The 56,937-nt window shown below is 41.7% G+C and carries 59 protein-coding genes, 1 pseudogene and 1 other annotated feature (2 of these 61 running past the window's edge); of the genes and pseudogenes, 52 read left to right on the top strand and 8 right to left on the bottom strand.

Features of this window, described 5'->3' with window-relative positions; all coding sequences use genetic code 11:
• Positions 1-591, top strand: partial view of an ABC transporter permease subunit gene (locus tag F602_RS0109715; protein WP_018167790.1) — the 3' portion only. Its footprint begins 198 nt before the window's first position; the window shows 591 of its 789 coding nt (coding positions 199-789); its start codon lies beyond the left edge, outside the window; it ends in the stop codon at positions 589-591.
• A gap of 43 nt (positions 592-634) precedes the next feature.
• On the opposite strand, the gene F602_RS0109710 is transcribed toward F602_RS0109715, so the two are convergent.
• Positions 635-1,471: an AraC family transcriptional regulator gene (locus F602_RS0109710; protein WP_018167789.1), complete on the bottom strand. Its 837-nt coding sequence runs from the start codon at positions 1,469-1,471 to the stop codon at positions 635-637.
• Between the two features lie 250 nt (positions 1,472-1,721).
• On the opposite strand from F602_RS0109710, the gene F602_RS0109705 reads away from it, so the two are divergent.
• From F602_RS0109705 to F602_RS0109690, 4 genes are read left to right on the top strand one after another with little or no spacing between them, the layout of a single operon-like run.
• The gene (locus tag F602_RS0109705) at positions 1,722-2,999 is read left to right on the top strand and encodes an ABC transporter substrate-binding protein (RefSeq protein WP_018167788.1); all 1,278 of its coding nucleotides are present in this window, start codon (positions 1,722-1,724) and stop codon (positions 2,997-2,999) included.
• 60 nt (positions 3,000-3,059) lie between these two features.
• Positions 3,060-3,953 carry a carbohydrate ABC transporter permease gene (locus tag F602_RS0109700; protein WP_018167787.1) on the top strand — a complete coding sequence of 298 codons (894 nt, stop codon included), beginning with the start codon at positions 3,060-3,062 and terminating at the stop codon, positions 3,951-3,953.
• 10 nt (positions 3,954-3,963) lie between these two features.
• Positions 3,964-4,794: a carbohydrate ABC transporter permease gene (locus F602_RS0109695; protein ID WP_018167786.1), complete on the top strand. Its 831-nt coding sequence runs from the start codon at positions 3,964-3,966 to the stop codon at positions 4,792-4,794.
• Between the two features lie 9 nt (positions 4,795-4,803).
• A complete protein-coding gene (locus F602_RS0109690; RefSeq protein WP_018167785.1) occupies positions 4,804-7,014 on the top strand; it encodes an alpha-galactosidase in 2,211 nt (736 codons plus the stop codon).
• 46 nt (positions 7,015-7,060) lie between these two features.
• Here the strand turns inward: F602_RS0109690 and F602_RS0109685 are convergent, their stop codons facing one another.
• A complete protein-coding gene (locus F602_RS0109685; RefSeq protein ID WP_018167784.1) occupies positions 7,061-7,438 on the bottom strand; it encodes a DUF3021 family protein in 378 nt (125 codons plus the stop codon).
• 171 nt (positions 7,439-7,609) lie between these two features.
• On the opposite strand from F602_RS0109685, the gene F602_RS0109680 reads away from it, so the two are divergent.
• The 8 genes from F602_RS0109680 to asnA all read left to right on the top strand — a co-directional run bounded on the left by F602_RS0109680 (position 7,610) and on the right by asnA (position 13,768).
• Complete coding sequence (locus tag F602_RS0109680; protein ID WP_018167783.1) at positions 7,610-8,158, top strand: NUDIX hydrolase; 549 nt, start codon at positions 7,610-7,612, stop codon at positions 8,156-8,158.
• An 8-nt stretch (positions 8,159-8,166) separates the two neighbouring features.
• On the top strand, positions 8,167-8,523 hold the full coding sequence (gene macP / locus F602_RS0109675) for a cell wall synthase accessory phosphoprotein MacP (RefSeq protein WP_018167782.1): 357 nt from the start codon (positions 8,167-8,169) through the stop codon (positions 8,521-8,523).
• A gap of 8 nt (positions 8,524-8,531) precedes the next feature.
• Positions 8,532-9,221, top strand: coding sequence for a 5'-methylthioadenosine/adenosylhomocysteine nucleosidase (locus tag F602_RS0109670; protein WP_018167781.1), 690 nt, complete (start codon positions 8,532-8,534; stop codon positions 9,219-9,221).
• A 112-nt stretch (positions 9,222-9,333) separates the two neighbouring features.
• A complete protein-coding gene (locus tag F602_RS0109665; RefSeq protein ID WP_018167780.1) occupies positions 9,334-10,614 on the top strand; it encodes an O-acetylhomoserine aminocarboxypropyltransferase/cysteine synthase family protein in 1,281 nt (426 codons plus the stop codon).
• Between the two features lie 79 nt (positions 10,615-10,693).
• Complete coding sequence (locus F602_RS0109660; protein WP_018167779.1) at positions 10,694-10,909, top strand: YqgQ family protein; 216 nt, start codon at positions 10,694-10,696, stop codon at positions 10,907-10,909.
• A gap of 3 nt (positions 10,910-10,912) precedes the next feature.
• Positions 10,913-11,296 (top strand): rhodanese-like domain-containing protein, encoded by a 384-nt coding sequence (locus tag F602_RS0109655; protein WP_018167778.1) that lies wholly within the window; start codon positions 10,913-10,915, stop codon positions 11,294-11,296.
• 95 nt (positions 11,297-11,391) lie between these two features.
• Positions 11,392-12,633: a carbohydrate-binding domain-containing protein gene (locus F602_RS0109650; RefSeq protein ID WP_018167777.1), complete on the top strand. Its 1,242-nt coding sequence runs from the start codon at positions 11,392-11,394 to the stop codon at positions 12,631-12,633.
• Positions 12,634-12,775: 142 nt separating this feature from the next.
• Complete coding sequence (gene asnA / locus F602_RS0109645) at positions 12,776-13,768, top strand: aspartate--ammonia ligase (RefSeq protein WP_018167776.1); 993 nt, start codon at positions 12,776-12,778, stop codon at positions 13,766-13,768.
• A gap of 254 nt (positions 13,769-14,022) precedes the next feature.
• Here the strand turns inward: asnA and F602_RS0109640 are convergent, their stop codons facing one another.
• A complete protein-coding gene (locus F602_RS0109640) occupies positions 14,023-14,421 on the bottom strand; it encodes a thioredoxin family protein (RefSeq protein WP_018167775.1) in 399 nt (132 codons plus the stop codon).
• A gap of 258 nt (positions 14,422-14,679) precedes the next feature.
• On the opposite strand from F602_RS0109640, the gene typA reads away from it, so the two are divergent.
• From typA to ileS, 15 genes and pseudogenes are all read left to right on the top strand, one after another.
• Positions 14,680-16,521, top strand: a complete 1,842-nt coding sequence (gene typA / locus F602_RS0109635; RefSeq protein WP_018167774.1) for a translational GTPase TypA — start codon at positions 14,680-14,682, stop codon at positions 16,519-16,521.
• Between the two features lie 21 nt (positions 16,522-16,542).
• Positions 16,543-16,800, top strand: a complete 258-nt coding sequence (locus F602_RS0109630) for a DUF3165 family protein (protein ID WP_018167773.1) — start codon at positions 16,543-16,545, stop codon at positions 16,798-16,800.
• Between the two features lie 83 nt (positions 16,801-16,883).
• Positions 16,884-17,563 (top strand): annotated as a pseudogene (locus F602_RS10505) (hydrolase).
• 169 nt (positions 17,564-17,732) lie between these two features.
• On the top strand, positions 17,733-19,091 hold the full coding sequence (murD, locus tag F602_RS0109620) for a UDP-N-acetylmuramoyl-L-alanine--D-glutamate ligase (protein WP_026183406.1): 1,359 nt from the start codon (positions 17,733-17,735) through the stop codon (positions 19,089-19,091).
• On the top strand, positions 19,088-20,179 hold the full coding sequence (locus tag F602_RS0109615) for a UDP-N-acetylglucosamine--N-acetylmuramyl-(pentapeptide) pyrophosphoryl-undecaprenol N-acetylglucosamine transferase (protein WP_018167771.1): 1,092 nt from the start codon (positions 19,088-19,090) through the stop codon (positions 20,177-20,179). The genes murD and F602_RS0109615 overlap by 4 nt, the downstream gene beginning before the upstream one ends.
• Positions 20,157-21,302 (top strand): cell division protein FtsQ/DivIB, encoded by a 1,146-nt coding sequence (locus F602_RS10645; RefSeq protein ID WP_018167770.1) that lies wholly within the window; start codon positions 20,157-20,159, stop codon positions 21,300-21,302. The genes F602_RS0109615 and F602_RS10645 overlap by 23 nt, the downstream gene beginning before the upstream one ends.
• A 157-nt stretch (positions 21,303-21,459) precedes the next feature.
• Positions 21,460-22,833: a cell division protein FtsA gene (ftsA, locus tag F602_RS0109605; RefSeq protein WP_018167769.1), complete on the top strand. Its 1,374-nt coding sequence runs from the start codon at positions 21,460-21,462 to the stop codon at positions 22,831-22,833.
• A 23-nt stretch (positions 22,834-22,856) separates the two neighbouring features.
• The gene (ftsZ, locus tag F602_RS0109600; RefSeq protein ID WP_018167768.1) at positions 22,857-24,077 is read left to right on the top strand and encodes a cell division protein FtsZ; all 1,221 of its coding nucleotides are present in this window, start codon (positions 22,857-22,859) and stop codon (positions 24,075-24,077) included.
• 1 nt (position 24,078) lies between these two features.
• Complete coding sequence (locus F602_RS0109595; protein WP_018167767.1) at positions 24,079-24,750, top strand: YggS family pyridoxal phosphate-dependent enzyme; 672 nt, start codon at positions 24,079-24,081, stop codon at positions 24,748-24,750.
• A 9-nt stretch (positions 24,751-24,759) separates the two neighbouring features.
• On the top strand, positions 24,760-25,317 hold the full coding sequence (locus F602_RS0109590) for a cell division protein SepF (protein WP_018167766.1): 558 nt from the start codon (positions 24,760-24,762) through the stop codon (positions 25,315-25,317).
• Positions 25,318-25,322: 5 nt separating this feature from the next.
• A complete protein-coding gene (locus F602_RS0109585) occupies positions 25,323-25,583 on the top strand; it encodes a YggT family protein (protein WP_018167765.1) in 261 nt (86 codons plus the stop codon).
• Between the two features lie 6 nt (positions 25,584-25,589).
• Positions 25,590-26,384, top strand: a complete 795-nt coding sequence (locus F602_RS0109580) for a YlmH family RNA-binding protein (RefSeq protein WP_018167764.1) — start codon at positions 25,590-25,592, stop codon at positions 26,382-26,384.
• 8 nt (positions 26,385-26,392) lie between these two features.
• Positions 26,393-27,091 carry a DivIVA domain-containing protein gene (locus F602_RS0109575; protein WP_018167763.1) on the top strand — a complete coding sequence of 233 codons (699 nt, stop codon included), beginning with the start codon at positions 26,393-26,395 and terminating at the stop codon, positions 27,089-27,091.
• Positions 27,092-27,309: a binding site (T-box leader), on the top strand.
• A 21-nt stretch (positions 27,310-27,330) separates the two neighbouring features.
• Positions 27,331-27,774, top strand: a complete 444-nt coding sequence (locus F602_RS0109570) for a GNAT family N-acetyltransferase (RefSeq protein ID WP_018167762.1) — start codon at positions 27,331-27,333, stop codon at positions 27,772-27,774.
• Positions 27,775-27,786: 12 nt separating this feature from the next.
• Entirely contained in the window at positions 27,787-30,585 is a 2,799-nt protein-coding gene (ileS, locus tag F602_RS0109565) for an isoleucine--tRNA ligase (protein WP_018167761.1), read from the top strand.
• 128 nt (positions 30,586-30,713) lie between these two features.
• On the opposite strand, the gene F602_RS0109560 is transcribed toward ileS, so the two are convergent.
• From F602_RS0109560 to F602_RS0109550, 3 genes are all read right to left on the bottom strand, one after another.
• Complete coding sequence (locus F602_RS0109560) at positions 30,714-31,016, bottom strand: DUF1827 family protein (protein WP_018167760.1); 303 nt, start codon at positions 31,014-31,016, stop codon at positions 30,714-30,716.
• A 60-nt stretch (positions 31,017-31,076) separates the two neighbouring features.
• A complete protein-coding gene (locus F602_RS0109555; protein WP_018167759.1) occupies positions 31,077-31,526 on the bottom strand; it encodes an NUDIX hydrolase in 450 nt (149 codons plus the stop codon).
• Between the two features lie 102 nt (positions 31,527-31,628).
• Positions 31,629-33,869 carry an ATP-dependent Clp protease ATP-binding subunit gene (locus tag F602_RS0109550; protein WP_018167758.1) on the bottom strand — a complete coding sequence of 747 codons (2,241 nt, stop codon included), beginning with the start codon at positions 33,867-33,869 and terminating at the stop codon, positions 31,629-31,631.
• A 215-nt stretch (positions 33,870-34,084) separates the two neighbouring features.
• Between F602_RS0109550 and F602_RS0109545 the strand changes: the two genes are divergently transcribed.
• From F602_RS0109545 to F602_RS0109440, 21 genes are all read left to right on the top strand, one after another.
• The gene (locus tag F602_RS0109545) at positions 34,085-34,315 is read left to right on the top strand and encodes a DUF1797 family protein (RefSeq protein WP_018167757.1); all 231 of its coding nucleotides are present in this window, start codon (positions 34,085-34,087) and stop codon (positions 34,313-34,315) included.
• 114 nt (positions 34,316-34,429) lie between these two features.
• Positions 34,430-35,119 carry an amino acid ABC transporter permease gene (locus tag F602_RS0109540; RefSeq protein WP_018167756.1) on the top strand — a complete coding sequence of 230 codons (690 nt, stop codon included), beginning with the start codon at positions 34,430-34,432 and terminating at the stop codon, positions 35,117-35,119.
• On the top strand, positions 35,112-35,846 hold the full coding sequence (locus F602_RS0109535; protein ID WP_018167755.1) for an amino acid ABC transporter ATP-binding protein: 735 nt from the start codon (positions 35,112-35,114) through the stop codon (positions 35,844-35,846). The genes F602_RS0109540 and F602_RS0109535 overlap by 8 nt, the downstream gene beginning before the upstream one ends.
• A gap of 149 nt (positions 35,847-35,995) precedes the next feature.
• Positions 35,996-36,487: a FeoA family protein gene (locus F602_RS0109530; protein WP_018167754.1), complete on the top strand. Its 492-nt coding sequence runs from the start codon at positions 35,996-35,998 to the stop codon at positions 36,485-36,487.
• The gene (gene feoB, locus F602_RS0109525; RefSeq protein WP_018167753.1) at positions 36,477-38,630 is read left to right on the top strand and encodes a ferrous iron transport protein B; all 2,154 of its coding nucleotides are present in this window, start codon (positions 36,477-36,479) and stop codon (positions 38,628-38,630) included. The genes F602_RS0109530 and feoB overlap by 11 nt, the downstream gene beginning before the upstream one ends.
• Positions 38,630-38,779, top strand: coding sequence for a hypothetical protein (locus F602_RS10940; protein WP_018167752.1), 150 nt, complete (start codon positions 38,630-38,632; stop codon positions 38,777-38,779). The genes feoB and F602_RS10940 overlap by 1 nt, the downstream gene beginning before the upstream one ends.
• 86 nt (positions 38,780-38,865) lie before the next feature.
• The gene (locus F602_RS0109515; RefSeq protein WP_018167751.1) at positions 38,866-39,702 is read left to right on the top strand and encodes an NAD(P)H-hydrate dehydratase; all 837 of its coding nucleotides are present in this window, start codon (positions 38,866-38,868) and stop codon (positions 39,700-39,702) included.
• Between the two features lie 281 nt (positions 39,703-39,983).
• A complete protein-coding gene (locus F602_RS0109505; protein WP_018167749.1) occupies positions 39,984-40,829 on the top strand; it encodes a bifunctional methylenetetrahydrofolate dehydrogenase/methenyltetrahydrofolate cyclohydrolase in 846 nt (281 codons plus the stop codon).
• Positions 40,830-40,853: 24 nt separating this feature from the next.
• Entirely contained in the window at positions 40,854-41,627 is a 774-nt protein-coding gene (locus F602_RS0109500) for an HAD hydrolase family protein (RefSeq protein WP_018167748.1), read from the top strand.
• Between the two features lie 408 nt (positions 41,628-42,035).
• Positions 42,036-43,379: an exodeoxyribonuclease VII large subunit gene (gene xseA, locus F602_RS0109495; protein WP_018167747.1), complete on the top strand. Its 1,344-nt coding sequence runs from the start codon at positions 42,036-42,038 to the stop codon at positions 43,377-43,379.
• Positions 43,354-43,572 (top strand): exodeoxyribonuclease VII small subunit, encoded by a 219-nt coding sequence (locus F602_RS0109490; protein WP_018167746.1) that lies wholly within the window; start codon positions 43,354-43,356, stop codon positions 43,570-43,572. Before xseA ends, F602_RS0109490 begins: the two co-directional genes overlap by 26 nt.
• A complete protein-coding gene (locus F602_RS0109485; RefSeq protein ID WP_018167745.1) occupies positions 43,572-44,438 on the top strand; it encodes a polyprenyl synthetase family protein in 867 nt (288 codons plus the stop codon). Before F602_RS0109490 ends, F602_RS0109485 begins: the two co-directional genes overlap by 1 nt.
• Positions 44,431-45,252, top strand: coding sequence for a TlyA family RNA methyltransferase (locus F602_RS0109480; protein ID WP_018167744.1), 822 nt, complete (start codon positions 44,431-44,433; stop codon positions 45,250-45,252). Before F602_RS0109485 ends, F602_RS0109480 begins: the two co-directional genes overlap by 8 nt.
• The gene (locus tag F602_RS0109475) at positions 45,245-45,667 is read left to right on the top strand and encodes an arginine repressor (RefSeq protein WP_026183404.1); all 423 of its coding nucleotides are present in this window, start codon (positions 45,245-45,247) and stop codon (positions 45,665-45,667) included. Before F602_RS0109480 ends, F602_RS0109475 begins: the two co-directional genes overlap by 8 nt.
• A gap of 3 nt (positions 45,668-45,670) precedes the next feature.
• Positions 45,671-47,347, top strand: a complete 1,677-nt coding sequence (recN, locus tag F602_RS0109470) for a DNA repair protein RecN (RefSeq protein WP_018167742.1) — start codon at positions 45,671-45,673, stop codon at positions 47,345-47,347.
• A gap of 31 nt (positions 47,348-47,378) precedes the next feature.
• Positions 47,379-48,029: an HD domain-containing protein gene (locus F602_RS0109465; RefSeq protein WP_018167741.1), complete on the top strand. Its 651-nt coding sequence runs from the start codon at positions 47,379-47,381 to the stop codon at positions 48,027-48,029.
• An 83-nt stretch (positions 48,030-48,112) separates the two neighbouring features.
• Entirely contained in the window at positions 48,113-48,943 is an 831-nt protein-coding gene (locus F602_RS0109460) for a DegV family protein (protein ID WP_018167740.1), read from the top strand.
• Positions 48,936-49,778, top strand: a complete 843-nt coding sequence (locus F602_RS0109455) for an SGNH/GDSL hydrolase family protein (RefSeq protein WP_018167739.1) — start codon at positions 48,936-48,938, stop codon at positions 49,776-49,778. The genes F602_RS0109460 and F602_RS0109455 overlap by 8 nt, the downstream gene beginning before the upstream one ends.
• Positions 49,750-50,343, top strand: coding sequence for a YpmS family protein (locus F602_RS0109450; RefSeq protein WP_018167738.1), 594 nt, complete (start codon positions 49,750-49,752; stop codon positions 50,341-50,343). The genes F602_RS0109455 and F602_RS0109450 overlap by 29 nt, the downstream gene beginning before the upstream one ends.
• 93 nt (positions 50,344-50,436) lie before the next feature.
• Positions 50,437-50,712 carry an HU family DNA-binding protein gene (locus tag F602_RS0109445; RefSeq protein WP_018167737.1) on the top strand — a complete coding sequence of 92 codons (276 nt, stop codon included), beginning with the start codon at positions 50,437-50,439 and terminating at the stop codon, positions 50,710-50,712.
• Positions 50,713-50,848: 136 nt separating this feature from the next.
• Positions 50,849-51,574 (top strand): CBS domain-containing protein, encoded by a 726-nt coding sequence (locus tag F602_RS0109440; protein ID WP_018167736.1) that lies wholly within the window; start codon positions 50,849-50,851, stop codon positions 51,572-51,574.
• Between the two features lie 119 nt (positions 51,575-51,693).
• Here F602_RS0109440 and F602_RS0109435 read toward each other — a convergent pair whose 3' ends face one another.
• Complete coding sequence (locus F602_RS0109435) at positions 51,694-52,602, bottom strand: DMT family transporter (RefSeq protein WP_026183403.1); 909 nt, start codon at positions 52,600-52,602, stop codon at positions 51,694-51,696.
• Positions 52,603-52,803: 201 nt separating this feature from the next.
• Between F602_RS0109435 and F602_RS0109430 the strand changes: the two genes are divergently transcribed.
• Positions 52,804-54,180 carry a 6-phospho-beta-glucosidase gene (locus F602_RS0109430; RefSeq protein ID WP_018167734.1) on the top strand — a complete coding sequence of 459 codons (1,377 nt, stop codon included), beginning with the start codon at positions 52,804-52,806 and terminating at the stop codon, positions 54,178-54,180.
• A 70-nt stretch (positions 54,181-54,250) separates the two neighbouring features.
• Here the strand turns inward: F602_RS0109430 and F602_RS0109425 are convergent, their stop codons facing one another.
• Complete coding sequence (locus F602_RS0109425; protein ID WP_018167733.1) at positions 54,251-54,865, bottom strand: NUDIX hydrolase; 615 nt, start codon at positions 54,863-54,865, stop codon at positions 54,251-54,253.
• A gap of 144 nt (positions 54,866-55,009) precedes the next feature.
• Here F602_RS0109425 and F602_RS0109420 point away from each other — a divergent pair, with 144 nt between their 5' ends.
• Together F602_RS0109420 and F602_RS0109415 are read left to right on the top strand one after the other, a co-directional pair.
• On the top strand, positions 55,010-56,515 hold the full coding sequence (locus F602_RS0109420) for a helicase HerA-like domain-containing protein (RefSeq protein WP_018167732.1): 1,506 nt from the start codon (positions 55,010-55,012) through the stop codon (positions 56,513-56,515).
• A 192-nt stretch (positions 56,516-56,707) separates the two neighbouring features.
• Positions 56,708-56,937: the 5' end (the start) of a MurR/RpiR family transcriptional regulator gene (locus F602_RS0109415; protein WP_018167731.1), read on the top strand. It continues 580 nt past the right edge of the window; 230 of the gene's 810 nt are visible here — the first part of the coding sequence; its start codon is at positions 56,708-56,710; its stop codon lies beyond the right edge, outside the window.

The following is a 56,937-nucleotide window of genomic DNA, read 5'->3' as shown; positions in this document are numbered from 1 at the left end:
TTGGATGGCTACTATGCTACAGAAATCGCCCTCATGTTTGGCTTGGGGTCAGGAATGTTTGCGGCCATGTTGGGAGTTAACAGCCTGTCCAAGGAAGAAGAAGGGCATACCAGTGAATTTCTCTATACTTTGCCTTATCAACGCAAGACCATTCTTTTGTGGAAATACCTCAGTGTCCTTGTCCTCATCCTAGCCTTCAATGTCATTGCTACTGGGCTTAGTTTGTTAGGAATCTGGCAGTTGGCTATGACCTTTTCCTACCAGTCTATGTTCCATTATCACCTGCTTTCTCTCCTTATGCAGATTGAATTAGCCAGCCTTGGTTTTCTAATTTCGGCCCTTAGTTCAAAGAAACAGACGGGACTGGCTATGGGCCTGGTGCTGCTAACTTACAGCCTGGATATGATGGTGCGTATTGTACCTGACCTGGACAAGCTCAAGTACCTGAGCCCCTATTACTATGCCAGTGGAGCGGATGTCTTTAGTCAGGTGGACTTGGATATACTTTTGCTCATCAAAGCGGGAGCTGTGATTCTTGCCTCACTTCTCTTTTCTGTGATGATTTTGGAGAAAAAAGATTTGAAGGCTTGATGGAATAAAGAAAAAATATGGAGTCGGTTTGACTCCATATTTTTTATCGATGTTCTCGTCTCCATTTGGTGGGGGATTGTTGGTAGTGCCGTTTGAAGGCAGCTGAAAAATTAAATTGGTTGGAGTAGCCAACTGCCTCTGCGATTTCTTGTAGATTTTTATTGGTATTTTTCAACAGTTCGCAGGCTTCGCTGAGACGGTATTGAATAATAAATTGCTGGGGAGAAATATTGACTTGTTCTTTGAACAGTCTACTAAAGTAATGCCGATTGAGATTGCACTGCTGGGCTAAATCCTCAACTGAGATGGGCTTTTCAAAATTTCGCTCGATGAAATTGATTGCTTCTCGGATATAAAATTCTTTGACTTCATCGTGTTTGCTTGTGTGGCTAGTGAGTGATTCATCAATAATGGCAGATATAAATAGATAGAGGCGACCAATGATTTCAGCACTTTTGGCCTGATGATTTTCTAAGAGGGCGGATATTTCTCTATAGACTGGGCTTAGTGTTGCTGGCTTTTGTTGAGAGAAAATAGGTTGTTGACGTGAAAGTCCAGCCCGTTTCAAGAAATGCTCTGTCTTTAGACCATCAAACTCGACCCAGATATAGGTCCAGGGATCTTTTTCATCCGCCTCATAGCTGCATATCATATCTGGAGAAATCAGAAAACCTTGTCCAGCAGTCAGTCTATGAGCACGTTGGGCCTGCGTATCAAAAAATTGACCTGAACCAGAAATGATATAGTGAAAGAGATAATGTTGTTTGGCTGTTGGACCAAAAGAATGAAGGGGGCGACACTCTTCCATCCCAAATTGAATGGGGTAAAAATCAATATAAGAACGGTTGTTAAAGACATGAAATTCCATCTTGTTTGGCATAGAAAGTAGATGACTCCTTTGAATCTTTTGATAGTGGGAAGTTGTTTATGAATTTGATATTATTATACTATATTTATATGAATTTGTGACATTTTATATGTCGAAAACTCAAAAAATCTCAAATTCATATAGAAGTTGTCATATTTCCCTATGTTTTTGAAAGCGTTTTTTTGGTATCCTAAAAACAGAAAAACATCAGAATATCTCGAGCTTGAGGAGCTGGAGAAATCAAAAAAAAGGAGTTATTTCGATGAAAAAAATGCGTTTTTATGCGGGTGTTTTAGCAACAGCTACCTTGCTAGCTGCTTGTTCAGGTTCGAAGGGGAACGATTCGTCTTCGTCCAGCTCAAACACTTCAGGAAAAACTGAAATTTCTTATGCAATTTGGGATTCTGGTCAAGAGCCGGGTATTCGTAAGATTGCAGATAAGTTTGAAGAAAAAAATCCAGACATCAAGGTTAATATTCAGGTAGTGGATTGGGACAACTACTGGACCATGCTAGAAGCTGGAGCAACAGGTGGTTCTCTACCAGATACTTTTTGGATGCATTCCAATGAAATTTATCGCTATGGCTCCAATGAGATGCTATTGCCTTTGGATGATTATTTAGCGAAGAGTAAAGATGCAAAACTTGAAAACTTCCCAGATGGTTTAAACGAAATCTACAATATCAATGGCAAACAATACGCTGTACCAAAAGATTTTGACACTATTGGTCTGTGGTACAATAAGAAGATGTTTGATGAGGCAGGTATTGCCTACCCAGATGATACTTGGGATTGGGATAAGCTAAAAGAAGTTGCGAAAAAATTGACCAAGTCTGATGGCAGCCAATATGGTTTTGGTGCAGGCCTAAGTAACCAAGAAGGCTACTATAATTTCATCTACCAAAATGGTGGTACTGTGATCACAGACGACATGAAATCAGGATATGATAATCCAAAAACAGTCGAAGCTCTTGATTACTACTTTAGTTTTGTAAAAGAGAAATTGTCTCCATCTCTGACTGTGGACAAGGAACGAGCTGAAGCCTTCCAAAATGGACAAGTTGCTATGAGTTTGTTTGGTTCTTGGAATCTATCTGGTTTCACAGCCAATGACTATATTCGTGAAAATGCTGATGTTGCTGTCCTACCAAAAGGACCAGATGGCACACGTGCAACTATTTTTAACGGCCTAGGAAATGCTATTGCAGCTAATACTGAAAATCCAGAAGCTTCATGGAAATGGGTAGAATACCTCAGCTCCAAAGAAGCGCAAGAAATGCAAGCTAGTCTGGGTGTTGCTATTTCTGCCTACAAGGGTGCAGCAGATACCTGGGTTGATTCCAATAAGGATTTCGCTATTAAAAATTATGTAGATATGCTTGATTATGCTCAAATTCGCCCTTACTCTCAAGCAACTTTGAAATGGGAAGACAAGGCGTATGAGCTTTTGAAACCAGCCTATCTGGGAGAAGAAGCAACAAAAGATGCGGCAGAAAAAACTGCTGATATGATGAATGAAGTATTAGCTTCTGAAAAATAAAACCGTGGGGTCTGGAGGAGAATAAAGCTTCTCCAGACCTTATCATTTAAGGAGTCTGTCATGTTTAAAAAGAAAGGGAGTTTGAACGAAGCTCTTTGGGGATGGGCCATGGTGGCCCCAACTATTATCGGCTTAGTAGTACTCAATATTATTCCAATTTTTCAAACCCTCAAAATGAGCTTTCATAAGAGTGGAGATTTTGGACGTAATGATATCTTTGTCGGTTTTGAAAATTACCAACGCATGCTGGGTGATGCCCAAGTTTGGCAAGCCACTTGGAATACCTTTAAGTATACCCTATTGGTGGTCCCAGCGACAGTTGTTCTCGCTATTTTATTAGCAGTTTTACTCAATTCCAAAATCAAAGGTAAACATCTTTATCGTACCATTTTCTTTCTACCTATGGTAGCAGCTCCTGCTGCGGTAACAATGGTCTGGAAGTGGTTGTACAATACTGATTTTGGACTGATTAACTTTGTACTTGGGAAGATGGGTATAGGACGAATTAACTGGATTGAAGATCCCAAAATTGCCATGTATTCTATTGCCCTGATTGGTATCTGGAGTACAGTGGGTTACAGTATGATTTTGATTTTGGCTGGTCTACAGGAAATTCCAAAAGATTATTACGAAGCTGCTCGGATTGATGGTGCAAGTCCTGCAAAACAGTTTTTCCAGATTACGCTACCTTTAGTATCACCAACCCTTTTCTTTGTCGTTGTCACTAGCGTTATCCAGTCTATGCAGGTCTTTGATGTTATCTACATGATGGAAGATATCCGTAGTCCTGCTTACGACAAAACAGTTTCTCTGGTCTACCTTTTTTATAACAATTCCTTCAAGTATTCGGATAAGGGGTATGGTTCAACGATTGTCATTTTACTCTTGGTCATCATTCTCCTGATTACCGCTGTACAGATGAAGGCCCAGAAGAAATGGGTACATTACAATTAAGGAGACTATTATGAAACAACAAACCATCAAACAAACCTTCTGGGTTCATCTCTTCCTCATTATTGTGGCATTGGGGATGATTGTGCCTTTTGTATGGATGATTTTGACCTCTTTTAAGTCGGTCACAGAATCCACTCAGATGAATCCTTTTCATTTTTTCCCTAGTCGCTGGCTTTTCAGCAATTATACGGAAGCCATTCGTATCAACAATTTTCCCATTTTATATTTTAATACCATCATGATGATGTTATGGAGAATTTTTAGCTCCGTCATGTTCTCAGCTATGGCAGCTTATGCCTTTGCTCGCTTGGAATTTCCAGGAAGAAACCTTCTCTTTGGACTTGTTCTTTTTCAGATGATGGTGCCGCCTCAACTCTTTGTCATTCCTCAATATTTGATGATTGACCAGTTGGGTATGCGTAATACCATTTTTGCCCTAGTCTTTCCAGGTATTGTTAGTGCCTTTGGAACCTTCTTGTTGCGGCAATTCTTTGTGGGTCTTCCAAAGGAGTTGGAAGAGTCTGCTAAGCTAGATGGTTGCAACATTGGTCAGACCTTCTTTAAGATTATGTTGCCTTTGGCCAAATCTGGTCTGATTGCTCTTGCTATCTTTACTGCTCTTTTTGCCTTTAAGGATTTGCTCTGGCCTTTGATTATCAATTCTAACGCCGATAAGGCGACCCTATCCAGTGCTCTTTCCAAGATTCAAGGAGCCTATGCAGTGAATTATCCGCAATTGATGGCAGCTAGTGTATTGGCAATTTGGCCTATGGTTGCACTGTATATCATCTTCCAGAAACAATTTATCCAAGGCATTGCCACTTCTGGCGGAAAATTATAGGAGGAAGATATGCCAATCAGTTACAAAGAAACCACACAAGAATTTCACCTTTTTAATGATGATATAAGTTATATTTTCCATGTATTGCCAAATGGGCATTTGGGGAATCTTTACTACGGAAAACGCTTGAATGAGGAGGCTTCCTATCTTCGCTTGAGAGAGTACGGTCATCGTCCGTTGACTTCTTATGTCTATGAGGAAGAGCCTGCCTTTTCTCTCCAACATACACGGCAAGAATATGCCTGCTATGGAACGACAGATTTTGCTCTGCCTGCATTCGAAGTGGAGCAGGCAGATGGTAGTCGTCTTTCTCATTTTGTTTACCAGAGCCATCGCATTTTGGATGGAAAGCCAACGATTAGTGGTCTTCCTCAACTTCATGTGAAAGAGGCGAAAGAGGCTCAGACGCTAGAAGTCGTTTTACTGGATGCGAACTCCCAGACAGAACTGACCTTGTCCTACACGATTTTTCCGGATCAGCCAGTCATCAGTCGTCATGCTCGCTTTGAGCAGTTGGGAGACCAAACCATCAAACTTCAGAGAGCCTTATCCATGACACTGGATTTGCCGGATAAGGATTACGAATGGATTCATCTGGATGGAGCATGGGGCAGAGAACGTCATCTCCAAGTTAGTCCACTCCATCAAGGCTGCCAATCTATTTATAGCCTCAAGGGAGCGAGCAGTTCAGAGCATAATCCTTTCCTAGCTTTAAAACGTCCATCAGCAGATGAACATCAAGGGGAGGTATTGGGCTTCTCTCTAATTTACAGTGGAAACTTCCTAGGGCAGGTCGATGTCACCTCCTATAGTCAGGCTCGAATCAGCCTGGGCATTCATCCAGAACGTTTTAGTTGGGTACTAGAAAAAGGCGGAAGCTTCCAAACCCCAGAAGTAGTGATGGTCTATAGTGATAAGGGATTAAACGGGATGAGTCAAGCCTTCCATAAGGTTTACCGCGAGCATTTGATGAGGGGATTCTGGGCCAAACAGGAGCGACCTATCCTGCTCAATAACTGGGAGGCCATGTCCTTTGATTTTGATGAAGAAGGTATTTTGAATCTGGCTCGTCAGGCAGCTTCTGTCGGTGTTGAACTATTTGTCATGGATGATGGCTGGTTTGGAGCTCGGAATCATGAGCGGGCTGGTCTGGGAGATTGGTTTGTCAATCTAGACAAATTACCAGGTGGCTTGACTAGCATTATCAAACAAGTTCATGGTTTAGGCATGAAATTTGGTCTTTGGATTGAACCTGAAATGGTCAATAAAGATAGCAATCTATATAGGGAACATCCAGACTGGATTCTTCATCATCCGAAACATACTCAGTCTCATGGGCGTTATCAATATACGCTTGATTTTTCAAGGGAAGAGGTCTATCAAAACATCCATGATCAGTTGTACAAACTTCTAGCTGAGCATGAGATTGATTACATCAAATGGGATATGAACCGCTATATGACAGAGGTCTACAGTGTAGCTTACCCTGCAGAGCGCCAAGGCGAAATTTTCCACCGTTATATCCTCAATCTCTACCGTCTTTATGATAGCTTGACCACTAGTTTCCCTCATATATTATTTGAATCATGCTCCAGCGGGGGAGGACGATTTGATCCTGGATTGCTCTATTATGCTCCGCAGACCTGGACGAGCGACAATACAGATGCTATTGAACGCCTGAAAATTCAGTACGGAACTTCGCTAGTCTATCCTCTGATTAGTATGGGATGCCATGTATCAGAAACCCCGAATCAACAAGTCGGCCGCATCACACCTCTATCCACTCGTGGCAACGTTGCCTTCTTTGGCAGTTTTGGCTATGAGCTGGATTTATCCAAGTGTGATCAAGCTGAACTAGAGTTGATCAAAGAACAAATCGCCTTTTATAAGGCTCATCGGTCTACCTTCCAGTTTGGAACATTTACACGCTTACTTAGTCCATTTGAGGGAGAAGACGTAGCTTGGCAGGTCCTATCTCCAGATGGTCAGCAAGTCGCTGTCGGTTTCTACCGCCGATTGGTGACTGCCAATCTTGGACCTATCCGTCTTCGACTCAAGGGGCTAGAAGAAAAGGCTCTTTATGAGTTAGATGGTACTTATTATTACGGTGCTGACTTGATGCACGCTGGTATTTCTATTCATAATGAAGCCCATATCGTAGAGGATAAGGACTTTACATCAAAACTCTACATTCTTAATCGCATCCAGGATGCACAGTGATATAAAAAGCTTGGTTTCATAAAAAACCAAGCTTTTTGAATTTTCCCTAAGTATCCTTTCCTCTAAAGAAGATATAGCCAATGGTCCAAGCGATACAACCTGTCAGGATGAAGATCCCTACTGCTAAGGCAATATTGGCCAGGCTAAAAGAGAACCAACCACTGATAAAGAGGGTCGGGAAAATGACGAGGGCCATATAGAAGGAGTGAACCAAGGTACGCTTTCTCAGTGACCAAGAGTTGATATCATAGATATTCCACGTTCCTGCAACTCCAGCAGCGATAAAACCAGCACAGAGGGTTTGCCAAGCTTGACTGGGCTGGTCATTAAACTTCCAAATCGAGAGGGAGCAGATGCCAAATGCCAACAGGATTCCCAAAACACGTAGTACAGTCCATTTGATGTAAGGTCTAAATTCAGCCATATTGTTACCTGCTTTCTTTGTTTATTATATTATAATCTTTTTAGGTATGAAATTCAATGCTGGTCAGTAGCCATTTCGAGCCAGAAAAAAATCTCTTAATGGTAACATTCGCTTTTCTAGTCTGAATATAGTAAAATTTACAATAGATACTAGGAACAAGTAGGTGATGATATGAATTTTGAAGAAAAAACCATCAAGCGACAAGAAATTTTTAAGGGCCATATTTTCACAGTAGCTGTAGATGATGTGGAGCTGCCCAACGGTTTAGGACAAGCCAGGCGTGAGTTGATTTTCCATAAGGGAGCAGTCTGTATCTTGGCTATTACACCTGAGGATAAAATCATCCTGGTCAAGCAGTACCGTAAGGCTATCGAACGTCTTAGCATAGAGATTCCAGCTGGTAAGTTGGAAGTAGGTGAAGCGGGTAGCGAGGAAGAAGCAGCCCTACGAGAATTAGAGGAGGAAACCGGCTATACTAGCTCCAAACTCACACTTCTCCACGATTTTTATTCTGCCATTGGCTTTTGCAATGAGCGGCTACGCCTCTACCTAGCAGATGAGCTCGTCAAAGTGGAGAATCCTCGTCCAAAAGATGAGGATGAGGTCATTCAACTACTCGAAGTCAGCTTGGAGGAGGCTGTATCCTTAATTGAGAGTGGGGATATTTGTGATGCTAAGACTATCATGGCTATCCAGTATTTACAGATTATCAGAAAGTAGGAAAGCAGATGGGGAAACCCTTGTTAACAGATGAAGTTCTAGAAAGAGCCCGCCGTCATAAAGATAGAGAAGGAGAATTTGGTTATTATTCACCAAATTCCAACCGATATGAAGATGAAGACTTGTACGATGAATATGATGAATATGATGAAGATGAATACGCCCCCTACGAATACGACTGGGATGATGAATACCAGGGCTATGAGGAAGGTCAGACTGTTCGGATTCCAGTAGAACAATCCATTGTCAAAAGCCGTCGAATTGAGACCGTTAAGCGGGAAGAATTTCGCACGAAGGTCAATAAGATTCTCTTTGGTGTGGTTTTCTTAGTCATTCTCTTTTTGCTTGCAGTCTTTTACTTATAGGAGAAATTATGAAATTTGGAATTATCGCGGCCATGGAAGAAGAGCTAAAGACTCTGCTGTTGGCCTTACGGGATAAAAAAGAAGTAACTGTTTTAGGCAAAATCTACTATGTTGGTTGTCTCGGTCAACACGAAGTGGTGCTGGTTCAGTCAGGTATTGGCAAGGTTATGTCCGCTATGTCGGTGGCTATTTTGGCAGAGACCTTTGCAGTAGATGCCATCATCAACACTGGTTCAGCAGGTGCTGTAGCAGAAGGATTGGCCATTGGAGATGTTGTGGTGGCGGAGAGTTTAGTCTACCATGATGTAGATGTAACTGCCTTTGGCTATGCTTATGGACAGATGGCTGGTCAAAAACTCTACTACCAAGCTGATCAAGCTTTAATGGATAGTTTGCAGAAGGTACTGACCCAGCAGGGGATTCACAGTCATGTAGGAATGATTGCAACTGGAGATAGCTTTATCGCTGGTCAAGATAAGGTAGCAGTCATTAAGAATCATTTTCCTCAAGTATTGGCTGTTGAGATGGAGGGAGCGGCTGTGGCTCAGGCAGCTCAGGCAGCTGGTAAGCCTTTCTTGGTCATTCGAGCTATGAGTGATACTGCCCAAGGCGATGCCAATATCACCTTTGATGAATTTGTAGTTGAAGCAGGCAAGCGTTCTGCCCAGACACTCTTAACCCTGTTGGAATCCTATTAGAAAGGTATAGTTTAGAACTATATCTTTTTCTTTTTTATAAGTATTGGTCAAATAAAACTGAAAGGAGTAAAATAGGGATAGTATCAAGTGCTTGAAAGATAAGGAGATTCTTATGACACGCCAATACAATTTTGAAACCTTGCAATTGCATGCTGGTCAAACACCAGATGCTGAAACAAAATCCCGTGCAGTTCCTATCTACCAGACCACATCCTTTGTCTTTGAGGATGCTCAGGAAGCCGAGGAACTCTTTGCATTAAGAAAACCAGGGAATATCTATACCCGTATCGGAAATCCGACTGTGGCAGTTTTTGAAGAGCGGATGGCTGCCCTTGAAAAGGGTGTTGGTGCTCTAGCGACTGCTTCTGGTATGTCTGCCATCACTTACACGATCCTCGGTCTGGCTCATGCAGGTGACCATGTAGTAGCAGCAACCACCCTATATGGTGGTACCTTTAATTTACTCAAGGAGACCCTCCCTCGCTATGGTATCACCACAACCTTTGTAGATATAGAAGACTTAGAGCAGGTGGAAGAGGCTATTCAAGACAATACCAAGCTAGTTTTGATTGAAACCCTAGGCAATCCGCTCATCAATATTCCAGATATTGAGAAAGTAGCAGAATTGGCCCATGCACACCAGATTCCTCTAGTCGCAGATAATACCTTTGGTACCCCATATCTTATCAATGTCTTTGACTACGGAGTGGACATTTCTGTCCATTCAGCCACTAAGTTTATTGGTGGTCATGGAACCACCATTGGTGGAGTCATCGTGGACAGTGGAAAATTCGACTGGGCTGCTTCAGGTAAGTTTTCACAGTTTGTGAAAGAAGATCCATCTTATCACAATATTTCGTATACTAGAGACATCGGTGCTGCAGCCTTTATTGTGGCCTTGCGTGTCCAGCTCTTACGCGATACAGGAGCAGCCATTTCTCCTTTCAATGCTTTCTTGCTACTACAAGGTTTGGAGACCCTATCACTTCGTGTAGACCGTCATATCGAGAATACCAAGAAAATAGTCGCCTTCCTAGAAGGGCATCCGAAGGTAGAAAAGGTCAATTATCCAAGCTTACCATCTAGCCCTTACTATAAGTTAGCACAGAAATATTTTCCTAAAGGAGCTGGGTCTATTTTTACATTCCATATTAAAGGAGATGCTAAGGATGCAGGTGTATTCATCGACCAACTAGAAATTTTCTCTAATCTGGCCAATGTGGCAGATGCTAAATCCTTGGTGGTTCATCCCTACACTACGACGCATAGTCAATTATCAGATGAGGCTTTGGTAGCTTGTGGTGTGACGCCTAATCAGATTCGACTATCTATTGGCTTGGAGAATGTAGATGATTTAATTGAAGATTTGCGGTTGGCGTTGGAAAGTATTTAAAATCAGGTTAGCTTCTCGGAGCTGGCCTTTTTTGCTACCTAGTCTTGAAAAAATATGAAAATTCTGCTACACTTTTCCTATGAAGACACTCTATGATGTGCAACAATTGCTCAAGCAGTTTGGTATTTTTGTCTACATGGGCAATCGCCTTTATGAAATCGAGATCATGAAACTGGAATTGAGTCAGTTGCATCAGATGGGACTCTTGGACCAAGAGACTTATATCAAAGCAGCTATGGTCCTGAGACACGAACATCGTTTAGAGTCAGACTATCAGAAAAAAAGTAGGAGATGAGAAATGAATACTTTATATATCTTGCTAGCAATGTTAGCCATCTTAGCAGTATGGTTTGGTTTTAATTACTGGCGTTTGAAGCAGGCAGCTACTGTTTTGGACAATGCAGAATTTGCGGAAAAGATTTTTACTGGGCAGTTGATTGATCTACGTGATCCAAATGATTACCGTAGAAAGCACATCATGGGTGCACGCAATATTCCCTATGAGCAACTCAAACAAAGTCTAGGGGCTCTCCGTAAAGACAAGGCGGTCCTTCTCTATGAAAACGATCGTGGGCAACGCGTGACACGTGCAGCTCTGTTTTTGAAAAAGCAGGGCTACAATGAAATCTACATCCTTAGCTATGGACTCAACGCTTGGGATGGTAAAGTCAAAAGTAACTAATGGTTTGGAGGAAGCCCAAACCTTTTTTATTGAAACTGGTATTCTCTTTACAAACTGTGATATACTAGGACTTAGAAAACATAAGGTGGAATAGCATGAATAAACGTTTGTATCTTTTGGCGGGTGCGGTCAGTCTATTAACAATTCTTTCGATCGGAACAGTAGTCTATCTACAAGGGGATTTTTACCCTCTGACAAGACAAACCAGCATCCCAACTTCCAAGACTATTCAGATTGAGCTCTCAGAAAATGGAGCCAAGTCTTCTTCTGAGGATGTCCAGATAGCAGAAGATGCAGTCATCATCACAAAGGCTGGTCAATATGACATCAGTGGTCAAGCACCCAATCTGACGATTCAAGTAGTAGATACTGTATCAGATGAGGTGACCCTTAGATTGAATAACGCCAGCTTTGCCTCCTTGGAGTTCCGTTCAAGTGGTAGCAATATCGTTTATCTCGAACAAGAGTCAAGCAATAACCTGACAGGTGGAGAAGTAGGGATTTCAGCGACGAATGTTACGGTAAAAGGGGAAGGAAACCTCACTATATCAGAAGTCAGTCGTTATGGAATTTTGACCACGGATGATTTGAATGTTGAGTCTGGGAATCTGAATATTGTATCGGCTGGTTCGGGTCTCTATGCCTTCCATGAAACAAATGCTGACCATGGCAATCTAACAATCAATGGCGGAAACATAACTATCTCTTCATCCCAGCAAGAAGGTGCTGCTCTTTTTGCTGGCAATCAGTTGACTATCAACAATGGGACAGTGACTGTTGAGGCTGCCTATGAAGCCTATGTTGGAAAAAATCTCACCATCAATGGAGGAACAACCAATGTGGCCACAGTCGCAAATGGTCTGGCTGCTAGAGATCCATTTATTCAGGAAGGGCAAGTTTCAGAGGCTAGTATTGTCATAACAGGAGGAACCAATACTATTACTGCTGGTTCTAGCCCCCTTCTAGCCAACGGCAGCATCAGCCTTGCTGGTGGGGTCAATACTTTCTTAACTAGTCTTCCTGACCAGCCTGTCTTCAACTATACGGCTCAAGCAGAGATAACCGGTGGGACCTTGATTGCGCTTGGTATTTCTAATGTTACTAGTGCCCATCAAAATGTCCTTTTGGGTAGCTTGATTGGAAATGCGGGAGATACAGTAACCATTACAGATACAGCGGGCAATGAAATAGCCACCTATATATCCCCTGTTGCTTTCACTGCTATAACCTATTCATCAGAAGTATTAACAGAAGGAGAGGTATATAATCTATCTACTAGCAGCGGCAATATTGGGCAAGCAACCGCAACAAAAGATAACATAGTGGCACCTCAGTGATTTAAGCAGGAAATTCCTGCTTTTTCTTTTTCAAAATATCAGATATTAAAATATCAGAAAATTCAATATTGATACCTGTTTAACTTTACATCTACTGAAAAAAGCGTATAATGGTACTATCATTGCTTGAAGAAGAGGTATTATGAAAAAAAGTTTTATTCACCAACAAGAAGAAATCTCCTTTGTAAAAAACACCTTTACCCAGTATTTAAAAGACAAGTTGGAAGTCGTAGAGGTTCAAGGTCCTATTTTGAGTAGAGTAGGAGATGGGATGCAGGATAACCTGTCAGGAGTTGAACATCCAGTATCTGTTAAGGTCAAGCTCATTCCAGAGCATACCTATGAAGTTGTTCATTCTCTAGCCAAATGGAAACGTCATACTCTAGCCCGCTTTGGTTTCAATGAAGGGGAAGGGCTCTTCGTCCATATGAAAGCTCTACGTCCAGATGAGGATTCGCTTGATCCGATTCATTCTGTCTATGTGGATCAGTGGGATTGGGAAAAGGTGATTCCAAATGGGCGTCGAGATTTGGCCTATTTGAAAGAAACAGTAGAGCAGATTTACAAAGCCATTCGTCTGACGGAGTTAGCAGTGGAAGCTCGCTATGATATTGATTCCGTTTTGCCAAAGCAGATTACCTTTATTCATACAGAAGAATTGGTCGAACGTTACCCTGAACTGACTCCTAAAGAACGTGAGAATGCCATCGCTAAAGAATATGGGGCTGTCTTTTTGATTGGTATTGGTGGCGAGCTAGCTGATGGTAAGCCTCATGACGGTCGTGCCCCAGACTATGATGATTGGACTAGTCCATCTGAAAATGGTTATAAGGGTCTAAACGGCGATATCCTAGTGTGGAATGAGCGACTAGGTGCAGCCTTTGAACTATCATCCATGGGGATCCGTGTAGATGAAGATGCCCTTAAACGGCAGTGCGCGATTACTGGAGACCTAGATCGCTTGGAATATGAATGGCACAAGGCTCTCTTGCATGGTCTATTCCCCCTTTCTATCGGTGGTGGTATCGGTCAGTCACGCTTGGCTATGTTCCTGCTGCGTAAAAAACACATTGGAGAAGTCCACTCTAGCGTCTGGCCAGCAGATGTTCTTGAAAGCTTTGAAAATATCTTGTAGAAAACAGCTTCGGCTGTTTTCTTAATGTTTAACAACTAGATTGGAAGGCACATTAACGCATGGCAAACGATTGAACAAGCAAGAAAGCACCTCTTAATCCCAGTAAGTAGGTGCTTTTTCATTATGAATCATCTTTTCATGTATCAATGTTTTAAGTGCAAAAATGGCAAGTAGTTGTCTAGTTTTTGTGAGAAGCTAGTCTATTAGATTCGTCTAACCTGAAAATGGTGATGGGAGGCAAACGGAGTGCTCTTTTAATCTTGCTCAAGAAAGCTCTCAATCTCCTCCAAATTGGCCTGACTTCCTTTTTCCAAATAGCTCTGCCTTTGTCCATCTCGGTAGTAAGCTAAATGTGGCACAGTCTGGATTTCTTCCTTTGCTACAAAATTTTGGGCCTCTGTCAGAACCTCATTATCTGTATTAAGATAGTAGACAGTCACCTGTGTGTGGGTAATAGCCTCTTCCAATATAGGAGAAAATTTGGCGCAATAGTGGCAAGTTGGTCTTCCAACATAGAGGTAAAAGTTCTCCTTGTTTTGGATTTTCTCAACCACCTCCTCTAGACGGATGGCTTTGTAACTGGTTAATTCTTGCTTAGCTTTAGAATTCGCTTTTTCTGAGCAAGCGCCCAAGAAGAGAGAAAAGGTTAACAAACAAAGTAGAGAGATTATTTTTTTTCATTGTTACTTCCTAGTCATTGATTTCTTAGATAAATTGTACCATGCTCTTCCAATAAAGAAAATAGCTGTTGAGAAATCCTTGGTTTTTATCAAGGTATTCAACTGTTTCCCCCCATTTCAGTTGCAACTTTCTGTCAACTATTTGAAAACATTTACATTGTTTAAATGCTGCCCTTTTGCTCTAAACTGTGTTATAATTCTTTAGCAAAACTAATTATTAAAGAGGAAAAAATGACTGCATTAAGAAATGATATCCGCAACGTTGCAATTATTGCTCACGTTGACCACGGAAAAACAACTTTGGTGGATGAATTGCTCAAACAATCTCAAACCCTAGATGAGCGGACTGAGCTGTCTGAGCGTGCCATGGACTCAAATGATATCGAAAAAGAGCGTGGTATCACCATTCTAGCGAAAAATACAGCTGTTGCTTACAACGGTACTCGAATCAATATTATGGACACTCCAGGGCACGCGGACTTCGGTGGCGAAGTTGAGCGGATCATGAAAATGGTGGATGGCGTAGTCTTGGTTGTGGATTCGTATGAGGGAACCATGCCTCAGACCCGCTTTGTATTGAAAAAAGCTTTGGAACAAGACTTGACTCCAATCGTTGTTATCAACAAAATTGATAAGCCTTCTGCTCGTCCGGCTGAAGTTGTGGATGAAGTGTTGGAGCTCTTTATTGAGCTTGGAGCAGATGATGATCAACTGGATTTCCCAGTAGTCTATGCTTCAGCTATCAACGGAACATCTTCTTTATCCGATAATCCAGCTGATCAGGAAACAACCATGGCACCTATTTTTGATACCATCATTGAGCACATTCCAGCGCCAGTTGACAATTCAGATGAACCTTTGCAGTTTCAGGTATCGCTCTTGGACTACAACGACTTTGTGGGCCGCATTGGTATCGGTCGGGTTTTCCGCGGTACCATCAAGGTTGGTGACCAAGTAACCCTCTCTAAACTAGATGGAACTACTAAAAACTTTCGTGTCACCAAACTCTTTGGTTTCTTTGGGTTGGAGCGCAAAGAAATTAAGGAAGCAAAGGCTGGTGAGCTGATTGCTGTGTCTGGTATGGAAGACATTTTCGTTGGGGAGACCATTACACCAACGGACTGTGTGGAGCCGCTTCCTGTTCTCCGTATTGATGAACCGACTCTACAGATGACTTTCTTGGTCAATAACTCACCTTTTGCTGGTCGTGAAGGAAAATGGATCACATCCCGTAAGGTGGAAGAACGTCTCTTGGCAGAATTGCAGACGGATGTGTCTCTGCGTGTTGAAGCGACTGACTCACCAGATAAATGGACAGTTTCAGGTCGTGGAGAGCTTCACCTCTCTATCTTGATTGAAACCATGCGTCGTGAAGGTTACGAATTGCAAGTATCCCGTCCAGAAGTGATTATCAAGGAGATCGACGGTGTTCAATGTGAACCATTCGAGCGCGTGCAAATTGATACCCCAGAAGAATACCAAGGAGCTATCATCCAGTCCCTTTCAGAACGTAAAGGTGACATGCTGGATATGCAGATGGTTGGAAATGGCCAAACACGCCTCATCTTCCTAGTACCGGCACGTGGCTTAATTGGCTATTCTACAGAATTTTTATCAATGACTCGCGGTTACGGTATCATGAACCACACCTTTGACCAATATCTGCCAGTTATTCCAGGCGAAATCGGTGGTCGACACCGTGGTGCCCTTGTTTCCATCGATCAAGGTAAGGCAACTACATACTCCATCATGCGTATCGAGGAACGTGGTACCATCTTTGTTAATCCAGGTACAGAAGTATACGAAGGCATGATTATCGGAGAAAATGCTCGTGAAAACGATCTTGGTGTGAACATCACAACTGCTAAACAAATGACCAACGTTCGGTCTGCAACCAAGGACCAGACATCTGTTATCAAGACACCGCGTATCTTGACACTAGAAGAGTCCTTGGAGTTCTTAGATGATGACGAGTACATGGAAGTAACACCAATTTCTATTCGCCTTCGCAAACAAATTCTCAATAAAGCTGAGCGTGATAAGGCTAATAAAAAGAAAAAAACAGCCGAATAATGACAGAAAGAGGGATTAGTCATGTTTTACTTGATTATTGCAATTATGCTAGTCTTGTTTTATATCTTTGCTGCTCCACGCAACATCAAGGGAACCATGAACCTAGTCGCCTCTGTATTCCTTCTAGTCGGGCTGGTGATCGCCCTGATTCTAGGGACTTTGAGGGTGGTCCAATCGCCACCAGAAATCTGGTTATGCCTAAGCATGGTTGTCGTAGGTCTCTGGGCGATGTGGGATATTTATCGTATGCCTCGGTCTATCCCTACCAAAAAAAGATAAGATTAAGAGCTTGGGACATTTAGTAGCCTCAAGCTTTTTATGTTACAATAAAAAGACTAAATAAACTCGAAATGGACTTGCCTATGTTGGAGAAAAAGTATATTCCTTCTGTGATGTCAGATTTGCGTCATGAGATTGTTGAAGTACCAGCAAATATCAAACATTGTTCTGGAATTAAAGTATATGGCCGCCGAATCAAGTCCGTCATCTTTACCACAGATGTTTCCATCATCGCCAACAACAATGCGGATGCAGTTCTGGCTGTTTATCCTTTTACACCCAATCCTGCTATTCTCAAGAGTATTATGCAAGTTGCTTCTGTTCCTGTTTTTGCAGGAGTAGGGGGCGGACTGACAACAGGTGATCGCTCTGCTAATATGAGCTTGCTGAATCAGAAGGAGCCTTTGCTGCCGTGGTCAATGCCCCAACGGATGTCCAAACTATTCGCACTATCAATAAAATGATTGATATCCCCATCATTTACACCGTTGTCTCTGACAAGGCAGATATTGCCTCCAGAATCGAAGCAGGGGTAGATATCCTCAATGTCAGTGGCGGTAGTCAAACAGCTGCTATCGTAGCCGATATTCGAAAGAGTTATCCTGATTTCCCTATCATGGCTACTGGTGGCCCTAGTCTAGAAAGTGTAGAAGAAACAATTGCTGCAGGTGCTAACGCCATTACTTTTACTCCACCTAGTAATGCTGAGCTCTTTAAAATCAAAATGGACAAGTATCGTAGAACGGAAGAAAAAGGTTATTAGTGAGCCAATATGTCAACCAAAAGGTGGACTGGACTAGTCATTGAATCATACCTATTTTAGAAAGGGTTTTCTAGACTCTTTCTTTTTTCTTTTTGCTCCTGTTTACTTCGGCTTGAAAAACAAGCCAAATCAAGGTAAAATAGATGAGTTAGAAAGATTGGACAAGGATATGAAACACATAACAGATTTTAAAGATAAAAAGGTTTTGGTACTCGGATTAGCCAAGTCTGGTGAATCCGCAGCCCGACTACTAGATAAACTAGGAGCTATCGTCACAGTCAATGATGGTAAGCCCTTTGATGAGAACCCAACTGCCCAAAGTTTATTAGAGGATGGTATCCGTGTCATCTGTGGTAGCCACCCCTTGGAATTATTAGATGAGGATTTTGCCCTATTAGTGAAAAATCCAGGTATTCGTTACGATAACCCTATGGTAGAAAAGGCTCTCCAAAAAGGGATGCCAGTCTGGACAGAAGTTGAATTGGCTTATCTGGTTTCAGATGCCCCTATTATCGGGATTACAGGCTCCAATGGCAAAACCACGACAACAACCATGATTGCCGAGGTTCTCAATGCAGGTGGTCAATCTGCAAAACTTTGTGGGAACATCGGATATCCAGCTTCCAGTGTGGCTCAAGAAGCTACCAAAGAAGATGTTTTGGTGATGGAATTATCCTCCTTCCAGCTTATGGGGGTCCAAGATTTTAAACCCCATATTGCTGTTTTGACCAATCTTATACCTACTCATATTGATTATCATGGATCAATAGAAGCTTATATCGAAGCTAAATGGAATATCCAAAGTCAGATGGGCCCAGAGGATGTTGTAATTCTCAACTTTAACCAAGCAGAATCCCGTGAGTTAGCTGTTCGCACGCAAGCAACCGTGATACCTTTTTCAACTACTGAGATAGTAGATGGAGCTTATTTAGAAGGAGAGATTCTTTGTTTCAAAGGCGAGCCAGTCATGACAGTTAGTGATATCGGCGTTCCTGGTAGCCACAATGTTGAAAATGCTTTAGCAACCATCGCTGTAGCTAAATGGTTCGGTATCGACAAACAAGCCATCAAAGAAGCTCTTTCTCATTTTGGTGGCGTCAAACACCGTCTCCAATATGTAGGGAAAATCAATGATATTTCCTTCTATAATGACAGTAAATCAACTAACATATTAGCCACACAAAAAGCACTTTCTGGTTTTGACAATAGCAAGGTTATCCTGATTGCTGGTGGATTAGATCGAGGAAATGAATTTGATGATCTTATCCCCGATATTCAGGGATTGAAAAAAATGGTCATTTTGGGTCAATCAGCTGAACGCATCAAACGGGCTGCAGACAAGGCGGGAGTATCTTATGTTGATGCGACTGATATTGCTGATGCAACGCGTAAGGCTTTTGCCTTGTCCCAAGCAGGAGATATCGTACTTTTAAGCCCAGCTAATGCTAGTTGGGATATGTATGCTAATTTTGAAGTGCGGGGCGATCTTTTTCTGGCCACCGTGGATGAATTAAAGGAACAAGCATGAAAAAAATAGTCTTTACAGGAGGAGGGACAGTGGGTCATGTGACTCTCAATCTCCTTCTGATTCCCCGATTTATTGAGGACGGTTGGGAGGTGCACTATATTGGTGATGAACATGGCATTGAACATGAGCAAATCACTAATTCGGGATTGGATATCACTTTCCATTCGATTGCCACTGGAAAACTCCGCCGATATTTTTCTTGGCAGAATCTTTTAGATGTTTTTAAAGTTGGTTTTGGGGTTATTCAGTCTCTCTTGATTATTGCAAAAATCAGGCCACAAGCCCTCTTTTCTAAGGGAGGCTTTGTTTCTGTGCCAGCTGTGATTGCAGCTAAATTGTTGAATGTTCCTGTCTTTGTACACGAGTCAGATCTTTCTATGGGCTTGGCCAATAAGATTGCCTATCGATTTGCAAACACCATGTACTCTACCTTTGAACAGGACCCCAGTTTGATAAAGGTTAAGCATGTAGGGGCAGTAACCAAGGTTGGTGTTAAAAATAATATTATCCCCATTCAACTTCCAGATATTTTGTCTCATTTTGATCATAAGCTAAAGACACTCTTATTTGTTGGTGGCTCTGGAGGTGCTCAGGTATTTAATGATTTTATCACTCAGCACGAAGAAGAATTAACTAAGCGATTTAATATTATTAACTTAACAGGAAACTCCTCGCTCAATAAACTCACAAAAAACCTCTACCGAGTGGATTATGTGACAAATTTGTATCAACCCTTGATGGAAGTTGCGGATTTGGTGGTGACACGTGGTGGTTCCAACACCATATTTGAATTGTTGGCCATGAAAAAACTTCACCTCATAATCCCTCTAGGAAAACAAGCCAGCCGAGGAGATCAACTTGAAAATGCTCGTTACTTTGAAGAAAAAGGCTATGCTAAACAACTAGAAGAAAGCCAGCTCAATCTTGAACATCTACTGAAGACTATTCAAGAAGTGTTTGCCCAAGAAGAACAGTATATAGAAAAAATGACCCACACAAATGAAATCCAGTCAGTGGATAGTTTTTATGCTCTTCTGAGGGCAGATGTGGACGGAAAGGAGCATCATGACGGAAAAAGACATACATGAAGAAACAGACTCAGAAAAACGTCATTTTTCTCCTCAGAAAGGCAATGACCAAACAGGGGAGTCCGCTTTTGAAGGGGGCATAGAGAATAGTGGACTGCTACATGAAGGTACAAAAGAAGAGCTAGCAGAAGAACTTGAAAATCAAGATGGTCTGGTTGAAGAGAAACAGGAAGAAACGACTTCAGAACCCAGTGAGTTTTTTCTAAAATGGCAAGAACGCCATGAAGCTTTTTTGGCTCAAAAAAGTGAGATAGAAAGAACCACTGCAGATTCTAAAAAAGAAAAAGAAAAAGAAAAAGTAAAAGAAATCAAAAGCAAGAAAAAATATTCTTTCTTTAAGAAAGCTAAGCAGCCCACGATGGACCCTTTATCCATAGACGAGACTTCTTTTTCAGAGGAGAAGCAAGAAAGAGACTCTCAAAATGAAAAAATTCCTCAAGAACTCATTTGGAAAACAGTTCCCATTATCTCAATAGCACTTTCGTTTGCTATGATTTGCCTCTATTTCATTTCTCCCTTAGGAAAGCTGAAACAAATTATTGTTGAAGGAAACGAACATGTTGAGTCTTCGAAGATTGTACAAGATAGCCTCATCAGAAAAGAAGACTATATTTTATCTACGATTCTCAACAAGTCAGGTCATGAGAATAATATCAAGCATTCTAGCCCATGGGTTAAGGATGTGACCGTTTCATTTGCATTTCCTAACACCTTCACAATTTCTATTCAAGAGTACAACCAAATTGGTTTTGTCAAGCAAGGTGATAAGTACTATTCTGTTTTATCAAGTGGTGATGTATCTGAAACCGAAACTTCTCAGGAACAACTTCCCCCTATTTACACGACTATTCACCTGACGGATCTCGAATTGATTAAGAAATTGGTCTTACAGTTGACAGCAGTGAACCAGTCTATTTTGTCAGATATACAAGATATTCAGCTAACTCCTAGCAAGGTCACCAATGATCTTTTGACCCTGACCATGTTTAGTGGGCATAAAGTTTTAGTACCACTTTCAGATATCGATTATAAGCTTCCGTATTATGAAAAAATAGCCTCCAAATTACAGGTGGCCAGTATCATTGATATGGAAGTCGGCATTTTTAGTTATGCTAGTCCGTAACTAGGAAAAATATCTAAAAAAATTGAAAAAATTGTGGGAAAAAGCGGTTATTCTCCCCATTTTAAGAGATTGTATGTTATAATGAAGAATGAATAATTCTATTTTTCCTAAATAGGAGAATCATTTAAATAGTCGGAAGTAAGAGAGGACTGATAGAATGGCTAGAAATGGCTTTTTTACGGGATTAGATATTGGAACCAGCACCATCAAGGTTTTGGTTGCAGAGTATATTGATGGACAAATGAATGTCATTGGCGTCAGCAATGTCAAAAGTGCTGGTGTTAAAGACGGTATTATTGTAAATATTGATGTAGCAGCAAATGCTATCAAGGCAGCCCTTGCTCAGGCTGAAGAAAAGGCAGGGATTCGGATTGATAAGGTCAATGTTGGTTTGCCAGCTAACCTGCTTCAAATTGAGCCAACCCAAGGTATGATTCCGGTTACAACCAATTCACAAGAAATTACAGATGTGGATGTGGAGAATGTTGTAAAGTCTGCCCTTACCAAGAGCATGACACCAGAACGTGAAGTTATTTCGTTTATCCCAGAAGAGTTCGTAGTGGACGGTTTCCAAGGAATTAAAGATCCACGCGGTATGATGGGGATTCGTTTGGAAATGCGTGGTTTGTTGTACACTGGTCCTCGCACCATTTTGCACAATCTTCGTAAGACAGTTGAGCGAGCAGGTGTACAAGTAGAAAACATTGTCATTTCTCCACTTGCCTTGACACGCTCTATCCTTAACGAAGGGGAAAAAGAGTTTGGTGCAACAGTCATTGATCTTGGTGGTGGTCAGACAACGGTTGCTGTGATGCGCGGACAAGAGTTGCAGTACACAAATATCTACCAAGAAGGTGGTGACTACATCACCAAGGATATCTCAAAAGTTTTGACAACTTCACAAAGCATTGCTGAAAACTTGAAGTTTAACTATGGTGTTGCTTATCCGCAACAAGCAACTGACAAAGAGAAGTTCACAGTTGAAGTAATTGGTGAAAGCAACCCAGTTGAAGTGACAGAACGCTACCTATCAGAAGTTATCGCAGCTCGTCTTCGTCAAATCTTTACACGTGTAAAACAAGATTTGGAGCGTACTCGTGCTCTGGAACTACCAGGAGGCGTTGTCCTTGTTGGTGGTGGTGCTATCTTACCAGGTATTACAGAATTGGCGCAAGAAATTTTTGGTGTAAATACAAAATTATACGTTCCAAACCAAATTGGCATTCGTAACCCATCCTTTGCCCATGTCATCAGTATCGTTGAGTATGTAGGTGGTTTGGATGAAGTCGAAAAACTGGCTCAAGTAGCAGTGAATGGTGAAGCGGATCTTCGTCAAAAACCAGTTGATATTCCAGTCACTTCTAAACGTCCCGCTCTTGCACCGAACGTTCCAAAAGTAGTAGCGCAGGAACCGCAAGGAGAAGAGAACGTTTTAGAAGATACTCCTGTTTATGTTGCTACTGATGATGAAGAACCAAAAACCAAAATTGGCGAGCGCATTCGCGGTATCTTTGGAAGTATGTTTGAGTAAAATAAGAAAAGGTGATTGATACTATGACATTTTCATTTGAAACAGCAGCGACACAAGGTGCTGTCATTAAAGTAATAGGTGTCGGTGGTGGTGGTGGTAACGCCATCAACCGCATGATTGAGGAGGGTGTTGCAGGTGTTGAATTTATCGCTGCAAACACTGATGTCCAAGCTTTGAGCAGTTCAAAAGCTGAAACAGTTATCCAATTGGGTCCTAAGTTGACCCGTGGTCTGGGTGCAGGTGGTAATCCCGAAGTTGGTCGTAAGGCTGCTGAGGAGAGCGAAGAAGCCTTGACAAACGTTCTTACCGGTGCGGATATGGTCTTTATCACAGCCGGTATGGGCGGAGGTTCTGGTACAGGTGCTGCACCTGTTATCGCTCGCATTGCTAAGGGACTTGGAGCTTTGACAGTAGCTGTTGTTACTCGCCCATTTGGTTTTGAAGGAAACAAGCGTGGGAACTTTGCTATTGAAGGTATCGAAGGTCTTCGTGAACAAGTCGATACTCTCTTAATTATCTCAAACAACAACCTACTTGAAATTGTTGACAAGAAGACTCCTTTGATTGAAGCTTTGAGCGAAGCGGACAATGTCCTTCGTCAGGGTGTTCAAGGGATTACAGATTTGATTACAAACCCAGGTCTTATCAACTTGGACTTTGCTGATGTGAAGTCTGTAATGGAGAACAAAGGAAATGCTCTCATGGGTATCGGTATCGGTACAGGTGAAGAACGCGTTCTTGAAGCAGCACGTAAAGCAATTTACTCACCACTTCTTGAGACAACTATTGATGGAGCAGAGGATGTTATCGTTAACGTAACAGGTGGTTATGACATGACTTTGACAGAGGCTGAAGAAGCATCTGAAATTGTTCATCAAGCAGCTGGTCAAGGCGTCAACATTTGGTTAGGTACTTCTATTGACGATACTATGAAGGACGAAATCCGTGTAACAGTTGTTGCCACTGGTGTGCGACAAGATGGTGTGGAAAAATCTGTACATAAACGTGAAGTTTCAAATGCTTTGACTCGTCCAGTACGTTTTGATACTCCAACTCCTGTAGCAAGTAATACGGCACACACAGAAGCACCAAAAACATCAGCTTTTGGTGAATGGGATCTTCGCCGTGAAAATATTCTTCGGACACATGATTCAGAAGCACATTCAGCTGTATCTGTTGAAAAGTTTTCTATTGAAGAGGACGAAGATGAGTTAGATACCCCACCATTCTTTAGAAATCGTTAAAATGAATCTTCAAAAGAATAGAGATGAGATTTTTCAAGCAGTTGCTCAGGCAACTAAGGAAGCTCATCGCTCACAAGAATCAGTAAATATTATAGCTGTCACAAAATATGTTGACAGCTCTATTACTAAAGACCTCATAAAAACTGGAATTGAGCATATCGGTGAAAATCGAGTGGATAAATTTCTAGAAAAGTATGAGGCTTTGGCAGATCAGAAGCTGACTTGGCATCTCATTGGAAGCCTTCAGAGGCGTAAGGTCAAGGATATTATTAATTATCTTGATTATTTTCATGCCCTAGATTCTGTTAAATTAGCTGAGGAGATTCAAAAAAGAGCGACCAAGCCCATCAAATGTTTTCTTCAGGTAAATATTTCCAGAGAAGAGAGCAAGCATGGCTTGTTGGTGGAAGAAGTCCATTCAGCAGTTCAAACAATCAAAGAATACGAAAAAATTGAACTAGTTGGCATCATGACGATGGCCCCCTTCGGAGCGGATGTTGCCCAACTCAATGATATTTTTTCAAAAGCACACGCTTTGCAAAAAGAATTACAACAACTTGGAATTCCCAATATGCCTTTTACAGAATTGAGTATGGGTATGAGTGGTGATTACAAGGAAGCAATTGCAAATGGTTCAACCTTTGTTCGTATTGGAACAGCATTTTTTAAGTGAGGAAATAGAGTGGCACTGAAAGATAAATTTAAAGGGATACTTAGTTACTTTGAAATTGATGACTCTGTAGATGGAGAAGACCAAGAAAGCTATCGTATGGAAAATGATGCTCCAAAAATGAGAATAGCTCCTGTTCAAGCACATGCAGAAAGGGAGGAACCAGTGGAAATGAGACGAACACAGAATCGTTCCCAACTTCCTGTTGAAAGAAACAATCTGCAACGTTTGCATGAGCGTCAGCAAGAATTGCAATCAGAAGTAGATGCAAAAAAAACAACAATCGATATCAAGTTTCCTAAAAAGTATGAAGAAGCACGCGAGATTGTCAATCTACTTTTGGAAAATGCTAGCATCTTGATTGACTTCCAATATATGTCTGAAACTCAGGCCCGCCGTTGTCTAGATTACCTTGACGGTGCGCGATCGGTATTGGCAGGAAACTTGAAAAAAGTATCGAATACTATGTGGCTTTTAACACCTGTGAATGTAACTGTAAAGATAGAAGAGTTGCGTTCAACGAGTTCAACTTCGTCAGAGTCGCATTTTGACTATGATATGAGACGGTAACGATTATGCACTTTATTATTTTCATCCTTTTGAGAGCTATTGAGCTGTACTCCTATATTTTGTTGGCTTATGTAGTCCTCACTTGGATACCAAGTCTTTATGATACTGCATTTGGCAAACTGATTGTTTCACTAGTTCGGCCTGTCTTGAATCCTTTTCGGAAACTAAATTTACAATTTTTTGGTTTAGACTGGACCATCTTTGTTATTTGGATAGTCCTAAATATTATTTCCAGATTTTTATTCCGAATGCTCCTTTTCTTCTAGCTGTGTATGATAAAAAAAATAGAGGGACTTTTTCAACATTTTAGTCAGGATGAGCAAGCATTTGTTGAAAAAATGATTGGGCTATGCCAACAGGTAGATGAAAGATATTCTTACCACTTGACTTCTTTTCTCAATCCAAGAGAGGAGGAGATTCTCCAGTCACTTACTGGTCACTTCCATTTAAAGATGTACTCTAGTCGTCAGCTATTTCCAACAGAATTTACAAGGGTCATCGTTGCGCCAGATTATTACTGTCTTAATGAAGAAGATTTTAGTATCATGGCACTTGAAATTTGTTATCCTAGGAAGTTTCATCAGTTAAGCCACGCCCAGGTTTTGGGAACTCTTTTAAATCAACTGGGCATCAGAAGAGAATTTATAGGGGATATCTTAGTGGGTGATGAGCAACTTTTTGTGCTCGTCGAAAGAAGATTTGGAGAGTTAGCTAAAAGTACAGTTTCTAAAATATCCCGTGTACCTGTCACTTGGAAAGAACATATTTTATCAGAGCTTCCTTTAAAGACAAACCAGGATTATAAGAGTCATCAAGTCCTCTTATCCAGTCTGCGTTTGGATAAGCTGGTGTCTGTTGGATTTAAACTTTCACGTTCCAATGCGCTTAAACTTATCGAATCAGGTCATGTCAAAGTTAATTATAAGGAAGCTAAGCAAGCTAGCAAGGTCTTGGAAATAGGACAGTTAGTCAGCGTGCGGGGATTTGGCCGATTGAAATTAAAGGAATTTTTAGGTTTCTCTAAGCAAGGCAAGTTAAAATTAGATATTGAAATTATTAAAAAGTAGGAGACGCTATGGCACTTACAGCATTAGAATTAAAAGATAAAACGTTTAGCACCAAATTTAGAGGCTATAATGCCGAGGAAGTAGACGATTTTTTGGATATTGTTACTCGTGATTATGAGGACCTCGTGCATAAAAATCATGCTCAAGAAACAGAAATCAAATCTTTGAAAGATCGCCTTTCAGTTTTTGATGAGATGAAAGAATCTTTGAGCCAGTCTGTTATCTTGGCTCAGGATACAGCTGAAAAAGTAAAACATGCTTCAGAAGAACAGGCACAAAATATCATTAAACAAGCCGAATATGATGCGCAAAATCTTCTTAATGAAGCCAAAGATAAGGCCAATGCTATCCTGCGTTCAGCAACAGATAATGCTAAGAAAATTGTTGTGGAGACTGAGGAGTTGAAAAACAAGACCCGTCTTTTCCATCAACGCCTAAAATCAACTGTGGAGAGTCAGTTGTCACTTATCAATTCTTCTGAATGGGAAGATATTCTTCGACCAACGGCTACCTATTTACAAACATCTGATGAGGCTTTCCGTGAAGTTTTGGAAAAGGCTTTGGATGAGACTCCTACTGTGACAGAAGAAGATTTAGAAATGACTCGTCAGCTGACTCCAGAAGAGCTTGAAGAGTTACAGCGTCATACATCTGAAATGGATACTGATTTCCATCATGAGGATGTTGAACAACAAGAAACAGAATAAATACTAACCAAGAGCAAGAAACGCCTTTGATATGATATTTTTAGCGAGCAGGTGACGGTGGAAGACCTGCAATTCCTCAATCGAAGGCCATCCTTTTGCTGGTTTTTCTCCTGAAAGTTTTCTAGTAAGGAGAGACGATTAACTCTCGTTACGAGTTACTGAGGGACAGGGGAAACTCTGTCTAAACTAAGGTGGTACCACGAACTTTCGTCCTTTTTGACGGGAGTTTTTTATTTATTATGATAAAATTAAAAATAGTAGATGAGACTAATTTTGATCAAGTGATTGATTTGTCTCTGGCAGAGCAAGACAAACGTCGTGTTGCTTCCAATGTTTATTCTTTGGCGCAAGCTTGGCTTCTGCGAGAAAAAAATCAAGTATTCCCTCATGCCATTATGAGTGGGGAGGCAGTAGTTGGGTTTCTTCTTCTACTGAAGGATAAACCGAAAAAGGAATACTGTGTCTGGCGCTTGATGATTGGTAAGGAATATCAAAATTTAGGTTATGGTAAACAAGCCATGCATTTGGTGATTCAGATGGCTAAAGCAGATAAGGACTGTCACCGTCTTCGAGTGAGCTATGTTATGGGAAATCATCGCATGCGTGGGATATTGGATAAACTGAGATTTAAAAGTATTGGTCCATCTGGAAACGAAATTGTCATGACACTGGATGTCAAATAGTTAGGAGAAAAAATGAAACTGAAAGAAACCCTGAATTTAGGAAAAACTGATTTCCCGATGCGTGCTGGTCTCCCTAATAAGGAGCCACAATGGCAAAAGAGCTGGGAAGAAGCGAATCTTTATGCTAAACGGCAAGAATTAAATGCTGGGAAACCAGCCTTTCACCTACATGATGGCCCACCCTATGCAAATGGAAATATCCATGTAGGACACGCTCTCAACAAGATTTCAAAGGATATTATCGTTCGTTCTAAGTCTATGTCAGGCTTTCTAGCTCCATATGTTCCTGGTTGGGATACTCATGGTCTTCCTATTGAGCAAGTATTGGCTAAGCAAGGAGTAAAACGCAAGGAATTAGACCGTGCGACCTACTTGAAGATGTGTCGTGATTATGCACTTTCTCAGGTGGACAAACAACGTGAAGACTTTAAGCGTTTAGGGGTTTCCGGTGATTGGGAAAATCCTTATGTGACCCTCTATCCTGAATTTGAAGCTGCTCAAATTCGTGTCTTTGGTGCTATGGCAGATAAGGGTTATATCTACCGAGGTGCGAAGCCAGTGTATTGGTCATGGTCATCTGAATCAGCTCTAGCTGAGGCAGAAATAGAGTATCATGATATTGATTCGACCTCCCTCTACTATGCCAATAAGGTCAAGGACGGTAAGGGAATCTTAGATACAGACAGCTATATCGTTGTTTGGACAACCACACCTTTTACTATCACAGCTTCTCGCGGTCTGACAATGGGAGCAGAAGTTGACTATGTTGCTGTGCAGCCTGCTAGTTCTAACCGCAAATACATCTTAGCCGAAGCTCTTCTGGATAGTTTAGCACCTAAATTTGGTTGGGAATCATTCGATATCGTAGGAAAATATAAGGGTTCAGAATTAGAATACATCATTACCGAGCACCCTTGGGATACTCATGTGGAAGAGTTGGTAATTTTGGGCGATCATGTCAGCACAGATTCTGGTACGGGTATTGTCCATACGGCTCCAGGTTTTGGTGAGGATGACTACAATGTCGGCATTCAGTACAATTTGGAAGTAGCAGTCACTGTTGATAGTCGTGGTCTCATGAATGAATCAGCTGGTCCAGATTTTGAAGGCCAATTTTATGATAAGGTCTTACCAACTGTGCTAGAAAAACTGGGCGATTTACTATTGGCTAAGGAAGTTATCAACCATTCCTATCCTTTTGATTGGCGGACAAAAAAACCAATCATCTGGCGAGCTGTACCGCAATGGTTTGCCTCTGTGTCTAAATTCCGTCAGGAAATTTTGGATGAAATTGACAATACAACATTCTACCCATCTTGGGGACACACACGCCTTTACAACATGATTCGGGATCGTGGTGATTGGGTGATTTCACGTCAACGTATTTGGGGAGTTCCGCTACCTATCTTCTATGCAGAAGATGGAACAGCTATCATGACTAAGGAAGTGACCGATCATGTGGCAGACCTTTTTGAGAAAGAAGGCTCTATTATCTGGTGGGAGCGTGATGCAAAGGACTTGTTGCCAGCTGGCTTCAGCCATCCAGGTTCACCAAATGGTATCTTTGAAAAAGAAACAGATATCATGGATGTCTGGTTTGATTCAGGCAGCTCATGGAATGGTGTTATGAATGCTCGCGAGAGTTTAGCCTATCCAGCGGATCTCTATCTGGAGGGATCTGACCAGTACCGTGGATGGTTTAATTCTTCTTTGATTACCTCTGTGGCAGTTAACGGTCATGCGCCATACAAATCCATCTTATCACAAGGATTTGTTCTAGATGGTAAGGGAGAGAAAATGTCAAAATCCAAGGGCAATATCATCTCACCAAACGATGTTGCCAAGCAATATGGAGCGGAAATCCTCCGGCTTTGGGTAGCTTCTGTGGATACGGATAATGATGTGCGCGTGTCCATGGACATTCTGGGTCAGGTCTCTGAAACTTATCGGAAGATTCGCAACACCCTTCGTTTCTTGATTGCAAATACATCTGATTTCCATCCAGAAACTCATACTGTAGCCTATGAAGACCTTCGCCCAGTCGATAAGTACATGACTATCAAGTTTAATGGTTTGGTCAAAACAATCAGCAATGCCTATGATAACTATGATTTCTTGACTATCTATAAAGCAGTTGTGAACTTTATTACAGTTGATTTATCTGCCTTCTATTTGGATTTTGCCAAAGATGTTGTCTATATTGAGGCTGAAAATGCAGTAGCCCGTCGCCAGATGCAGACTGTATTCTATGATATTTTAGTGAAGATAACCAAGCTTTTGACACCGATTATCCCACATACTGCTGAAGAAATCTGGTCTTATCTGGAGTTTGAGAAAGAGGATTTTGTTCAGTTGGCAGAGATGCCAGAAGTACAAACTTTCCCTGACCAAGAAGCAGTTCTTGAACAATGGGAGTCTTTCATGACTCTTCGGACTCAAGCTCAAAAAGCTCTGGAGGAAGCCCGCAACGAGAAAATTATTGGTAAGTCTCTGGAAGCTCACATGACAATTTACGCTTCGGAACCAGTTCGAACACTCTTAGCTAGCTTAGATAGTAATCTTGCACAGTTACTGATTGTGTCTCAGCTGACTATCACAGAGGACACTGCTCCAGCACAAGCTATCGTTTTTGACGGTGTTGCCTTTACTGTTGATCGTGCTGCAGGGGATGTTTGTGATCGTTGCCGCCGCATTGATGAAACAGTAGCAGAACGTAGTTACAATGCCCGTATCTGTGATTATTGTGCCGGCCTTCTGGAAGAAAACTTCCCTCAAGCTGTTGCAGAAGGATTCGAAGGAAATGGCAAATAAAATAATGAGAATGGGATGGTAGTTCCCAAAATAAAAAAAATCTTCAATCCATACACCAAAAGAATATGGATTGAAGATTTTTTAATTTTGTTATGTTAAGCAAAAAAAGTAAGTCTTGGCTTACTTTTTTATGGTTCAATCGGAATAGACATTTCAATCAATCGCTCAGTGTGGATGGTCTGGATTTTTTCAGGATTGATTGTACTTGTATCAATTTTACGTTTTAAGAAAAAATCACGAATAGCTTCAATTTCTCTTGGGAGCACAGCTCGATATTTGTTGGTGATGAGCAATTCATAGTGAAGGGGTGCCTGAGTGAAAATAACATCCGTATTTCCAGCTGAATAGGTTTCCACTAAAAATGCATCAGTATTTTCTAATTGATTCTGGACAAGTTGCAGATGGCTGTTGGTCGTATTGATTAATTTCATGCTAGACCTCCTCTTATTTGGACTTATTATAGCACGCTTATGGTGATTTTTCTAGCTTTTTTATACACTTTTTCTATTTTTCCACTGTTCAATCCCCCATTTGTGGCTACCCCGTTTGAGTTTTTCAATGGCTTGGTCGATTGGGAACCAGGCAAGGTTGTTAAAATCTTCCAAGGGTTGTCCAATTTCTAAGTAGCTTGTTACTTCGTAGAGGTAGGCAGGATTGTAGTAGTAGGTATCACGATGACGGGAGTAGAAATACTCATCTGCCTGTCCATAGTATTGTCCGATAGTCGCTGTGAAACCCAATTCCTCAATCAATTCCCTCTCTAGGGCAGTCAGATGATTTTCACCTGCTTCAATTTCACCACCTGGCAAGAACCAGGCTCCATTGGGAGCTTGAACGAGAATAATTTTTGTTTGTTCAGGGTTGGAGATGACGGCATAGACTCCGTAACGAACCTGATAGTCCACTCCTGTAACCTTTTCTCCAAAAATTGGAACTGTCATAAGTATCCCCTTCTTTGTTGATTAGAGATATTATACTAAAAATAATATGACAATTCTACCCCTAAAAGCAAAAAAACTAGCTCAAAAGCTAGTTTCTATGGACTAAAGTGGGGCTTCAGCCTTTTCTTTATAAGCAGATTTCACGACAATACGACCATTTGAGGTCATCACTGCCCGAAGCTCCTTGTCATTTGGATGCTCTAGGTAGTAATCGGTAATGGCATCTTCGATTTGATCTTGGATGGTACGTCGTAGTGGCCGCGCTCCCATCTTGGGATCGTAGCCTAGATCAACCAATTTTTCCTTGACCTTATCTGTTACATGGATGTGGATACCGTTGCTAGAGAGGCGGGCATTGACATCATCTAGCATGAGGTTAACAATTTTGAGTAGGTGGGATTTGTCAAGGGCTTTAAATTCGATAATACCATCAAAGCGGTTCATAAATTCTGGGCTGAAAAAGTCACCAAGGTGTCCTAACACAGAAGAGGTACGACCCTCCATAGCTGCTCCAAAGCCAACAGAGGCTTCCATCTTGCCCGTACCAGCATTGGATGTCATGATAATAATGGCATCTTTAAAGCTGACAGTACGTCCTTGCCCATCTGTCAGGCGTCCATCATCCAGGACTTGTAAAAACATGTGCATGACATCTGGATGAGCTTTTTCGACCTCATCCAGAAGGATGAGAGAGTATGGATTGCGACGAACTTTCTCAGTTAACTGGCCAGCTTCCTCATAACCGACATAGCCGGGAGGTGCTCCGACTAGTTTGGCGACGCTGTGTTTCTCCATATATTCGGACATATCAAAGCGAATCATACTATCAGCGGAACCAAAGAGTTCAATAGCAAGTTGTTTGGAAAGCTCCGTCTTGCCGACTCCAGTTGGTCCGACAAAGAGGAAGCTGCCGATAGGGCGGTTTGGAGCACCCAGACCGACACGGTTACGGCGGATTGCTTTTGCAATCTTGTCAACAGCTTCGTCTTGACCAATCACATGGGCTTTGAGATCGTCAGCTAGGTTAATGAGCTGTGATTGCTCTTTTTCCTTAAGTTCGCCGACTGGGATATTGGTTTTCTGCTCAATGATAGCTTCGATTTCTTTTTCAGTAATAAGCGGAATATCATCTTCATTGAGGCTGGTTTTTTGCATTTCCTTGTATTTGGCAATTTGATCTCGGAAATAAGCTGCTTTTTCGTAGTCCTCATCACGAGTAGCTTGAGCCTTACGATTTTCAGCATCAATAAGGCGCTGATCAATCTCTTTAGGATCGATAAAGTTCAGAGTCAAATTCATTTTGGATCCAGCTTCATCCAAAAGGTCAATAGCCTTATCTGGTAAGAAACGATCTTGAATGTAACGGTTGGAAAGGATAGCAGCAGCTTCAATAGCCGCATCGGTATAGCGCACATGATGGTAATCCTGGTATTTGGCTTGAATGCCCTTTAGGATGGTAATTGTTTCATCAACAGATGGTTCATCAACTCGGACAGGCTGCATCCGCCGTTCGAGTGCCGCATCTTTTTCAATGATACGGTATTCGTTTAAGGTGGTTGCGCCAACCAGTTGCAACTCACCACGAGCCAAGGCCGGTTTTAAAATGTTACCAGCATCCATATTGCCATCGCCCGCTGCACCTGCACCTACAATTTCGTGGATTTCATCGATAAAGAGGATGACTTCTTTGCGGTTGCGGATCTCCTCCATTAGTTTTTGCATGCGCTCTTCAAACTGTCCACGAATGCCAGTGCCTTGGACCAGGCTGACAACATCTAGACGGATGACTTCTTTACCTTGGAGTTTTTGGGGAACAGAGCCATCAACAATTTTTTGGGCAAGGCCTTCAACAACAGCTGTCTTACCAACCCCTGGTTCTCCGATGAGGACAGGGTTATTCTTGGTGCGACGGTTAAGAATTTCGATGACACGTGTGATTTCTTCGTCACGACCGATGACTGGATCGATATTTCCTTGGCGTGCAATCTCAGTGATATTAATACCAAATTCTTCTAGTAAACCGCTTGCCTGTTGCGGTTGTTGAGGCGGCTGTTTGAAGCCCCCACCACCATTACGACCAGATTGGGTAGGTGGCGTTTGATCCGGTTGGCGTCCAGCAGGTGTTTTGCCAGGATAGCCACCGATATTGTTGAAAAATTCGCTAAAAGGATCCATATTATTAGGATTTCCAAAATCACCCAGCCCTTTCAAAATCGCATTGTTAGGGTCTGTCTTCATAATTTGGTAACAGTTGTGGCAGAGATCAACCTGCTGTTGTTTCCCATTAAGATTTGTATAGAGATGAATGGTTGCATCATTTATTTTACAGTTTTGACAAAGCATGGTAATTCCTCTTTCTATAATGTACCTATAATTGGTCAGAAAAGGTCAGATATAAGTTCATTATACCAATATTTAGAGAAAATGCAAGAATCTGACTCGGTTTGGAACTATTTTTTACAAAAAAAGATGGAAAGGCTAGGAAAGCTAGCTTTTATGGAAGACATTTTAGGTAAAGTATGGTAAAATAAGGCTATAAAACGAATAGGAGAAGGAACATGGAATCACATTTGGTGAGAATTATCAACCGATTGGAAGCTATGGCAACTGATGGTGGTACTCTTAAGCGTAATTTCGAACGTGATGGTGTGGTTGTAGCAGAAGTTGCTTACAGCCATGACGAAGAGAATGGTTCTGTATTTACTTTGCGTGATGTCGTTGCTCGTGAAACATACACTTTTGATAGCATTGACTTGATTGCGATGGAAATTTACGAATTGTTATACTAAAATGAAGGAGGTATTTCGGTACCTTTTTTATTTTGCATAAAACTTCGGTACATCTTGTATGATTATTCAAATTATGGTACAATAACACTTTAAATGAAAAAATGGAGTAAACACATGAATTTTTCTTTTTTGCCTAAGTATTGGCCTTACTTCAACTATGGAGCCATTATAACCCTGATTATTGCATCGTGTGTTGTGATTTTGGGAAGTATTTTGGGTGTCTTGCTTGCTTTTGCGCAACGTAGCAAATTTCGACCTTTGGTGTGGTTGGCTAAGATTTATGTTTGGATTTTCCGTGGTACGCCTATGGTTGTTCAAATTATGATTGCCTTTGCCATGATGCACATTGTGGCTCCCACTTTTCAAATCGGAATTTTGACAGTGGATATGACCCGTCTGATTCCAGGAATTTTGATTATTGGGATGAATTCAGGTGCTTATGTCAGTGAGACTGTACGAGCTGGTATCAATGCAGTACCAAAAGGTCAACTGGAAGCAGCATACTCTCTGGGGATTCGTCCGAAAGAAGCCATGCGCTATGTCATCATGCCACAAGCCATCAAGAATATTTTACCTGCCTTGGGGAATGAGTTTGTAACGATTGTCAAAGACAGCTCTCTCTTGTCGACTATTGGAGTGATGGAGTTGTGGAACGGTGCAACAACTGTTTCTTCTACTACTTATATCACATTGGAGCCTCTCTTATTTGCGGCTGCCTACTATCTCTTGATGACTAGTGTTCTGACACTTGCCATTCAGGCCTATGAAAAAACATTGAACAAGGGAGGAAAGACCGGTGTCTGAGTCAATTATTTCTATTAAAAATTTACATAAGTACTTCGGTGAAAATGAGGTTTTAAAGGGCATTGACCTAGAAATCCAACAGGGTGAGGTAGTTGTAATCATCGGTCCTTCTGGATCAGGAAAATCCACCTTCTTACGAACCATGAACCTTTTAGAAGAACCGACCATGGGTGTTGTAACATTTGAGGGAGTAGATATAACAGATAAGAAAAATGATATTTTCAAAATGCGAGAGAAGATGGGAATGGTTTTTCAACAGTTCAATCTGTTTCCAAACATGTCTGTTCTTGAAAATATTACCTTGTCTCCTATAAAAACAAAGGGATTGTCCAAGCCTGAGGCTGAGCAAAAAGCTCGTGATTTACTGGATAAGGTAGGATTGCCAGACAAGGCACTTGCCTATCCACAGAGCCTCTCAGGTGGTCAGCAACAACGCATTGCGATTGCGCGGGGCTTGGCTATGGATCCAGATGTCCTCCTCTTTGACGAGCCGACTTCGGCTCTTGATCCTGAGATGGTGGGTGAGGTATTGGCTGTTATGCAGGATTTGGCCAAGTCAGGGATGACGATGGTTATCGTAACTCATGAGATGGGATTCGCTCGCGAGGTGGCGGACCGCGTTATCTTTATGGATGAAGGTGTTATTGTTGAGCAAGGAACACCCGAACAAATTTTTGAACATACCAAAGAAGAGAGAACGAAGGATTTTTTAAGTAAGGTCTTATAATGGTGAAAGATGGGTTTTTCCATCTTTTTTTGTTGGATAGTCAAAAATGACATGTCAATTTGTGAAAAAATAGACAAACTTTTGGGTGCTATGTTATACTATAATTGTCAGAAAATATTTTTTTTATTAAAAAGAAAGGATAGTAAGCCATGATTCTGCTGGATGCAACAATCGATCGGATATACAGAATTAACAGTATTGACCTGAGTGAGGAAAGTCAGCGTCATCTGTCCAATCTAGGTATCAAGCCAGGCCAGAATATTCGGCTTGTTTCAAAGACTCCAACAAGTGCTATTGTACTTGTGAAATCTAGTCGACTCGCTTTTGATCAGTCCATTTTGCAGAAGATTGATGTGAGTGAGGAGAACAACCATCAACATAGCCTTCCTCTTTCGGATTTAAAAGTTGGAGATTTTGCTTATGTGGATGGGATTTATGCAGTAAATGAAACCAAGCGCCGCCTGATGGATATGGGCTTGACAAAGCATACGAAGATTCAACTGAGAAAGGTTGCCCCTCTAGGGGACCCCATTGAAATCTGTCTTCGTGGCTATGAATTAACGCTACGAAAATCAGAAGCACAGATGATTAGTGTGATTCCTGATTTGGAGGCTACGATAGGAGTTAAAAATGGTAATTGAAATTGCTTTAATCGGTAATCCCAACAGTGGAAAAACAACTTTTTTTAATCAATTAACGGGAAGAAAGCAACGTGTTGGGAATTGGCCAGGAGTGACGGTTGAACGCAAGAGCGGGATGGTGCGAAACTTAGAGAATGTACAGGTTCAGGATTTGCCGGGGATATACTCGATGTCTCCATATAGCCCTGAAGAAAAAGTGGCGCGGGACTATCTTTTGAGTCATTGTGTAGATGCCATTCTTAATGTAGTCGACGCGACAAACTTGGTGCGCAATCTTTATCTGACAACCCAATTGATTGAGACAGGGATTCCTGTAACCGTAGCCCTCAATATGATGGATGTATTGGATGGACAAGGCAAGACCATCAATATAGAAAAATTGTCCTATCTTCTGGGTGTTCCAGTTGTCGTCACTAGTGCGGTCAAGAATAAGGGATTAGATACTGCTATCAAAAAAGCTTCTCAGCATACGAAAGCAAGAGGGGAAGAGGTAATCTTTCCTGTTTATGATCAACGCTTTGAAGCTGCTATTGCACAAATCATTGAGACATTAGGAAATACAGTTGCTAGTACTTCTGCTCGTTTTTATGCCATCAAACTATTTGAAAAAGATGAATTGGTTGAAGCAGATCTGGATTTATCTCCTTTCCAACGCCAAGAAATTAAGGAAATTATTCAGATTACGGAAGAAGTATTTACGGAAGATTCTGAGTCAATTGTTGTCAATCAGCGTTACCAATTCATTGAAGAGATTGCTAAAATGGCTCAATCTGAGGAAAATGACTTTCAGTTGAATCTTTCTGATAAGATTGATAGGATTGTGACCAATCGAGTGCTAGCTTTGCCAATCTTCGCTTTGGTCATGTTTCTTGTTTATTTCTTTTCTATCCAAACGGTAGGAGTCATGTGGTCTGATTGGGTCAATGAAGTTCTTTTTGGAGAACTACTTCCAACATGGACTCAGAATGCTCTTGAGTATATGCAGGTGGCAGGCTGGCTACAGTCTCTTATTCTAGACGGAATTTTGGCGGGTATTGGAGCTGTTCTTGGCTTTTTACCACAGATTTTTGTTTTGTTTGTTTGCTTGGGTATTTTAGAAGATACGGGTTATATGAGCCGCATTGCTTTTGTGATGGACCGAATGTTTAGACGGTTTGGCTTGTCTGGAAAGTCTTTCATTCCCATGCTGATTGCGACAGGTTGTGGTGTTCCAGCGATAATGGCTAGCCGAACGATTGAGAATGAGCGTGATCGTAAAATAACGATTATGACAGCAACCTTCATGCCTTGTTCGGCTAAACTAGAAATCATTGCCCTAGTTGCGGGAGCATTTTTTCCTGACAATCCCTTCATTGCTCCATCAGCTTATTTTCTTGGTTTGATAACCATTATTTTATCTGGTATTGCTTTGAAGAAGACAAGAGTTTTAGGAGGTTACACGAGTCCTTTTATTATGGAGCTGCCTGCATATCATTTACCAAAAATGGCAACAGTCTTACGCTATGCTATTAATAAAGCTCTGAGTTTCATGAAGCGAGCAGGTACAGTCATCTTCAGTTTGACTGTCTTGATTTGGTTTGCAACTTCGTACAATCTACACTTACAGCCTGTAGATACGAATGCAAGTATATTAGCTAGTTTTGGGAAATCATTGGAGTGGATTTTTAAGCCTTTGGGCTTTGGAAACTGGAGAGCCACAGTAGCAGTTGTAACTGGTTTGTTAGCAAAGGAAACCGTTGTTGCGACCTTGGGTATTCTCTATCATGATGCTAGTAATGTAGAATTGGCCTCGGGTCTACAGGCCGATTATTCAGCCTTGGCTGCTTATTCTTTTCTTACCTTTAATCTACTTTGTGCTCCTTGTTTTGCGGCGATTGGAGCCATCAAACGAGAAATGAACGATACCAAGTGGACCTTGGCTGCTATTGCTTTTCAAACTGGATTGGCTTATGCTGCTAGTCTCATCGTCTTCCAATTGGGTCGTTTAATGTCAGAAGATTCCAGTGTTACTCTCTGGACATTGGTAGCTGGAGTGCTCTTGTTGCTCTGTCTGTATCTGGTTATGCGAAAACCTGCTCTACAAAGAGAAGAGATCATTGATTTGAACAATCTTGGTTTATTCCAACATCAGGAGGGATTGTGATGGCAACAATCGTATTAACTATTTTAATTAGCATTGGAGTTGTTTTTGGATTAAAAAGTTTTTTGAAGGGAAGAGGTTCTTGCAATGACTGTGCATGTTCCTGCCCCGTCAAGGACGAAATAGCAAAAAAAGCACTCGTAAAAAAATAGAATAGCAGCATCGTGGACGAAAATTGATACAATGTTGGGCATTAGACGGCGTGTTTTTAACCGATGAGAGATGGAGGGGACAAGCGATGTTGATCAATGATGTATTTGCAAGTCATGTTATTCAAGCTCGTCAGAGAATGAGCCACAAGGGCACTTTTGGGCGAGTTTTGTTGATTGGTGGCTGTTATCCTTATGGAGGGGCTATTATCATGGCGGCTCTAGCTTGTGTGTATAGTGGGGCTGGTTTGGTGACAGTGGCCACGGAGAAAGACAATATTTCTTCGCTACACAGTCAGTTACCAGAAGCTATGGCTTTTGACCTCTACGATGTTGCCTTCTTGAAAAGGCAGATGGAGATAGCAGATGTCATCTTGATTGGTTCTGGTTTGGGCGAAACAAGACAGGCAAGGGAAGTCTTTCAAGTGGTTTTGGAAGGAGTACAACGTCATCAGACTCTGATTATAGATGGATCAGCTTTGAACTTATTGGCGGATACACAAAGAGACCAATGGCAGGTAGGCAATCTCATTTTGACCCCTCATCAGAAGGAGTGGGAGAGATTGTCAGGCCTTGCTGTGGCATCACAAAATGAGAATAGTACTCAGACCGCCCTAGCTAAATTTCCTGAGAATACGGTCTTAGTAGCCAAATCGCATGCAACTAAGATTTATCAAGGACAACAAATCGCTTATCTGGAGGTTGGCGGTCCTCATCAGGCCATAGGAGGTATGGGAGATACCTTAGCTGGCTTGATTGCTGGTTTAGTCGCTCAATTCCCTGTTAATCTTTTTGCAACAACAGCAACGGCTACTTATCTTCATTCCGCTATTGCAGATGAACTCGGTCAGGAAGCTTATATAGTCCTGCCTACAGCCATTAGTAAAGAAATTCCAAAATGGATGAAGAGGTTGTCAGGAGAATAAGACTCTAGTTTTGAGACTGACTATGCACATTCAAATCAAAGCTTTCGCTAATATCAGTGGTTAGTGCCGGCTTTTTTGATATACTCAAACCACTAGGGACTGTATCAAGTTTAAGACGGTAGAGATGCCAAGTATCTAAGTTTTTCATATCATTTTCATGAAATAAATACAATTCTTCCATTTTTTTTCCGTACATTGGTCATTTTCATTTGTAGAATGTTTGGAATTTGCTCGGAATTTTAGTATAATAGAAGAAAAGAAAAGGGAGACGACAGATAAAGATGACACTGATTGATGGTAAGGCCTTAGCAACCAAGATGCAGGCAGAATTAGCGACAAAGACAGCAAGATTGAAAGAAGAAAAGGGCCTGATTCCAGGTTTGGTTGTGATTTTGGTGGGAGAAGATGCAGCTAGTCAGGTCTATGTCCGCAATAAGGAACGCTCAGCCTTGGCTGCTGGCTTCAACAGTCAAGTAGTTCGCTTGCCAGAAACAACGACGGAAGCGGAACTGTTGGATTTAATTGAGAAATACAATCAGGATGAAGCCTGGCATGGGATTTTGGTTCAGTTGCCGCTTCCTGAACATATTGATGAGGAAAAGGTTCTTTTTGCCATTTCTCCAGAAAAAGATGTAGATGGATTTCATCCGACAAATATGGGAAAACTCTGGTCTGGACATGCTGTTATGGTACCTTCGACACCAGCTGGTATTATGGAAATGTTCAAGGAATATCAGGTGGATTTGACTGGGAAAAGTGCAGTGGTGATTGGGCGTTCCAATATTGTTGGCAAACCGATGGCCCAGCTTCTTATGGATGCCAATGCGACAGTGACTATTGCTCATTCACGCACGAAAAATCTGGCCGAATTGGCTCGCCAAGCAGATATCTTGGTAGTAGCAATCGGTCGCGGACACTTTGTCACCAAGGAATTTATCAAGGAAGGTGCTGTGGTCATCGATGTCGGCATGAACCGAGATGAAAACGGCAAGTTGATTGGTGATGTAAAATTTGATGAAGTTGCCCCAGTGGCTAGCATGATTACGCCCGTTCCAGGAGGTGTTGGACCGATGACCATTACGATGCTGATGGAACAGACCTATGAGGCTGCCCTGCGAAATTCTTAGTTTCTTAGTAGAGGAGGAATTCCTATGAAGTTCGTTTTTGATTTGGATGGTACTCTGTGTTTTGACCGTAGGACTATCGATGATGAAATTATGCAGGTCTTGCTCAATGCCCCCCAATATGGTCATGAACTGGTGTTTGCGACTACTCGCTCTTATCGAGACTGCTTAGCTACTCTTGGACCGGAGTTGAGTCAGAAAATGGTAGTCGCTCTAAACGGTGGTTTGGTCTATGAAAATGGTCAGCCGATTTTTGAGCGCCATATAGATGAGAAGGCATACCGGATTTTGGTAGATTGGTGTCAAACCTATAATTTACCTTTCATTGTGGACAACCATTTTGATTATTCTGGCCAGATTCTCGAAAGAATCCCCTTTATTTCAAGAGTAGATCCCCTTCATCAGGCGACTTTTTTGCCACTTTCTGACTTGAAACATCCAATCAAGGTGGCTATTTACATGGGAAATCATGAGGACTTGATTGAGGAAACCTTGGCACAATTTGCCAATGAAGAGAGTGTAGATGTTCTCTATGATGATGGGGAGAAATGTATCTATCTCAATCCAGCTGAAATCCACAAGGCTCGTACGCTAATTGAGCACGTTGGCAATGATGTGGTTGTTTTTGGCAATGATCGCAATGATATTGAACTTTTTAAAGCTTCTCTTTATGCAGTCCAGGTCGGAGACTCATCTGTTTTAACAGAATTTGCTGACGAGCAAATCAAGCTAGTAGGAGATTACAAGTCAGCCATAGCAGCTAAGATACTCCAAGTCTTTGCTATCTTCAAAGGAAAATAAAAAATCGGTCCTGCGACCGATGCACGTAAAGGAATTTCAGATTATACTATATTTAATCCTAAATATTTTTCATAATCTCCTGAAAATACCAGTCAAAAAGGACTGGTATTTTTGTGTTTAGTGGTTCGTAAATTAGTTTTTGATAAATAGATAATAGAAAAAGTTAAGAGGGCTTCTTTTCCACAATCACTCACTTTTCAAAATCAGCCCTAAGACCGATGTACAAAATGACTTTCTAGGTTATACTGTATTCAATCCTAAATATTTTTCATAATCTCCACAAAAACACCAGCCAAGATTGGCTGGTGTTTTTGTATCGAAAAGTCGATTGCTTTCTATATTTCCGCTACCCTATTTTATGCAAAAAATGGTATAATTGTATAGATATACAGCGAAGAAAAGGTTTTTATGGTGGATTATTTATCGGTCTCTCAATTGACCAAGTATTTAAAATTAAAATTTGACCGGGATCCTTATCTGGAGCGGGTTTACCTGACGGGTGAGGTATCTAATTTTCGGCGGCGGCCAGCGCATCAATATTTTTCTTTAAAGGATGAAAAAGCTGTTATTCAGGCTACTATTTGGGGTGGAGTATACAAACAGTTGGGTTTTGAGCTAGAAGAGGGGATGAAAATCAATGTTATTGGTCGTATCCAACTGTATGAGCCCAGTGGATCTTATTCCATTATTATTGAAAAGGCTCAGCCTGATGGCATTGGTGCGTTAGCTATAAAGTTTGAGCAGTTGAAAAAAGCGCTAACTAAAGAAGGACTATTTAATCCAGAGTGGAAACAATCTCTGCCTCAGTTTGTACAGAAGATTGGGGTAGTTACTAGTCCAAGCGGAGCCGTCATCAAGGATATAATTACTACGGTTTCTAGGCGGTTTCCAGGTGTAGAAATTGTCCTCTACCCCACTAAGGTGCAGGGAGATGGGGCAGCCCAGGAGATAGCGAGTAATATCCAAGCTGCTAACTTCAGAGATGACTTAGATGTTCTCATTGTTGGTCGTGGCGGTGGGTCTATCGAAGACCTCTGGGCCTTCAATGAAGAGATAGTGGTACGGGCTATTTTCGAGTCACGTATCCCTGTCATTTCCAGTGTGGGGCATGAAACAGATACGACTTTAGCTGATTTTGTGGCCGATAGGCGAGCTGCAACTCCAACTGCTGCGGCGGAATTAGCAACGCCGGTGACCAAAGTGGATATTTTGGCATGGATTTCAGAAAGGGAAAATCGCTCTTATCAGGTAGTTCTCAGAGGCATTCAACAGAGACAGGAGCGCTTGGATAAATTAAGTCATGCGGTCATATTTAGGCAACCTGAACGTCTCTACGATGGTTATTTACAAAAATTGGATAGTTTGATGACTAAGCTACAGACAGTGATGCACCAGACTTATAGGGATAATCTGAATGCAGAGAGGATTCTAAGTCAGCGTCTAGTGTCCTTGGACTTACAGGGGCGTTTGAAGACCCTAAAGGAGAAAATTTACCAGCAGGAGCGTCTATTAAGGAGCAATATGGCCAATAGCTATGATCAGAAGATGGCAAAGGCGGATAAGCTTATGGAGGCCTTGACCATGCTGGATACCAGTCGTATTGTAGCGCGTGGATATGCTATGGTAGAGCAAAAAGGTCATGTAATTGATAGTGTGACTAAGATTGATAAAAAAGAAGAAATGACGATCCGTATGCGGGATGGTCAAGTAGATGTGGAGGTTAAGGATGTCAAAAGAGACGAAAACATTTGAAGAAAATTTAGCAGAATTAGAAGCGGTTGTGACCAAGTTGGAACAGGGAGAAGTGGCTTTAGAAGAAGCTCTTTCTGAGTTCCAAAAGGGGATGAAATTATCAAAGGCCTTGCAAAAAACCTTGCAAGAAGCTGAAAAAACTCTGGTTAAGGTCATGCAGGCAGATGGAACAGAAATAGAGATGGATGCCTAATGGACAAGTTACAAGGAATTGATGCGGCCATCCGTCGCTATTATAGCAAGCAGGTGGTTTCAGAGAAACTGATTGAGGCTATTTTGTATTCTGTCGATGCTGGAGGCAAGCGCATCCGACCTCTTATTCTGCTAGAAATCTTAGAAGGCTTTGGTCTAGCTTTGACAGAGGCTCATTTTGATGTGGCAGCTAGTCTGGAGATGATTCATACGGGCAGTCTGATTCATGATGACTTGCCAGCTATGGATGATGATGATTACCGCAGGGGACGTTTGACCAATCACAAAAAATTTGATGAAGCGACAGCCATATTGGCAGGTGACAGTCTCTTTCTAGATCCTTTCGCTCTCATTGCTGGAACAGCCTTATCTGATAAAATTAAAGTTGAACTTATCCGGCGTTTGTCGATTTCATCTGGAACTTTTGGTATGGTTGGTGGGCAAATGCTAGATATGCAAGGAGAAGGTCAGCGCTTGAACCTAGAACAACTATCTGCTGTTCATGCTCATAAGACGGGATGCTTGCTAGCCTTTCCTTTTGAAGCGGCAGGGATTATTGCTCAGCAGAGTACAGAAGTCCTCCAACAGCTGACTCTGGCTGGAAATTTGGTGGGTCATGCTTTTCAGGTGCGGGACGATATTTTAGATGTAACCGCTAGTTTTGATGAACTTGGCAAGACCCCAATGAAAGATCTCTTGGCTGAAAAATCAACCTACCCAGGTCTTCTTGGTCTAGAGAAATCCTACGAAATACTGGACAATTCTCTCAACCAAGCTCAAGCCATCTTTGCAACCTTGGAGCGACAAGTTGGTTTTAAGCCTAAAAAAATCCAGGAAATGATAGAAAGGTTGCGACTCGATGCCTAAGGAAAGAGTAGATGTTTTAGCCTACAAACAAGGGCTTTTTGAAACGAGGGAGCAGGCCAAAAGAGGTGTCATGGCTGGTTTAGTGGTTTCGGTCATCAATGGAGAGCGCTATGATAAGCCAGGCGAAAAGATTGATGAGGATACCGAGCTCAAACTCAAGGGTGAAAAGCTCAAGTACGTTAGTCGTGGTGGTCTGAAACTGGAAAAGGCCTTGCAAGTTTTCGACCTCTCAGTAGACGATTTAACGACCATAGACATTGGAGCCTCTACCGGTGGCTTTACAGATGTCATGCTACAAAATGGAGCCAAACTCGTCTATGCTGTTGATGTTGGCACCAATCAGCTGGTTTGGAAATTGCGTCAGGATGAGCGGGTTCGTTCCATGGAGCAGTATAATTTCCGTTATGCAGAAAAGGAAGATTTTACTGAAGGGTTGCCAAGCTTTGCTTCCATTGACGTTAGTTTTATTTCCCTCAACTTGATTTTACCAGCCTTGCAGAAAGTTCTACTTGATGGTGGTCGGGTCGTAGCTCTGGTTAAGCCACAATTTGAAGCAGGCCGGGAGGCTATCGGAAAAAATGGAATCGTCCGAGACCAAGCTATTCATGAAAAAGTTTTGGAAAGGGTTATTGGTTTTGCCATGGATTACGGATTTACAGTTAAAGGGTTGGACTTCTCACCCATTCAGGGAGGACATGGCAATATTGAATTTTTAGTATATTTAGAAAAAACTCAGTCACCGCAAAATCTCCTAGGGACTTCAGTAGGAGAAGTCGTGGCTAGAGCACATGGAGAATTTACAAAAGATGAATAAAAAAGAACGGTTAAATGTTATCAAGGACTTAGTGGTCCGCTATCCTATCGACACGCAAGAAGAAATGGTGGAGCGCTTGAAAGAGGTTGGTATTCACGCCACCCAGGCTACGGTATCACGTGATATTAAGGAACTAGGTATTGTCAAGGTTCCTGTGGGCAAGGGCTATATCTATGGCCTACCCAAAACTGGATCTTCCAAGGTTCAGTCCAAAAATGTTCTCAGTATTGATTCGATGGATAAGATGTTGCATCTGAATCTGGTACCAGGTAGTACAGCAGTGGTGAAACGCCAGATTTTGGAGCGCTTCAAAGAGCATATTTTTAGCATTATCACTGATGATGACAGCATTCTCATCATCGTTAAGGAAGAGATGGCTCTTCCGCAAATCGAGCAAACAATAAGGGTTTGGTAGGGCATGTTACTAGAGATTTCCATTAAAAATTTCGCGATTATCCAAGAAGTTTCTCTGACATTTGATAGGGGGATGACGGTCTTGACAGGGGAAACGGGAGCTGGGAAGTCCATCATTATTGATGCCATGAATCTGATGTTAGGAGCTCGGGCGACAACGGATATCATTCGCCACGGCAGTCCTAAGGCGGAGATAGAGGGGCTTTTTTCGCTGGAGAAAAATACAGATTTAGAAGCTCTTCTAGCCCAACAAGGTCTGGAGATGACCGATGAGTTGATTATTCGTAGGGAAGTCCTGGCCAACGGTCGCTCTGTCAGTCGAATCAATGGTCAACTGGTTAACCTATCTGTTTTGAAAGAAGTCGGGCAATTTTTAGTTGATATTCATGGACAACATGATCAGGAAGAATTGATGAAGTCAAGTCATCATATTGGCTTGTTGGATAGCTTTGGTCAAGCTGAATTTCAGGAGTTGAAAGGTCGCTATCAGCAGGCATTCGATGCGTACAGAGACCTTCGTAAACAGGTTCTTGATAAGCAAAAAAATGAGCTAGAGCATAAGGCTAGGATTGAGATGCTGGAATACCAGATTGCAGAGATTGAGGCGGCGGATTTACAAAGCGGTGAGGATGTTGCTCTCCTCCAAGAGAGGGAACGTCTTCTCAACTACAAGCAGATTGCCGATACCTTGACCAATACCTATGCTATGCTGGAAAATGAGGACATGTCCTGTCTATCTAATCTCCGAACTGCCATGAATGATATGCAGTCTGTGGAGGACTATGATAAAGATTATAAAGAAATTTCCCAACACTTGACAGAATCCTACTATGTCATAGAGGATGTTAGCAAGCGATTAGCCGATATCTTAGATGATTTGGACTTTGATAGCAACCGCCTCATGCAGGTAGAGAACCGTTTGGATTTGATTTATTCCCTGACTCGAAAATATGGTGGTCAGGTAGATGATGTCTTGAACTATTTTGCTAAAATAAATCAAGAATACCAGTTATTGACAGGTTCTAGCTTATCTAGTCAAGATTTAGAAGGTCAGCTCAAGCACTTAGAGGCTGATTTAGTTAAAAGTGCAGCGGCGCTTAGTCAAGCTCGCCATGATTTAGCTACTATTTTAGAGGAACAAATTCATCAGGAGTTGCAGGATTTATATATGGACAAGTCCTGTTTCCGTGTGAACTTTACCAAAGGAAAATTTAGTCGTCAGGGCAATGAACAAATCGAGTTTTACATTTCAACAAACCCAGGTGAAGATTTTAAACCCCTCGTCAAAGTGGCTTCTGGTGGAGAGCTATCTCGTCTGATGTTGGCCATCAAATCAGCCTTTGCCAGAAAGGAAGGAAAGACTAGTATTGTCTTTGATGAGGTGGATACAGGTGTTTCTGGTCGTGTGGCCCAGGCTATTGCCCAGAAAATTTATAAGATTGGTCAGTTTGGTCAAGTATTAGCCATTTCCCATCTCCCTCAGGTCATTGCTATTGCGGACAATCAGTTCTTCATCGAGAAGGTTTCAGATGAAAACTCGACAGTTTCACAGGTACGTCTCTTGAGTCAGAAGGAACGTGTCGAAGAAATCGCCAAGATGCTAGCTGGAGATATTGTGACGGAAGCAGCCCGGACTCAGGCTAAGGAATTACTATGTAAACAGCAGAAAAGTCCGGAGTAATGGTTCTATATCAGACTAGAAAGAAGAAGAGATGAATCAAGAAGAAATCTTGCAGGCAGTAGCCGACTATGTAGAGCAAAAAATGACGGGCGAAGGGAGTGGACATGATTGGTGGCATATCGTCCGAGTCCAAAAGATGGCCCAGAAGATTGCTCTGATTGAAGGTGGAAACTCTTTTATCTGTCAGTTGGCTGCCCTAGTCCATGATTTGGTGGATGATAAGTTGGTGGTGGATGAGGCTGCCGGCTTAGCAGAAGTCAGTCATTTATTGGCAGGAAAAGGTGTTCCTCAACCTCAAATAAAGGAGGTTCTGACTATTATTCAGCGTATTTCCTACAAGGCTGGTACCCAGAATCATCTAGTTTTGAGCTTGGAAGGGCAGATTGTGCAGGATGCGGATCGCCTCGATGCCATAGGGGCTATCGGGATTGCTAGGACCATGGCCTACTCGGGTTATAAAAATCGAATTATTCATGATCCAACTGTGACTATCCGAGAAGAGATGACCTTGGAGGAATATCGGAGTCATCAGGGAACAGCCATTGCCCATTTTTATGAAAAATTGTTAAAATTAACGAATTTGATGCATACAGATACTGCAAAAAAATTTGCTCAAGGGCGTCATCAATTTTTGAAAACCTACCTAGAGCAATTTGAAGCAGAATGGGAAGGTAGGCGTTAACCATTTTTACCACACCAGAAAATGCTCCATTTTGGGCATTTTTTGGTATAATAGAACTATTCAATTTTAAAGTAGGAACCTATATGACAGTGAAAATTGTAACAGACTCCAGCAATACTATGGAGCTTGAAGTGGCCCGAGAATTGGGTATCACTATTGTCCCCTTGACAACTATGGTTGATGGGGTAGTCTATTCTGATTTGGATCTAAAAGAAGGGCAATTCTTAGAATTGATGCGAAACAGCAAAGCTCTTCCTAAAACCAGCCAACCTCCAGTTGGTTTGTTTGCAGAAGTTTTTTCTGATTTGGCAAGTGATGGCAGTCAAATTATTGCTATCCATCTTTCTCATGCCCTATCAGGAACGGTAGAAGCTGCTCGGCAAGGTGCTACGCTGTCAGGTGCAGATGTGACGATTATTGATTCTGGTTATACAGACCAGGCTACAAAGTTTCAGGTGCTTGAGGCCGCTCGTTTAGCTAAGGATGGAGCTAGCAAGGAAGAAATCTTAGCAGCTATTGAAGAAATCAAACAGAAAACAGAACTGTATATCGGTGTATCAACCTTGGAAAATCTAGTCAAGGGAGGGCGAATTAGCCGTGTGACAGGTTTGCTGAGTTCCTTGCTCAATATTCGTATTGTCATGACTATGAAGGACCATCAGCTAGAACCAGTAGCCAAGGGTCGTGGGAATAAAACCTTTAAAAAATGGTTAGATGAATTTGTAACCAACCTAGATAGAAGAAAGCCTCTAGAAATTGGGATTTCCTATGCTGGCTCTTCTACCTATGCTTATGAAATGAAGGAGAGGTTGCAGCCCTACGTATCCACTCCCATTTCTGTCTTAGAAACCAGCTCTATTATCCAAACCCATACGGGAGAGGATGCATGGGCAATCTTGGTGCGTTATGAATAGTCGGAAAGTATTGCAAGGACTGGTCTTCTTTTTTACTAGCCTTCTTGGTTTTCTCCTTTTTTTTCATCTTTTGGTGCCGTCTGCTCAACCAGTCCTTTCCAAGGCAGACTATACAAAATCGAAAATCAAGCGCTTCTCCTATGTGGCCTTAGGTGATTCTTTAACTCAAGGAGTGGGTGATACAACCAACCAAGGTGGTTTTGTCCCCCTAGTAGCCCAGAGCTTGACCAACGATGAAGGTTACCAAGTGGATGCCCAGAATTTTGGAGTGGCCGGCAATACCAGCAATCAGATTCTGAAACGGATGGAGGAGAATCCAGAAATTGCGGATGCCTTGGCTAAGGCGGACCTGATGACCTTGACTGTGGGTGGAAATGATTTACGTAAAGTGATTTTGGACAATATTACCAGCTTAAAAATAACAACCTTTAAGAAGCCTTCTATTGCCTATAGCAAGCGGCTTCTAAGAATAATTGAGCTAGCTAGAAAAGACAATCCAAATCTCCCCATCTACGTGCTAGGAATCTATAATCCTTTTTACCTGAATTTCCCGGAGATGACGGATATGCAAGTAATCGTAGATAATTGGAACCAGACAACGCAGGAAACCGTTGACAAGCTAGATAAGGTTTATTTTGTGCCCATCAATGACCTTCTCTATCAAGGAATTGACGGTCAAGAAGGAGTCGTCCAGACATCCGGTGACGACACCAAAATTATCAATGATGCCCTTTATCAAGGTGATAATTTCCATCCCAACAACACAGGTTATGAAATCATGAAACGAGCAGTATTGGAGAAAATGAGTGAAACAAAAGACGACTGGAAAAACTAATATTTGGAAATGGCTTTTTCTTCTTTTATTGTCTGCAGTTTTGGGACTAGGGCTAGTGTTGTTCAATCGTATGACGACTTTTCGAGAAGATACTAGCCAAATTGCTATCCCAAAAGAGACAGAGACAAAGATTGGCACGTTTACCACCACGAGAAATCAACTCAACGATACAGTGGCGACTTATCTGGAAGACTATCAAAGCAAGGATTTTTCCTATAAGCTATATGCTAGTAATCAGTTGGTCCTATTTGAGGGAGAGTATTTGATCTTGGGGCAAAAAATTCCACTTTATATCTATTTTCAACCAAGTAAATTGGCTGATGGTAGCGTTCTGCTGACGGTGTCTGAAGTTTCAGCAGGAACCTTAGGATTACCTCGCGCTGAGATTTTAACCTATCTCAAAAAAAATTACAAGCTACCGAATTTTATTACAGTGGATGTAAATAAGAGCGCTATCCATATTCATACAACCAAAATTACCAATGATTTGGGAATTTATGTAAAGGCTAATACGATTGATCTCTACAATGATCAGATTATCTTTGATATTTACCGGAAAAAATAGGCTTTGCATGTAAAAAGCTTGACCAATTCAAGTTTTTTCGGTAATATAGTGGGGTGAGTATTAACTCAGAAAATTTTTGGAGGATTTAGCAAGATGGCTAACAAACAAGATTTGATTGCAAAAGTTGCAGATGCAACTTCATTGACTAAGAAGGATTCAGCAGCAGCTGTAGATGCAGTATTCGCAGCAGTAGCTGACTACCTTGCAGCTGGTGAAAAAGTTCAGTTGATCGGTTTTGGTAACTTCGAAGTTCGCGAACGCGCAGCTCGCAAAGGTCGTAACCCACAATCAGGTGAAGAAATCACTATTGCAGCTTCAAAAGTTCCAGCATTCAAAGCTGGTAAAGCCCTTAAAGACGCTGTTAAATAATTGCGACTTAAAAAGCCCGTCATATCAAGCTTTCTAGCTTGTATGATGGGCTTTTGTTCTTGTATTTTAAAATATGAAATTTATCTTTGGCTAATCTGTGCTATAATATAAAAAATAAGATAGGGAGTTTGGCATCATGTCCCAAGAAGAATTTCTCAAGGTTTTTAATGATTTGGAGCAGACCCTGCAGAATAAGTATGATACGATGGACACGATTTATGATTTGCTAGAGCGAGAGAAAAATGCAATAGAAAATAATCCAATAAAGGCTAATTGGGAGATTTTGGATATTGCTAGACGCTTGCGCAATATCCTAGCCCATGAGACTAGGACTAATTTGCCTGTGGTGGCGACCCCTTCCCAGCAAATCATTGATGTCCTAAAAAAAGTGACCCATGATTACCAACATCCCAAGACCCTGGGTGATTTTTTGGCAGAAGGGAAGCGGGAAAAGATTTTATCATTCCAGCTTCAGGATCGATTGACAGCTGTTTTGAAAGCTATCCATGAAAAGCATTTCAATCAGTTTCCGGTCTTTGATGGAGATGGTTATGTGGGTCTGATTTCCAATAATGGCATTGCCAATTGGTTGGCTCATCTTAGTGAAAAAGGAAGTTTTTCTGGCTTGGATTTGCAGGATGTAAGGATAGCAGAGATTTTGCCTTTTGAGGAAAATGGCGATACTGTCATCAGTCTTTCTAAGGAAAGCAGTTTATCTGAGACTCTACATCATTTTACAGGTACTAAGGTACGTGTGGCGCTTGTCTGCCATCGAAAAAATCTATCCATCCATTCACCAGCAGATATTGCTGGTATCATCACCAAGTCTGACATAGGCCAGATGGTCAAAGATTTACAGTGAGCACTACTTATAGAAAAAATGCCTGATACAAGTCAAGCATTTTTTTGTTGTTCTAATAGTTGCTATCAAGAGGTATTTCAATGATTGGTAGTATGTTTGATGGAATAAGTGGTTGCTGATCAGTGACTGTTAGTATTGGCAATATAAACACCTGTAATAATTAGAAAGACACCGATGGCTTGATAGTATGAAAAATATTCCTCCAAGAAAATGGAACCAGCAAGAATGGATACAACGGTGGCTACACCAATATAAGATGAGGTCCGATTCACACCAATATTGGCGATGGCCACATTGGTGAGGAAGAAAGCAACGACGGAACAGCCGATGGCTTGATAGAGTATAGCCAGGAGGAAATGGTGGTTCGTGAGTGGTAAAGTTAATAATGCTGTTATTTCTCCTTGGAATATAGCCTCTAGCAAGGCCAAAGAAACAAAGATAAGAGCCCCTGCTGATAGCATCATAAAGGTAATTTCAGCACTACTATAGTTAGAAGCTTTTTCAACAAAAACACTGTAGAGTGCGTAGGACAAGATGGCTAGGAATAAGAAACTATAACCTGAAAGAGACAGGCTTGAACTAGCCCCCACAGATATGATGGTGACCAGGACTCCAAAAAGGGTAAAGAGGATGCCAGCAGTCTGGAGTTTGGTTGGAGGTTTTTTGAGAATGATAGCTGAGGCTATTAGAGAAGCGACTGGAATGCAAGCTAGGAAGACACCGGATTCTGAAGCAGTGGTGTGGTTGATGCCGATTGTTTCGCCGATAAAATAGAGAACAGGGCTAAAGAGAGCGACGAGTATGAGAGGTTTGAGAGATTTTCCTGTAAGGTCAATCTTGATGAGGCCAATTAAAATACAAAAATTCATCACTAGAGTCGCTAAAAGAAACCGCCATCCTAGTAGTGCGAATTCTGAGGCAGTAGAGGTGGCTTGCTTAGTAAATATATAACTGAGCCCGTATAGTATTTCACATGTGATTGCACTCATGCTACCAATAAAAAATTTTTTCTTTTTTGCATCCATCATGTACCTCCACACTATATATGATTGCTCTGTTACCTATATTATACTGCTGGTTAGATAGACACGTCAACGGTATTGGGCCTTATCTTGGTACTATTCTCTTAAGTTCTGGGCTTTTAATACGAACTTTGAGGAATGCTCTTGTAAGTGTTTACAGAATGATTTAGAATGAGGCTAAGAAGTATACAAAGTGAGGTATCTTTTATGACAAAAGGTCTAAAAATTGCAACCATCGGTGGTGGTTCTAGCTATACACCTGAGTTGATGGAAGGTTTTATCAAGCGCTATGAGGAACTACCGATTAAGGAAATCTGGCTAGTTGATGTCGAAGCGGGCCGTGAGAAGCAAGAAATTGTTGGTGCGATGGCCCAGCGGATGTGGGATGCTTCTCCTTATGATGTCAAGGTTTATACTACTCTCAATCGAGAAGAAGCCCTCAAGGATGCAGACTTTGTAACCACTCAGTTTCGGGTAGGTCAGCTCAATGCTCGTATCAAGGACGAACGCATTCCTTTCTCTTATGGACTTTTGGGACAGGAAACAAATGGAGCTGGAGGGATGTTTAAGGCTTTTCGGACTATTCCAGTCATTTTAGATGTAGTAGAAGATATGAAGCGACTTTGTCCCAATGCTTGGTTGATTAACTTTGCCAATCCAAGTGGTATGGTGACGGAAGCTGTTCTGCGCTATGGCAAATGGGACCGTGTCATTGGTCTTTGCAATGTGCCTGTTATGGCTAAGATGACAGAGGCGATTATGCTGGATAGTCCAGCAGAGGATTTGATTTATAAATTTGCTGGTGTGAATCATTTCCACTGGCATAAGGTGGCAGACAAGGAGGGCAATGACGTTACACCTCAGATTATTGACAAGCTCTACCAAGAGGACAATGGTCTGCCTAAAAATATCCATGGAGTGCCTTTCTACAGAGAGCAGCTTGACCAGATGAACATGATTCCTTGTGGTTACCATCAGTATTACTACCGTGCTGAGGAAATGCTGGCTCATGGCTTGGAAGACTACGCCACAGTTGGTACCCGAGCGGAGCAAGTTAAGGCTTTGGAGCATGAACTTTTTGAACTGTATAAAGATCCTGCCCTAAACTACAAGCCTAAGCAATTGGAAGAGCGGGGCGGAGCCTATTATTCAGATGCAGCGTGTGAAACCATCGCGTCCATTTATGCCAACAAAAATACTGAAATAGTGGTTTCTACCCGTAATGATGGTGCTGTTCCGGATTTACCAGCTGACTGTGCTGTTGAAGTAACAGCTTACCTAGGTTCGCAAGGGGCGAGAAATGTGGCATTCGGACCGCTACCAACGGCTGAGCGAGGCTGGTTACAGGTGATGAAGGCAATGGAACTGCTGACTATTGAGGCGGCTGTGACAGGTAATTATGCCCTGGCTCTTCAAGCCTTTACTATCAACCCATTGATTCCATCTGGAGCAACAGCGAAGCGGGTGATGGACGAGCTCTTTATTGCCCATAAGGCCTATCTACCACAGTTTGCAGAGACAATTGCAAAATTGGAAGCAGAAGGCATCAGCATTAAGGATGAAAAAGTTCAAGAGTTGATGTAGATTGATATAGAAAAGAAGACCCACTGGTCTTCTTGTTTTATTTTATGTCCAACTTTTTCGATTAAGCTCCTTATTGGTCAAGCATGTTTTCATTTTCTTTTACAATTTCTGTGAAGCGGTGGGTGAAAAGGGCAGTCATCCCCCAGATGGTTTCGCCTTCGTGCTCGTAGAAGGGAATGGTCCAATCTCGGTTGCTAAAAGGGTAATCTGGTCCTTTGCGAATGCGCTCAAAAGGAAAGTTTTGCTGGTTATCAACTTTTAAGGTGAGTGAATGATAGGTTGGGGCTTCTTCCAATACTGTTTTCAAAGGCACAGTGAATAGTTTCGCCACCTCATCAGTATTTGGCTGAATCGTTTGCCAATCTTCAACAAGTAGTTGACCAACAAAGCAGTGAATGGTCCGATGTTGGTGGACAAGATAATCTATCTCACCAAAAACTGCGATTTGCTCTGGTTGGAGGAGTAGCTCCTCACAGGTTTCGCGGATAGCAGCTTCTAAAAGGGTCTCGCCACTCTCCACAGAACCACCAGGAAAGGATACTTCACCTGGCTGTGAAATGGTCTCGCTGCGGACCTGATAGAGAATTTGCCATTCATCTTTGATTTTAATCAATGGCAAAAGGATACTGTAAACTTTTTTTTGACCTATCGGTTGGGGAATATAACTGGAGAACAACTCTTTCATAGAAAAACTAACTTCCTCGAAAATAATCTATTTTCTCTTATCTTACAAAAGTTTTAGTTTGTGGTCAACAACCTAGTTTGGGAGCGCTATTTTCTGCGGATTTTATGGTAAAATAGAATCAGAAACTATTCAAGGAGACTCAAAATGTCTGATGTATTACAATTTGGCTATGGTCAGTTTGTTGCTGAAATGCAACTCAAGCGCCTCAATCGTCATGGCATTATCGCAGGAGCAACAGGTACTGGTAAAACAGTGACTCTGAAGGTCTTGGCTGAGCAGATGAGTGATCTGGGGATTCCGGTCTTTCTTTCGGATATCAAGGGAGATTTGATGAGTCTAGCTCAGGAAAATACAGCAGCTGTTTCACCAGAACGACTGGAGGCAACTCGTTACGGACTTTATGAGCCAGCCAGCTATCCAGTCGAGCTTTGGGATGTTGCTGGTGACAAGGGAATTCCTGTTCGTATAACTATTTCAGAGATGGGGCCTGTACTCTTGAGCCGTCTCTTGGGGCTCAATGAAACCCAGGCAAGTATTCTCCATATCGTATTTAGCGTGGCCGATGAACGTGGTCTTTTGCTGATTGATATGATGGATCTACGTGCTATGCTCAATTTCGTAGCAGAACATGCAGATGAGTTGAGTCAGTACTATGGCAATATTCCAGCCCGCTCAGTCGGGGCTATACTACGGAGTCTAGTGGTTCTAGAGCAACAGGGAGGTAGGGTATTCTTTGGCGAACCAAGTTTGGAAATTTCGGATCTGATGCGTACAGATGATGATGGGAGAGGTATCATCAACATTCTCAATGCCACTCAGCTCTTTAGTCAACCGACTCTGTATTCGACTGTTCTTCTTGCCCTCTTATCGGAACTCTATGAAGTCTTGCCAGAAGTGGGAGATTTAGATAAGCCTAAAATGGTCTTCTTCTTTGACGAGGCCCATGTTCTCTTTAAAGATGCACCGAAGGTGTTGCTAGAAAAAATCGAGCTGATTGTTCGACTAATTCGCTCCAAAGGTGTAGGGGTTTTCTTCGTCACCCAGAACCCAACCGATATACCCGATAGTATAGCCAGTCAGCTGGGTAATCGTATTCAGCATGGCCTCCGTGCCTTTACTCCTAAGGAATTGAAAACAGTAACTGTGGTGGCTGATACATTCCGCCAACAAACGGATCAAGATTTAGCTCAGGTCATCCAAGAACTCAAGGTTGGAGAAGCAGTTGTCTCTGTTTTGGGGGCAGATGGCACACCAACTTATGCGGATCGAGTGATGATTTATCCGCCTAAGAGCCTTTTGGGAACTGCCGATCCTAGCTTGGTTAATGCTCTTATCAATCACTCTAAACTCATGGACAAGTATGCAGAAGCGATTGATCGCGAGTCAGCCCACGAACAAATCGAGATTTGGGCTCAGGAAAAAGAGGCAGCTTTGCAAGAGCGCCTTGAAAAAGAAAACGCTCAAAAAGCGCAAAAGATGGCTGATAAAGTCGAAAAGACTGAGAAAAAAGAAGCTAAGAAAGCAAGTGCTCCGCGTAGAACGGATTCACCGATGGATCGTTTTACTAAGAATGTTATGTCAGCTGTTGGCCGAGAAGCTGGTCGCATCCTCATGCGAGGGATTACAGGTATGCTGACAGGGAAAAAATAAGTTTAATAGAGATTGGCCTAGTCCAGTCTCTTTTTGAGTTTCAACTTATCAGAGTGACTTTATGAAATAGTTTTCAGAAAAGCTAAATTTTCAACAAAGATAGAAACAAGTTTCTAAAATCGAAAAAACATTGAAAAATGTTTCTGAATAAGGTAAACTAGAAATGTAAGCGATTCCCAAGAAAGAGGCTTTATGAAAAACAAACAAATCATTCTTCCGATTATTGAGTCCTCTATCGATAGCATGACACAATTGGAGAAAGAGATTGCACATTATTTTTTATATGAAGATCCAGCAGATATTACTACCAAGGTAGTGGCTCAGGTTCTACATGTGTCAAAAGCTAGCTTGACACGATTTGCACAAAAATGTGGCTTTAAGGGCTATCGTGAGTTTGCCTTTGAATACCAACGCTATAGGGA

This window comes from Streptococcus minor DSM 17118, from assembly GCF_000377005.1.
Taxonomy (GTDB): Bacteria; Bacillota; Bacilli; order Lactobacillales; family Streptococcaceae; genus Streptococcus; species Streptococcus minor.
This window is presented reverse-complemented; position numbering and strand designations above follow the sequence as displayed.

Excerpts from the sequence above, each read along its gene's own strand:
- F602_RS0109505 (WP_018167749.1), top strand. The coding sequence starts at position 39,984 with ATGACACTGATTGATGGTAAGGCCTTAGCAACCAAGATGCAGGCAGAA.
- macP (WP_018167782.1), top strand. The coding sequence starts at position 8,167 with ATGGGGAAACCCTTGTTAACAGATGAAGTTCTAGAAAGAGCCCGCCGT.
- F602_RS0109580 (WP_018167764.1), top strand. The coding sequence starts at position 25,590 with ATGATAAAAAAAATAGAGGGACTTTTTCAACATTTTAGTCAGGATGAG.
- F602_RS0109490 (WP_018167746.1), top strand. The coding sequence starts at position 43,354 with ATGTCAAAAGAGACGAAAACATTTGAAGAAAATTTAGCAGAATTAGAA.
- ftsA (WP_018167769.1), top strand. The coding sequence starts at position 21,460 with ATGGCTAGAAATGGCTTTTTTACGGGATTAGATATTGGAACCAGCACC.
- F602_RS0109680 (WP_018167783.1), top strand. The coding sequence starts at position 7,610 with ATGAATTTTGAAGAAAAAACCATCAAGCGACAAGAAATTTTTAAGGGC.
- F602_RS0109550 (WP_018167758.1), bottom strand. The coding sequence starts at position 33,869 with ATGCTTTGTCAAAACTGTAAAATAAATGATGCAACCATTCATCTCTAT.
- F602_RS0109425 (WP_018167733.1), bottom strand. The coding sequence starts at position 54,865 with ATGAAAGAGTTGTTCTCCAGTTATATTCCCCAACCGATAGGTCAAAAA.
- F602_RS0109545 (WP_018167757.1), top strand. The coding sequence starts at position 34,085 with ATGGAATCACATTTGGTGAGAATTATCAACCGATTGGAAGCTATGGCA.
- F602_RS0109670 (WP_018167781.1), top strand. The coding sequence starts at position 8,532 with ATGAAATTTGGAATTATCGCGGCCATGGAAGAAGAGCTAAAGACTCTG.
- F602_RS0109665 (WP_018167780.1), top strand. The coding sequence starts at position 9,334 with ATGACACGCCAATACAATTTTGAAACCTTGCAATTGCATGCTGGTCAA.
- F602_RS10645 (WP_018167770.1), top strand. The coding sequence starts at position 20,157 with ATGACGGAAAAAGACATACATGAAGAAACAGACTCAGAAAAACGTCAT.
- F602_RS0109700 (WP_018167787.1), top strand. The coding sequence starts at position 3,060 with ATGTTTAAAAAGAAAGGGAGTTTGAACGAAGCTCTTTGGGGATGGGCC.
- xseA (WP_018167747.1), top strand. The coding sequence starts at position 42,036 with ATGGTGGATTATTTATCGGTCTCTCAATTGACCAAGTATTTAAAATTA.
- F602_RS0109555 (WP_018167759.1), bottom strand. The coding sequence starts at position 31,526 with ATGACAGTTCCAATTTTTGGAGAAAAGGTTACAGGAGTGGACTATCAG.
- feoB (WP_018167753.1), top strand. The coding sequence starts at position 36,477 with ATGGTAATTGAAATTGCTTTAATCGGTAATCCCAACAGTGGAAAAACA.
- F602_RS0109710 (WP_018167789.1), bottom strand. The coding sequence starts at position 1,471 with ATGCCAAACAAGATGGAATTTCATGTCTTTAACAACCGTTCTTATATT.
- F602_RS0109530 (WP_018167754.1), top strand. The coding sequence starts at position 35,996 with ATGATTCTGCTGGATGCAACAATCGATCGGATATACAGAATTAACAGT.
- F602_RS0109570 (WP_018167762.1), top strand. The coding sequence starts at position 27,331 with ATGATAAAATTAAAAATAGTAGATGAGACTAATTTTGATCAAGTGATT.
- F602_RS0109560 (WP_018167760.1), bottom strand. The coding sequence starts at position 31,016 with ATGAAATTAATCAATACGACCAACAGCCATCTGCAACTTGTCCAGAAT.
- F602_RS0109540 (WP_018167756.1), top strand. The coding sequence starts at position 34,430 with ATGAATTTTTCTTTTTTGCCTAAGTATTGGCCTTACTTCAACTATGGA.
- ileS (WP_018167761.1), top strand. The coding sequence starts at position 27,787 with ATGAAACTGAAAGAAACCCTGAATTTAGGAAAAACTGATTTCCCGATG.
- F602_RS0109465 (WP_018167741.1), top strand. The coding sequence starts at position 47,379 with ATGAATCAAGAAGAAATCTTGCAGGCAGTAGCCGACTATGTAGAGCAA.
- F602_RS0109420 (WP_018167732.1), top strand. The coding sequence starts at position 55,010 with ATGTCTGATGTATTACAATTTGGCTATGGTCAGTTTGTTGCTGAAATG.
- F602_RS0109480 (WP_018167744.1), top strand. The coding sequence starts at position 44,431 with ATGCCTAAGGAAAGAGTAGATGTTTTAGCCTACAAACAAGGGCTTTTT.
- F602_RS0109455 (WP_018167739.1), top strand. The coding sequence starts at position 48,936 with ATGAATAGTCGGAAAGTATTGCAAGGACTGGTCTTCTTTTTTACTAGC.
- F602_RS0109500 (WP_018167748.1), top strand. The coding sequence starts at position 40,854 with ATGAAGTTCGTTTTTGATTTGGATGGTACTCTGTGTTTTGACCGTAGG.
- ftsZ (WP_018167768.1), top strand. The coding sequence starts at position 22,857 with ATGACATTTTCATTTGAAACAGCAGCGACACAAGGTGCTGTCATTAAA.
- F602_RS0109435 (WP_026183403.1), bottom strand. The coding sequence starts at position 52,602 with ATGATGGATGCAAAAAAGAAAAAATTTTTTATTGGTAGCATGAGTGCA.
- F602_RS0109475 (WP_026183404.1), top strand. The coding sequence starts at position 45,245 with ATGAATAAAAAAGAACGGTTAAATGTTATCAAGGACTTAGTGGTCCGC.
- F602_RS0109660 (WP_018167779.1), top strand. The coding sequence starts at position 10,694 with ATGAAGACACTCTATGATGTGCAACAATTGCTCAAGCAGTTTGGTATT.
- murD (WP_026183406.1), top strand. The coding sequence starts at position 17,733 with ATGAAACACATAACAGATTTTAAAGATAAAAAGGTTTTGGTACTCGGA.
- F602_RS0109695 (WP_018167786.1), top strand. The coding sequence starts at position 3,964 with ATGAAACAACAAACCATCAAACAAACCTTCTGGGTTCATCTCTTCCTC.
- F602_RS0109690 (WP_018167785.1), top strand. The coding sequence starts at position 4,804 with ATGCCAATCAGTTACAAAGAAACCACACAAGAATTTCACCTTTTTAAT.
- F602_RS0109575 (WP_018167763.1), top strand. The coding sequence starts at position 26,393 with ATGGCACTTACAGCATTAGAATTAAAAGATAAAACGTTTAGCACCAAA.
- F602_RS0109515 (WP_018167751.1), top strand. The coding sequence starts at position 38,866 with ATGTTGATCAATGATGTATTTGCAAGTCATGTTATTCAAGCTCGTCAG.
- F602_RS0109685 (WP_018167784.1), bottom strand. The coding sequence starts at position 7,438 with ATGGCTGAATTTAGACCTTACATCAAATGGACTGTACTACGTGTTTTG.
- typA (WP_018167774.1), top strand. The coding sequence starts at position 14,680 with ATGACTGCATTAAGAAATGATATCCGCAACGTTGCAATTATTGCTCAC.
- F602_RS0109430 (WP_018167734.1), top strand. The coding sequence starts at position 52,804 with ATGACAAAAGGTCTAAAAATTGCAACCATCGGTGGTGGTTCTAGCTAT.
- F602_RS0109585 (WP_018167765.1), top strand. The coding sequence starts at position 25,323 with ATGCACTTTATTATTTTCATCCTTTTGAGAGCTATTGAGCTGTACTCC.
- F602_RS0109445 (WP_018167737.1), top strand. The coding sequence starts at position 50,437 with ATGGCTAACAAACAAGATTTGATTGCAAAAGTTGCAGATGCAACTTCA.
- F602_RS0109655 (WP_018167778.1), top strand. The coding sequence starts at position 10,913 with ATGAATACTTTATATATCTTGCTAGCAATGTTAGCCATCTTAGCAGTA.
- F602_RS0109460 (WP_018167740.1), top strand. The coding sequence starts at position 48,113 with ATGACAGTGAAAATTGTAACAGACTCCAGCAATACTATGGAGCTTGAA.
- F602_RS10940 (WP_018167752.1), top strand. The coding sequence starts at position 38,630 with ATGGCAACAATCGTATTAACTATTTTAATTAGCATTGGAGTTGTTTTT.
- F602_RS0109650 (WP_018167777.1), top strand. The coding sequence starts at position 11,392 with ATGAATAAACGTTTGTATCTTTTGGCGGGTGCGGTCAGTCTATTAACA.
- F602_RS0109630 (WP_018167773.1), top strand. The coding sequence starts at position 16,543 with ATGTTTTACTTGATTATTGCAATTATGCTAGTCTTGTTTTATATCTTT.
- F602_RS0109440 (WP_018167736.1), top strand. The coding sequence starts at position 50,849 with ATGTCCCAAGAAGAATTTCTCAAGGTTTTTAATGATTTGGAGCAGACC.
- asnA (WP_018167776.1), top strand. The coding sequence starts at position 12,776 with ATGAAAAAAAGTTTTATTCACCAACAAGAAGAAATCTCCTTTGTAAAA.
- F602_RS0109705 (WP_018167788.1), top strand. The coding sequence starts at position 1,722 with ATGAAAAAAATGCGTTTTTATGCGGGTGTTTTAGCAACAGCTACCTTG.
- F602_RS0109485 (WP_018167745.1), top strand. The coding sequence starts at position 43,572 with ATGGACAAGTTACAAGGAATTGATGCGGCCATCCGTCGCTATTATAGC.
- recN (WP_018167742.1), top strand. The coding sequence starts at position 45,671 with ATGTTACTAGAGATTTCCATTAAAAATTTCGCGATTATCCAAGAAGTT.
- F602_RS0109615 (WP_018167771.1), top strand. The coding sequence starts at position 19,088 with ATGAAAAAAATAGTCTTTACAGGAGGAGGGACAGTGGGTCATGTGACT.
- F602_RS0109595 (WP_018167767.1), top strand. The coding sequence starts at position 24,079 with ATGAATCTTCAAAAGAATAGAGATGAGATTTTTCAAGCAGTTGCTCAG.